Raw genomic sequence first — 49,754 nt, forward strand, 5'->3', positions numbered from 1 at the left:
ACCGTCCCTGTGTGGGACGGTGCCCCCCGGGCCTGGTGAGTGAGGGGGCGGGGCCGGGGGCGGGACCGGTGGCGGGCTACTCGTTCTCGTCGGGCAGGACGTCGTCGTCCTCCACCACGTGGACCGCCGCCTCCTCGGCGCCGGCCGCTCCGCCGTCGATGCCCACGTCGGACGCGACGGTCTCCTTCGTGGTGTCGGGGTGGGCGCCCTCGTCCGGGGCGACCAGGCGGCCGGCGCGGGCGGTGCCCGCCTCGGGGTCCACCGGTTCGCCGTCGCCGTCGGGGGTGTCGCCCACACCGTCCCCGGCCGGTTCGGCGGACACGTCGGGGACCTCCTGGGACAGCCGTTCGTCGAGGGTCTCGCCCTCGTGCTGCTCGGCGGCGGTGGTACCGCGCTTGGTGACGCCCAGGGGCTTCTCCGGCGGGGAGTAGCCCTCGTCGAGGGTGTCGTCGTAGGTCCGCTCGTCGACGGCGTCCTGCAGGTCCAGCGGCGCGGCGTCCTCCTGCTCCTCGTTGCTCCCGGTGGGCTGGTACGCGTCGTCCGCCATCGGTTCGGGGCGCATCGGTTCCGTGCCCATCACTTCTGCCTCCCTGTCGCGCTGCGTCGACTCGTCGGTCTCAGGTGCCCGTTCCGCGTTTCCCGTTACGCGGGCTCTAACCTCGGCCGGCGCCGGCCCATGACCAAGAGCGGTCAAAACCCGTGGCCGTCGCGGAGATTACCCACCAGTCAATCTTGAAAGCTCAAGGAGTGGGACTATCATCACTCGCACACTCGGTGTGACCGACTGCCGACTCAGGGCAGCGCGGTAACCACCGATGCCTTTCACGACCCTGCCCCGAGGCCACCCTCCTCGGTTCGGGGACCACTCCACCCCCCACTCCCCCACGCCGTGGGGACGGCATGCCCGCTCCCTCGTCGTGCACAAGTGAAAGCAGCGCATCCATGAGCATCAGCAGGGGCAGAGGGCTGCAGGCCAACGTCCTCGGCACGTTCGACACCGTGGTGATGGCGGTCGCGGGCAGCGCCCCGGCCTACTCGCTGGCCGCGACCACCGCCGTCCTGGTCGGCGCGGTGGGGCTGGCCAGCCCGGCCGCCCTGCTGTACTGCGCGATACCCATGCTGGGCATCGCGCTGGCGTTCAGCTACCTCAGCCGGATCGACGTCAACGCGGGCGCCAGCTACTCGTGGGTGGGGCGCACACTCCATCCCTTCCTGGGCTTCATCAGCGGCTGGGCGCTGGTGATATCGGCGACGATCTTCATGGTGGCCGGTTCGCTGCCCGCCGGTTCGATGACGCTCGCGCTCTTCGACGAGCGACTCGCCGAGAACACCGCGCTGTCCACGGTGGTCGGCGCGGCCTGGTTCCTGGTCATGCTGGGCGTGGTGCTCGGCGGGGCGCGGCTCACCGTCCGGGCGCAGCTGATCATGTCGGGCGTGGAGCTCGTCATCCTGGCGCTCTTCGCGGTCCTGGCCTTCTTCCACACCGGCAACGCCCGCGCCTTCGACTGGTCCTGGCTCGGCTTCTCCCACTTCGACGGCATGGCGGGCTTCGCGTCGGGCGCGCTCATCGCCGCGTTCTACTACTGGGGCTGGGACGTCACCAGCAACCTCAGCGAGGAGACCCGCAACAGCCGCCGCACCACGGGCCTCGCGGGGCTGATCGGGGTGGGCATCGTCTTCCTGCTGTTCGAGGTGTTCACCATCGCGGTGAACGTGATCCTGTCCTCGAAGCAGATCGAGGAGAACGACGCGAACGTGCTGGCGGTGCTCGGCGAGGAGGTCTGGCCGGGCTGGGGCGGCAAGCTGCTGATCGTGGCCGTGATGCTGTCCACCATCGCCACGCTGGAGACCACCCTCATCCAGGTCACGCGCTCGCTGTTCGCGATGGGCCGGGACCGGACGATGCCGTCCGCGCTGGGCCGGGTGCACCGCAGGTGGAACACCCCCTGGGTGGCGATCGTGGTGGTCGGGGCGGTGGCGCTGCTGATGTTCGTCGCGTCCAACGCGCTGGGCACGGTGGGCGACATCCTCTCCGACGCCATCTCGGCGATCGGGCTGCAGATCGCCGTCTACTACGGGCTCGCCGGGCTCGCGGTGGTCGTCGCCTACCGGAAGATGCTGCTGAAGTCCCCGGCGAACTTCCTCTTCGGCGGGCTGTGGCCGCTGCTCGGCGCGCTGTTCATGTTCTGGGTGTTCGTGGAGTCGCTGGGCGAGCTGAGCAGCGCCGCGATCACGATCGGCGTCGGTGGGCTCGCCGTGGGGCTGATCCCGATGCTCTGGTACTGGCGGCAGGGCAGCGACTACTACCGGCCCGCGAAGCTGGACGCCTCGCGCGCGGTCGAGACGGACTACGTCCCCGACGAACCCACGGGCTCGCACGCCCGTGTCCACGAGGGCCTCTCCACCGACTTCTGAGGAGGACCCGATGGCGCGACGCAGCCTCAGGCGCGGTTTCACTCCCGACTTCGACCCCGACTGCGGGGACACCGACCTCACCACCGCCCGTCAGGACGTCGTCATCGGCCGCTGGCAGGGGCTGCGGGACCTGCTGGACGCCACCGGCCGTGACTGGCCGGCCCGGGGGCACCGGATCCGGCTGCTCGCCCAGGCCTGCGCGGCCAGTTCGACCGTGGAGTCCTGGCTGGCCGCCGAGCCCGGCAGCGCCGACGCGCTGGTGCTGCGGGCGGCGACCGAGACGGCCCGGGCGTTCAACCTGGCCATCGCGGCGGGGCGGGGCGTGCCGATCGACCGGCACCGCGTGGACACGGCCGTGACGGCCTGCCTGGCGGCCGCTCAGGCGTACCCGGAGGATCCCACGCCGTGGGTGTCGCTGATCTCGGTGGCGCGGCTGTACCCGTCGGGGGTGCGACGGCAGGAACTCGGGCGCTGGTGGGACGAGTTGCACCGGCGCGACCCGTACAGCGTCGAGGGGCATCTGCAGGTGCTGCACTACTACTCGGCGCGCTGGCACGGCTCCCACGGTCTGATGTACGACTTCGCCCGGGACGCGGCCGGGGTGGCACCGCCCGGCTGCGCGCTGCCGGTGCTGGTGCAGTACGCCCGGGTCGAGGAGTACCGCTTCGCCCTGGACGCGGCCGGGGGCACGCACTCCGCGGTGGGTCTCTCGCAGCACTGGAACCACGACGGTGCGGTGAGCGACGTACGGCGGACCTGGCAGCGCTGGGTCATGAGCCGGACGGCGAGCACGATCCAGCCGGGCGAACTGCGTGACTTCAACCACCTGGCGCACGCGGCCTGTTCCGCCGGTGTCCGGGACATCGCGGGCATGCTGCTGGGCATGCTGGGGACCCGCGCGACGCGCACTCCGTGGTCGTACACGGGCGAGCCGGAACGGCAGATCAGCAAGTGGCGCAAGGACCTGCGGGTGGTGGGGTGAGCCCCCGGTCGTACACTGCGCGTCAGGGAGGGTGCCATGGCTGATCAGGAGTCGTACGGTGACGTGATCCGGCGGGCGAAGCGCGCGGAGCGGGCCGGCTGGACCGCCATCGGATGCGTGTCGGGGCTGCTCGCCCTCGCCCTGGCCGCGTTGGTCGCCGGCCTGCTGGTGATCGCTGTCGCCGCCTGGTTCGTCGCCGTGGCCGTCAGGTGACGCCGCTCTCCGGCCGGGCCGGGCCCGCCGACCACTTCTCCTCGATGCGTCCGGCCTTCCACACCAGCAGCGCCACCGCCCACGTCAGGAAGAACAGGGCGACGACGACGTAGCCGAGGACGTTGAGGTCGAGGCCGGAGATCCAGTCCCAGAAGGGTCCGTGCAGGCCGAGTCCCCCGGCGAGGAGGCCGAGGAGTTCGACCGTGCCGATGAGGAGGGCCACGACGACGGACAGGCCGGTGATCGTGAGGTTGTAGTAGACCTTGCGGACCGGCTTGGAGAACGCCCAGCCGTAGGCGAAGTTCATGAACGAGCCGTCGACGGTGTCCAGGAGGCACATTCCGGCGGCGAACAGCACGGGCAGGCACAGGATGGCGTACCAGGGCAGGCCGGACGCGGCGCCGTCGCCGGCCAGGACGAGGAGGGCGATCTCGGTGGCGGTGTCGAAGCCGAGGCCGAACAGCAGGCCCAGCGGGTACATCTGCCAGGGCCGGGACACCGACTTCATGACGCGTCCCAGCAGGCGGTTCATGAAGCCGCGGCTGTCGAGCTGCTCCTCCAGGGCCGCCTCGTCGTAGTGGCCCGAGCGCATGGCCCGGAACACCTTCCAGATGCCCACGAGGATGACGAGGTTGACGGCCGCGATGAGGTAGAGGAACGTCCCGGAGACGGTCGTGCCGATCAGGCCGGTGACGTCGTGCAGCGCGGAGCCGTCGTCGCGGACCGGCCCGGCCAGGGCCTTCACGCCGAGGGTGAGGAGGAAGGCCAGGGCGAAGACCACGCTGGAGTGGCCGAGGGAGAACCAGAAGCCGACCGACAGTGGCCGCTGCCCCTCCCCCATCAGCTTGCGGGTGGTGTTGTCGATGGCGGCGATGTGGTCCGCGTCGAAGGCGTGCCGCATGCCCAGCGTGTACGCGGTCACGCCGATGCCGATGCCGAAGGTCCGGGTGCCGATGGCGTGGTGCTCGGGGGCGACGATCGCGACGAGGACGAACCAGCCGATCACGTGCAGGGCCACGATGAACGCGGCCATCCCCCCGACCCTGGTCCACTCCCGCCGCGTCATGGAGGTGCGGACGCGGTGCCGGGCCGTGCGCGGGGCGGGGGCCGGGGCGGGGAGGGGCGGAGTGGACTCAGGGGCGGCCGTCATCGGGGGGAGGGTCTTTCTGTCGGACGGACGGCTGCGGTGAACAGCCTCGTGTCATCCTCCGGCACCTGCAAGTGATGTGCAGTAAAGCCCGTGACAGGTCTTGCCCATGGAACCGAAAACTCCGGAGCCGACAACTCCGGAGCCGACAACTCCGGAGCCGACGACTCCGGAGCCGACGACTCCGGAGCCGAGAACTCCGGAGCCGGGCCTGAGAACGGGTCACACCCCGGCGTTCGGTCCGTCCGGCCGGCCGCGGCGCTGCTCGACCATCTCCCGGCTGAGTTCCTCCGTCTCCGCCTCGGACAGCCGCTCGAAGCCGTCCTCGGTGATGACGGACACGACCGGGTAGATGCGGCGCGTGAGGTCGGGGCCGCCGGTCGCGGAGTCGTCGTCGGCCGCGTCGTAGAGCGCCTGCAGCGCCGCCAGGGCCGCCTCGCGCCGGGACAGGCCGGGGCGGAACAGCTTCTTCAGCGCGCCCCTGGCGTACGGCGAGCCGGACCCCTCGGCGTGGAACCCGTACTTCTCGTAGCGGCCGCCGGCGACGTCGAAGCCGAAGATGCGGCCCCGCCCGCCCTCGGGAGCGGCGGGATCGTAGCCGGCGAGCAGCGGGACGACGGCGAGGCCCTGCATGGCCTGGCCCAGGTTGTTGCGGATCATGGTGGCCAGCCGGGTCGCCTTCGCGGCGAGGGTCATGGGGATGCCCTCGATCTTCTCGAAGTGGTTCAGCTCGACCTGATAGAGCTTCACCAGGTCCAGCGCGAGCCCGACGGAGCCGGCGAAGGCGACCGCGGTGTGGTCGTCGGCGGGGTGCACCTTCTCCAGGTCCCGCTGCGCGATCAGGTTGCCCATCGTCGCCCGCCGGTCCCCCGCGATGAGCACGCCGTCGCCGTAGGTGAGGGCCAGCACAGTCGTGCCGTGCGGGGCGCCCTCGGCGCGGACGCCGTCCGGGAGCACCCGGCGGGTGCTCAGCAACTCGGGGCGGTGGGCCGCCAGGAACTCCGTGAAGGACGAGGAGCCCGGAGTGAAGAACTCCTCCCCCAGCCGCCCCGCGTGGTCGCCCGACGCCATGCCGTTCCCCCCTCGTTGTGGACCGTCAAGCGAGTCCTACCTGAACGGGGTGGACGGGAAACGCGGGCGAGGTCACGGTGCCCCGGGGGACGCCGACGGTGCCACGCGCACGTCCAGGTCCGAGATCCGGTGGACGGGCCAGGTGCGGGCGTAGCCGGGCGGGGTGCCGCCGGCCGGTGCGAGGTGGGCGACCGGGAGGCGCCGTGCGGTGCGCAGGATGTCACCGGAGGTGGTGTTCTCGTTGTGGCCGGCGGTCGCGCCCGAGGAGCAGCCGGTGTAGTAGCCGATCGGGATGGCCTCGTGCCCGGTGAGCAGGCAGGGCGGGCGGACGCCGAGGCGGTGCAGTTCCCCGGCGGTGCGGTCCCAGTCGCGGCGGTTGTCGATGTTGCGGGTCACGGTGCTTTCCAGGACGGCGACCTGCGCCGCCAGATGCCCCGCCAGGCCGAGGGCGACCAGCGCGGCGGCCACCGGGCGCCACTTCCCGCCGGGCGACTTGACCAGGTGCCACAGGGCGTCGGCGACCGGGATCGCGAGCAGGGCGTAGGCGGGCTGGAGGAAGCGGGGCGCGGCGTAGCCGATCATGAACAGGTAGGGCAGGGCGGCCATGGCGGCGCAGGCCAGCGGGACCAGGGTCCGCCCCAGGCGCCGGGCCCGGGCCGCGACGACCAGGCCGAGGCCGGCCAGCACGGGCAGGAGGAACCACCAGACGGTGACCAGCGGGTGGGGCATCGAGCCGGTGCACGGCCGGCACAGGGCCCGGCCGCCGAGGCTGCGCAGCTGGTCGTCGACGGCGATCTGCCAGCCGAGTCCGCCCTGGATGCGCGAGGCCTCCGACAGCCGCTGCGCCAGGCCGCCGTGGGCCAGGTACGCCTCGATCACCCACGGGACGGCGCCCGCCGCGAGGCCCGCCACGAGGGCGAGGAACAGGCGCCAGTGGCGGCGGAGCAGCGCGATGGCGAACAGCGGCACGGTCACGTACACCGCGTCGGTGGGCCTCATCAACGCCATGAGCGCGGCGCCCGCGGCGACGCCCCACAGGGCCACCGGGGCGGAACGTGCCTCCCGGGCTCGCAGGAAGCAGCCCACGCTGACCAGGGCGCCGATCGCGACCCAGTAGTTGGGCATGGCCTGCGGGCCGTAGAAGAGGGTCACCCACAGGGAGGCGAAGAGGGCGCCGCCGACGACCAGGACACGGGTCGGGAACAGGCCCCGCCAGCAGCGCAGGGCCAGGTAGAGGGCGAGGCCGGAGAGCAGGGCGAGGTAGACGCGCAGCAGCGGGACGGACGACGACCAGGACGCCACGGGCGCCACGAGCAGCGAGACACCCCGGGAGCGGGGGGCGCTGAAGAAGGCCGCCGGGGTGTGGGAGGTGACCTGGCTGACGTAGACGACCTCGTCCCAGCCGAGGCCCAGCACCGGCCGGACGAGGGCGAGTTGCGCGAGGGTGAAGACGCCGGCCAGCACGGCGAGCGGCCGGTCGACGCGCCGCTTGGGCACCGTCCCCGTCGCGCCGGTCTGCTCGCGTCTTCGCCTCCGGACGAGGATGGCGTTCCCGCCGTCGGCCATCGTCCACTCCTTTCCCTACGCGCCGTAGGGCCGCTGCGACCTCCCACCCGTCGGACTGAAAGCCGGATGATCGGAAAACAGATGATCGGAAACACGGCCAAGCTAACCCGCGGGGTGGGGCGATGCAGGGTGGAATACGGCCAAGTGAGTGACCTGAAACCGCCTGGTCAGTGAGTGTTCGGGGCCCGGTGCGGGGGCTGGTCCGGGGCCGGGCGCGGCACCGGCGGGGAGACGGGCCGGGTGACGGGGGCGTCCTGGCCCACCGTCAGCTCGGTGCCGTGGTGACGGATGGTCAGGGGCGGTCCGGAGCGCAGGGTGTACGTGGCCCGGCCGGCGGTCAGCTCCACGCGCAGGCACCGGCCGAGGAACCCGACCGTGAAGGCCAGCCGGCTGTACCGCTCGGGCAGGCGCGGGGCGAACCCCAGGGTTCCGTCGGTGCACCGCATGCCGCCGAACCCGGCGACCAGCGCCGTCCAGGTGCCGGCCAGCGAGGCGATGTGCAGTCCGTCGCGGGTGTTGTGCTCCAGGTCGCCGAGGTCCATCAGCGCGGCCTCGGCCGTGTAGGCGCAGGCCAGGTCGAGGTGGCCGGTCCGGGCGGCCATGACGGCCTGGACGCAGGCGGACAGGGAGGAGTCCCGCACGGTCAGCGGCTCGTAGTAGGCGAAGTTGCGGGCGATCTGCTCCTCGTCGAAATACTCCTCGAAGAAGCTGCCGCAGGTGTACATCGCCAGCACCAGGTCCGCCTGCTTGATCACCTGCTTGCGGTACAGGTCGAAGTAGGGGAAGTGCAGCATCAGCGGGTACTGGTCCGGGCCCGTGTGCTCGAAGTCCCAGCGCTGGTAGCGGGTGAAGCCGGCGTGCTGTTCGTGCACGCCCAGTTCGTCGTTGTAAGGGATGTGCACGGCCTCGGCGGCGTCCCGCCACGCGGCGCGCTCCTCCTCGTCGGCGCCGAGCCGTGCCGCCTCGTCGGGGTGGCGTTTGCAGGCGTCGGCGGCGGCCAGCAGGTTCGCCCGGGCCATGAGGTTGGTGTAGGTGTTGTCGTCGGCGATCGCGCTGTACTCGTCGGGGCCGGTGACGCCGTCGATGTGGAAGACGCCGCGGTCGTCGTGGTGGCCGAGGGAGCGCCACAGGCGGGCGGTCTCCACCAGCAGCTCCACGCCGACCTCGCGTTCGAAGTCCTCGTCGCCGGTGACCGCCACGTAGCGCACCACGGCGTCCGCGATGTCGGCGCCCACGTGGAAGGCCGCCGTGCCGGCCGGCCAGTAGGCGGAGCCCTCCGAGCCCTCGATGGTGCGCCAGGGGAACGCGGCGCCGCGCAGGCCGAGCTGGGCCGCGCGCTCCCGGGCGGCGGGCAGGGTGTCGAGGCGCCAGCGCAGGGCCTCGGCGGCGGCGTCCGGCGCGGTGTGGGTGAGCAGCGGCAGGACGAACGCCTCGGTGTCCCAGAAGGCGTGGCCGTCGTAGCCGGAGCCGGTGAGCCCCTTGGCGGGGATGGCGCGCTGCTCGGCGCGGGCCCCGGCCTGCAGGACGTGGAACAGGGCGAAGCGGACGGCCTGCTGGATCTCCTCGTCGCCGTCGATCTCGACGTCGGCGCGCGTCCAGAAGTCGTCGAGGTAGGCCCGCTGGTCCTTCAGCAGTCCCCACCAGCCGCTGTGCGCGGCCGCCGCCAGCGCGGCCTCGACCTGGTCGCTCATCGCGGGCCGGGAGCGGGCGCCGGACCAGCCGTGCGCGACCAGTTTCTCCACCCGCAGCCGCTCCCCCGGCTCCAGGACGGAGGTGATGGTGAGCCGGGCGACGTCGACGTTGCTCTCGCTGCTCGTGGTGGTCCGCTCGGGGCCCGTCACGGTGTGGTCGGCGGCGACGGCGACCCGGAGGCCGCTGCGGCGGGTGCGGTGGACCAGGCGCAGCCTGCTGCCCGAGGCGAGGTCCTCCTCCGGCTCCAGCGGCGACTTCAGCGCCCGGGCCGCGCGCGGGTCGCCGTCCGGCTCGGGCAGGCTCTCGTTGGCGACCAGCTCCGACTGGACGACCACCCGGGTCCGGCTGTCGACGGGCTCCACCTCGTAGGCCACGGCCGCTATCGCCCGCTGGGTCAGGGAGACCAGCCGCGTGGAGCGCACCCGGACGGTGGAGCCGGCCGGTGAGGTCCACTCGCAGACCCGCTCCAGCACGCCCCGGCGCAGGTCGAGGGTCCGCTCGTGGGCGACGAGCCGCCCGTAGCGCAGGTCGAAGGGCTCGTCGTCGACGAGGAGGCGCAGCACCTTGCCGTTGGTGACGTTGATCGACGTCTGGCCGGACTCCGGGTAGCCGTAGCCGGCCTCGGCGTACGGCAGCGGGTGCAGTTCGTGGACGCCGTTGAGGTAGGAGCCGGGCAGGCCGTGGGGTTCGCCCTCGTCGAGGTTGCCGCGCCAGCCGACGTGGCCGTTGGACAGGGCGAACACGGACTCGCTCTGGGCCAGGACGTCCAGGTTGAGCTCCGTCTCGCGCACGGTCCAGGGTTCGACGCCGTACGCCCGCTGTGCGATCACTTCGTCTCCCCCAGTTCGGCGAGGTCCCGCACCACGATGTCGGCGCCGTGCGCGTACAGGGCGTCGGTCTGCCCCACGCGGTCGACCCCGACGACGTATCCGAAACGGCCCGCGCGGCCCGCGTCCATGCCGGCGAGGGCGTCCTCGAAGACGGCGCACCGGGCCGGTTCGACGCCGAGGTCCTCGGCGGCGGCGAGGAAGGTGTCGGGGTGCGGTTTGCCGGGCAGCTCGCGCTCGGCGGCGACCACGCCGTCGATCCGCACGTCGAAGAAGTGCTCGGCGCCGATCGAGCGCAGCACGTCGCGGCAGTTGGCGCTGGAGGAGACGATCGCGGTGCTCAGGCCCTGGGCGCGGACCACCTCCAGATAGCGCAGGGTGCCCTCGTAGGCCTCGACGCCCTCGGTGCGGATCTTCTCCAGGACCAGCTCGTTCTTGCGGTTGCCGAGGCCGTGCACCGTCTCGGCGCCGGGTGGGTCGTCCGGGTCGCCGTCGGGCAGGTCGATGCCGCGGGAGGCGAGGAAGGTGCGCACGCCGTCGGCGCGCGGCCGGCCGTCGACGTACTCGTCGTAGTCGGCCGCCTCGAACGGCCGGAAGTCCTCGCCGTCCCGTTCGCGCAGGAAGGCGTCGAACATCTCCTTCCAGGCGGCCGCGTGCACGACGGCCGTCCTGGTGACGACGCCGTCGAGGTCGAAGAGGCAGGCGTGGATGTCGTCGGGAAGACCGAGCTGCGTCATACAGGTCCGGTTCCCAGAGCGGGCACGTCCAGTGAGTGGCGCACGCCACACTCACCGCTACGGGGCAGTTCAGTCGTGCGGGAAGGAGTGGTGCTCGTGCGCCACCAGCCAGCGGCCGTGTTCCTTGCGCAGGCCGAACGTCAGGCGCAGGCGCAGGGTGGGCCGTTCGGCCAGCTCCTCGGGTGTGCCGCAGCGCAGCAGGGCGTGCGCGTAGGCGGTGTCGGTGCCGGCGGTGACGTCGAGGGTGTCGATCTCGAAGCGCGCGCCCTGGGCCTGCCACTCGAAGAACGGCGGCCACGCGGCGCGGTAGGCGGCCAGTCCGTGGATGCCCTCGTGGGGCGGCGGGACGTCGTACATGACGAGGTCCTCTGCGTGGTCGGCGAGGACACCGTCGAGGTCGCCCCGGTGGACCGAGTCGGCCCAGTGGGTGATCAGTGCGCGGATCCGTGTTTCGTCGTCGGACACGGTACGGCTCTCCTTTCTCCCCCCGTGCCGGACGGTCCTGGGCGCAGGGTGACACACTCGGCTGTGTGCCGCTCACCTTCGACGACCTCGTCCGCCGTGCCCGTGCCCTCCCGCGGGGCGGCCGGCGCGCGATCCTCGGCATCGCCGGCAGCCCGGGCGCGGGCAAGTCGACGCTCGCCGAGCACCTGGTGCGGGAGCTGAACGGGGGCGGCGATCCCTGGGTGGCGCACGTCCCGATGGACGGCTTCCATCTCGCCGACGCCGAGCTGGAGCGGCTCGGCCGCCGGGACCGCAAGGGCGCGCCCGACACCTTCGACGCGGCCGGGTACGCGGCGCTGCTCGCCCGGCTGCGCGCGGAGGCGGACGACGACACCGTCTACGCGCCCGGCTTCGAGCGCGTCCTGGAGCAGCCGATCGCGGGGGCGATCCCGGTCCCGCCGACGGTCCGGCTGGTCGTCACCGAGGGCAACTACCTCCTGCTGGAGACCGGCGCCTGGGCCCGGGTCCGTCCCCGTCTCGACGAGGTGTGGTTCTGTGAACTGCCGGAGCCGGAGCGCGTCCGCCGTCTGGTCGCCCGGCACGAGCGGTTCGGCAAGTCCCACCGGCACGCGGTGGAGTGGGTGCTGCGCTCGGACCAGCGCAACGCCGAGCTGGTCGCCGCGACCCGGGACCGCGCGGACCTGGTGGTGCCGGGGCAGGCGCTGCCGGACCGTTTCCCGTCCGCACGCGATGAGGCAGGATCGACCGCATGATCAGGTCCGCCACCGTGGAAGACGTCCCCGAGATCCGGGCGATGATCCGTGAACTCGCCGCGTACGAACGGGCCGTGGAGCAGGCCCGGGCCACCGAGGAGCAGCTGCGCGAGGCGCTGTTCGGTACGCACCCGGCCGCGTTCGCGCTGATCGCCGAGGACGACGCGACGGGCCAGGTCGTGGGGTACGCCCTGTGGTTCCCGCGCTTCTCGACCTGGACGGGGACGCGGGGCATGCATCTGGAGGACCTTTACGTACGCCCCGCGGCGCGCGGTGGAGGACACGGCAGGGCGCTGCTCGCGTCCCTCGCCGCGCTCTGCCGGCGCCACGGCTACGACCGGTTCGAATGGTGGGTGCTGGACTGGAACGAACCGGCGATCGGCTTCTACACGTCGCTCGGCGCCCAGTTCCTGGACGAGTGGAAGGTCTGCCGGCTCAGCGGCGGACCTCTCGGGGACCTCGCGGCCCAGGCACCCGCGGGCGACGTGTAGCGCGGCGGGCTTCCGACCCGGCGGCCCGCGGGTGGGTGGCCCTCAGGCGGACAGGGTCAGTTCGGGTTCCGCGTGGGCGTCGCCCGCCGGGTCGCCGATCACTGCCGTGAAGGCCTCGGTGCGGACCCGCAGGGCCGTCCCCTCGCGCCCGAACGCCGGTGTGAAGTCCTCGTCGCCCGGGCCGTAGCGGACCGCGAAGACGTGCAGGTCCTCGGGCGCGCCGGGGGCCGGGGCGGCCTCCAGGGCGGTGGAGGCGACCAGGTGGCGCCAGCCCTCGTCGGGGTTGCCGTAGCCGCGGGGGTCGGCGGCCAGGGCGAAGGCGGCCTCCTCCTGGGTGACGGAGGCGCGGGCGTCGAAGTGGTGCGGGTCGCCGGGGGCCGGGTGGGTCAGGCGGAGGGCGCCGGCCGCCGTGGCCCGGTGTTCGGCGGTCCTGCGGACCCGGTCGCCGTCGTCGGCGGCGTAGGGCAGGCCGGCGAGCAGGTACGGCGTGCCCGGGAGGCGTTCCACCGCGACCGTCGTCCACAGGGTCGTGCCGTCCGTGACGTACAGGGACCGCACGTGGCGCAGGACGTGGTCGCGGCCGACGACGGGCTTGGTGACCAGCTTGGCCGTCAGGCCGCCCGCGGTCACGTCCCGGACGCGGACCTCGCCCATCGGGCGGCACAGCAGGAAGCCGTCGACGACCGGGCCGAAGCCGTGCTGCCGGTTGACGGCCGCCGGCAGGTAGTACGTGCCGGCCGCCTCGATGAGCGACGGGGTCATGCGGGTGTCGAAGGCCACCGACACCGAGCCCGCGCGCAGCTGGTGGCGGGCGGGAGCGGTCGACGGGGTGCGGTGCCAGCGCGTGGTGTCCTGGATCTGCCAGACCAGCATCCACGCGAAGTGGCCGTCGACGCCGCCGTCCGCCTTGCACGCGTACCGCGCCCAGCGGCTGTCGCCCCGGTAGCGGCCGAGGTCGGAGCCGATGCGGGCGCCGAAGTAGCGCAGGCCCAGCACCGACTCGAAGGCGGAGTGCTGCTCGCTGTAGCGCGGGCCGCCGTTGTCGAAGCCGCCGCCGGTGACGCGGGCGTCGATGTAGCGGGCGAGCGCGTCGCCGTCCTCGGCGAAGACCTCCTCCCCGCTGACCCGGTGGGCCTGGGCGAGGAAGGACAGGGAGATCGGGCCGTAGTTGTTGTCGTAGGCGCCGCCGTGCTCGGGCGGCAGGAGGGCACCTCGGTCGGCGACGCGGTGGGCGCGGATCTCGTCCTCGTAGAGCCGCAGGGCCGCCCGCCGCACCGTCTCGCCCTCGGCGGGCGGCAGGTGCCGGGCCAGCATCAGTCCGCCGACGACGCAGCCGATCGCCTGGTTGCCGGCCTCCTGCGGGTTGAAGAACGTCACCTCCGTCAGCCAGCGCCAGTAGCCGTGGGCCACCTCCAGCAGTTCCGCGCGCTGTCGGTCGTCGACGAGGCCGTCCGCCGCGTCGAGCACGTTGACCGCCTGGAGGAGCGCCCACACCGTGCTCGGCCAGTCGCCGATGGGGTGGGCGCCGGCCTCCAGGGTGTAGCGGGCGTACGGGAGACCGGAGTCGCGTACCTTCAGGTTCGGGTAGCCCGGGTTGTCGTCGGTGTACACCCGCTCACGCAGGTGGAACGCGAGGCTGCGGCCGACCGCCTCCGGCAGCCTCGGGTCCTTCCCGCGCTGCCAGGCCAGCGCGAGGAGCGAGGTGATGCCGAGCGAGGTGTCGCCGATGTCGTCGGCGCAGTCGGGGTGTTCGAGGTTGCCCTCGGGCGTGAGGCGCGCGAGGGCCTGCTCGGTGACGTCGGCGAGCACGGCGTCGTAAGCCTCGGGAGAGTCCGGCAGGTCGTGCAACGGGCCGAGCTGGCGAGGGAGGTGCAAGGAGATCAGCCCTTCATGCCTGAGAGGTGGCGCGCAGTGTGAGGGTCAGTGTCTGCGGTCCGTGCCCACCGAGGTAGACGCGGTTTCCGGTCGTCGCGTCGGTGCCGCCGGCCACGGTGTAGTCCTGCCCGGGGTCGTACCGCAGGACGTCGCCGCGGTCCGGGCCGACGAGGGGTTCGCCCGCCTCGACGGCGGCCTCGACCCGGATCTCGTCGTCGCCGACACGGTAGGTCATCGGCTCGGTCGTCAGGCACCAGCGTCCGTCTCCGAGCGGTACGGCGCCCTGCGGCTCGCCGCCCGGCCGGAAGGTGAGCTCGAGGCACCAGGGCACCGGTGGTCCGCTGATGTCGATCCACAGGTCGGCGCCGTCGTCGCGGAGGTCCACCTCGACGCGGATCGCGTGGGAGAACTCGTCCTGCGGCCGGTCCGGGAAGGCCATCGCCGCGGAGAAGCGGCCCTCGTCCACCAGGCGGTAGGCGCCGTCGTCGCGCCTCAGGTCCTTCGGGAGCGGCTGGTAGTAGGCGGCTGCGAGGGTCTGGGTGAGGCGGTACCGGTTGCCGGAGAGCCGTTCCACGCCGGCGGCGCGGAACGGGCCCAGGTCGAAGAAGACCCGCGAGAGACGGACCGCGTCGAGGACGGCGTCACCGGCGAACAGGCGCAGAAAGGTGGGGTTGCAGGCGAGGCCCGAGCGGATGCGCCGGTGCTCGGGCACGTCGGAGCCGCCGTACACCACGGTGTGGGCGGTGGCCGAGGCGCGTGCGGCCAGGTGTGCGGTGCTGATGTACCGGTCGCGCGGGAGCTTCTCCGCGTCCGGGGCCGGCAGGGCGCGGCACAGATCCGGGGTGAGGAGGGTCTGGGCGAGCAGGCCGGGGTCGTCGATGCCGTCGGTGGCCGCCAGGCGGGCCGCGCGGGCGAAGTCGCCCCGGCCGGTGCGGATCGCGAACAGCCGGTAGTGCGGCAGGTAGGGCCACAGCGGGAACGAAAGCCTCTGGTCCTGGCGGCGCGAGTGGACGGTCTCCACCGTGCCGTCCGGCCTGATCAGGTCCAGGGTCGTGGTGAGGTTGCGTTCGACGGCGTCCAGCAGGTCGCTGCGCCCGAGCACCTCGGCCAGCAACAGCAGCGACGGGTTGGTCACGAGGGACGCGTAGACGGCACTGCGTTCCGAGTACAGGCCCTCCGTGTCGATGTCGACGCCCTCGGCGAGCCACTCCTCGGCGCGGGCGAGCAGCCGGTCGTCGGGGAACGACCGGTGCACACGGGCGAGCGCCGCGCTCAGCTCCCAGCGGTGGTTCGGGGTGTGCACGCCACCGGTCAGGAGACTGGCGGTGGCGGCGCCGGCGATCTCGGCGAGCGCGGCCGTCACCTCGCCCAGTTCCGGTCCCGCGCCGGCGGCGAGGACGTACGCGTCGCACACGTCGTTGACGGTGAACGCGGAGTCGGGCGGTGACTGGACGTTGTCGCCGCCCGCGAAGAGACCGGAGGGCGTCTGCACGGCCCGCAGGGCGCGGAGGTGGGTCATCGCCGCGGCGACCGCCTGTCCGCTGCCGTACAGTGCCGAGTCCGGGGAACGGTAGGCCGCTGTCAGGGTTTTCACCCGCCCCGCCAGACCACGGTGCTGCACACCGACGGGTTCCTCGTCGGGGGCGGCGGCCAGCGGGACGGCCGTCCGGTCGGCGGCGCGGGCCACCGACCGGAGGAACTCCTGGTCGAGCGGGACGGGCAAGGTCAGTCCTTCAGGCCGGCGTTGATGTCGGCGTTCATGACGTACTTCTGGAACACCAGGAAGACGACGATCAGCGGAATCATGGAGATGACCGAACCGCCGAGCAGCACCGACCAGTTGATGTTCTGCGCGCCGACGAGGCTCTGGATGCCGATCTGCACGGTGAACTTCTCGGGGTCGTTCAGCATCAGCAGCGGCCAGATGTAGTCGTTCCACCGCCACTGGAAGGACAGGATGGCGAGGGTCAGCATGATGGGCCGGGAGATCGGCACCATGATCCGCAGGAAGATCGACAGTTCACGGGCGCCGTCGATGCGGGCGGCCTCGATGAGCTCGTCGGGGACCGTCAGGAAGAACTGGCGGAACATGAAGCAGCCGGTCGCGGTGAGCAGGGCCGGGAGGATGATGCCGGCGAGCGAGTTGTACAGGCCGAGGTCGCGGACCACCAGGAACAGCGGGGCGAGCATGACCTCGCCCGGCAGCATGGTGGTGGCCAGGATGCCGACGAAGAAGGCCTTGAGCCACTTGTTGTCGTACTTGGCCAGCGCGTACCCGGTGCAGCAGCTGACCCCGACGGTGAGGATCGTCGCGATCACGCACACGATGGCCGTGTTGATGAAGTACTGGGAGAAGTTGGCGCTGTCCCACGCCGCCTCGTAGCCCGACACGGTGGGGTTGTGCGGGAACAGGGTCAGCGGAAGGGAGAACAGGTCGCCGGCCGGCTTGAAGGAGCTGAGGACGAACCACAGCACCGGCAGCGCGTAGACGGCCGCCAGGACCCACAGCAGGGTCGTCGCGGGCACCGCGCGCCGCAGCCCGCCGTCACTCCCGCCCCGGGGCCTCTTCTTGGAGACGGCCCGTACGGAACCGGTGTCGACCTTGCGCGGCATGTCTGTGGTTGTCATCGGTTCTCCACCCGCCGGTTGACCATCATCTGGATGATCGCGACGACCATCAGGATGAGCATGAGCACGAACGACGCGGCGCTCGCGTAGCCGATCTGGCCCGTCTTGAAGCCGGTCTGGTAGATGTACTGGACGAGCAGGTTGTTCGACGTTCCGGGTCCGCCGTTGTTGAGAGAGGCGAACAGCGGATACTCCTTCATCGCGTGGATCGTGTTGAGCAGGATGACGATGAAGGACGTGGGCGCGATGCTCGGCAGCGTGATGCTGATGAACTGGCGCCACGGACCGGCGCCGTCGAGCGCGGCCGCCTCGTAGTACGAGGTCGGCACGTTCTTGATCGCCGCGATGAACAGCAGCATGGAGAAGCCCGTCCAGGCCCAGGACGCCGCCACCACGACCACGATCAGCGACAGGTCCGCGTTCGACTGCCACGGGACGGCGCTGCCGCCGACCTTCTCGATGAGGTAGTTGACCAGTCCGAAGTTCTCACCGAACAGCCACCGCCACAGGACACCCACGACGATGGGTGACAGCAGCCACGGGATGAAGAAGAAGACACGGGCGACCGACACGCCCTTGGCGTGCTTGCTCACCAGCACGTTGGCGATGAGCAGGGAGAACACGAAGTTCAGCGGGACGAAGAGCACGGTGTACAGCAGCGTCCGGGTCAGCGCGTCGAAGAAGGTGGAGTCTCCGAACAGGCGGCTGTAGTTGTCCACTCCGATGAACTGGAACGCCCCCACGCCCGTGTAGTTCGTGAAGGAGTAGACGAGCCCGATCACCGCCGGCCAGAGGAAGAACAGCGCGAAGAGCACGGCGTTGGCCGCGATGAGGACGAGCGGCGCAAGGGTGTACTTACTGCGGCTCCTGGGCGGGCTCGCGGACACGTCCGGGGCGCGTTTGGTCATCTTCCTGACTCCGTGCTGGTGGAATGGGTTCCTGTGGGCTCAGGCCATGAGCCCGGCGTCGGACAGGCCCCGGGCCGGGCGGCGGCGTCTCGACCCCGCCGCCCGGGCCCCGAAGGCCTGCGGTCAGCCGCCGACCTGCTGGTTGTAGCCGGCCACGATGTTGTCCAGGGCCTTGTCGGCCGACTGCTGGCCGTTGATCGCCTTGCCGAGCTCCGTCTTGGTCGGGTCCTCGGTGAGGCTCTTGCCCTTCAGCACCCAGTTCGTCTGCGCGGTGTTGAAGTAGCCGGAGATGGGGGCGTAGAGCGGGATCGACTCGTTGTAGAGCTTGAACGCCGCCTGCGCCGCCTCCGACTTGAAGGGGTACTTCGGGTTCAGGCCGCTCTCGACGGGCAGGAAGCCGGACGTCTCGCACAGGACCTGGTAGTGGGCCGGCTCGTACAGCCAGGACAGGAACTTCTTCGCGGCGGCGGCCGCGTCGGCGTTGTTGTTGAAGCCCACCGTCATGCCGCCGCTGTTGACGTCACTGGCCTGCACCGGCTGGGCGGGGGTCGGGACGCTCGCCCACTCGAACTTCTTGATGCTGTCCGCGAAGGCGGCGACCTGCCACACGCCGGACCAGTAGGCGACGACGTCACCGCTCTGGAACATGGCGGACGGGTCGGCGCCGCTGGTCCACACCGACTTCGGCATGATCTTGTCGTCGTTCCAGCCGACGAAGGTGTTCACGGCCTTCTTGGTGGCCGCGTCCACCGAGAACTTGCCGGAGGAGTCCGCGTGGACGTACTTCCCGCCCATCTCGTACACCATGGCGCGGAGCCGGGACGGCGACTGGTCGAAGGTCAGCGAGTACTTGGCGCCGGTCTTCTCCCGGACCGTGTTCGCCGCCTTGATGAACTCGGTCCAGGTCCAGGTCTTCTCGGGCGAGGTCGGGAAGGAGACGCCGGCCTTCTCGAACAGCGACTTGTTGATGAACATGCCGGACGCGGTGACGTCCGAGGGGATGGACAGCACCTTCCCGGACGAGTCCTTGGCCACGAAGTTGGCGTTGATCTTGTTGGACTTCTTGTTGGCGATGTCGCTGAGGTCGATCAGCTTGTTCGACCAGATCGGGTCCAGCGCCGGGACGGCCGCCACGTCGGGCAGAGAGTTCGCCTGCGCGGCGTTGTGCAGCTTGGTGGCGTAGCCGTCGTAGGGGATGTTGACGAGCTTGACCTTGACGCCGGTCTCCTCCTTGTACTGCGCCACCATCTTCTTCCAGCCCGCGTCCTGCCCCGGAACCGTGGAGATCCAGAACGTCAGCGACTTGGAGGTCCCGCCCGAGCCGGAGTCCGATCCGCAGGCGGTGAGCAGGAGGGCACCCGCCGTGGCCACGGCGGCGAGGGGGACAACGCGGCGTATGCCGCCGCGGCCGAGCCGGCGGGAGCGCCGTACACCCAGACTGGTCATCTTCGATCCCTTTTCTTCGTAGCGGAAGAAGCACGGCGCCAGCCGAGGCGGCACAGGTGCATATTGCAGGAGATTTCGCTTTCCGGGGGCACGGCCTCGCCCGGCCGCGTCGCCCTGACGGGTGGGGTCCCCGGCCATGACGGCCGTCGTCGCACGAGCACGCCCTCGTGCGGCTGCCGTACTTCGCGTACGGGCGGGAGGCTCACCTGGAGTCGGCGTCCCGGCCGACTCAGAAAGCGCTTGTCCGGACATTGGCAGACCGATGACGCAGCCGTCAATGCTTCGCCCGCACAGCTCCGGTCACGGTTTGGATTCCATGGGCGACCGCGAGCCTGCTGGCGCCCGCCACGGTGCCGGTGTCGCCCACCACGCTGCTGACGACCTCGGTGGGCCAGCTCAGCCGGGCCAGCTCGGCGCGCACACCGGGCAGGAGCTGCGGATCCGCGCCGGTACCGCCGCCGAGCACGATCAGGCCGGGGTCCAGCACGGCGGCCACGGCGGCGGCCAGTCGGCCGACGTCGGCGGCGTGCGAGCCGACCACGGCACGGGCCGTGGCATGCCCCTGCCCGGAGAGGGCGAGGAGCCGCTCCGCGGTGCGCGGGCGGGGCCCGTCGCCCTCCTGCCAGGCCTCGGCGGCCCGGCGGAGCAGGGTGCGCGAGCCCATGCGCTGCTCCAGGCCCTCGTGGCGCGGGGCGCGGTCGTCGTCCCAGGGGTAGGGCAGGCGTGCCACCTCACCGGCGGCGCCGTTCGCGCCGCGCAGCACCCGGCCGCCGATGACGACGGCGAGACCGATGCCGACGCCGATGCGCAGGTAGCCGAAGGTGTCCCGGCCGAGGGCGGCACCCTCGTGCAGTTCGGCGAGGGCGGCGCAGTTGACGTTGTTCTCCAGGTGGACGGGGACGCCGTCCGGCAGGGCGACGGCCATGGCGTCGAAGACGGGGCCGGCCTTGGCGGTCGCGGGGCGCTCCCCGGCGCCCTCCCGGTCGCGGATGGTGACGTCACCGACGGCGACGACGACGGCCCGCAGCGGGGCCCCCGGGGGCAGCGCGTCGAGGACCTTGCGGACGGTGTCGGCCGCCTCCGGCCGGGAGCCGGTGCCCTCGGCGAGCAGGCTGCCGTCCAGGGCGCAGGCGCGCACCCGCGTCTGGGCGGGCCCCAGGTCGACCGCGAGCACGGCGCCGGCGGCCGGTCCCAGCCGGTACACGGCGGCGCTGCGGCCGGTGGAGCCGGAGGCACGCCCGGAGTGGGCGGCGAGCTCCACGGCCTCCAGTTCGGCCACGGCGGTGGAGACGGTCGGTTTGGAAAGGCCCGCACCGGCCGCCAGCTGGGGTCGGGTGGCCGTGCCCGCCCCGGCCAGTACGTCGAACACCACACGGGCACTCTCACTCAGGTGCATGGTCTCCCCAGGTCGTGCTGCGGCCGAGCAGGGTGGCCGCAAGGGTGGCGCGGCACCGGGAATTCCGTGCCTCTTGACGCACCCTACTTCGTTAGTTAACTTCCTAACGAACTTCACGGTACTCGCCTGCCGTGGCCCGCAGAAGCCCGTCCCGGGGCTTCCCTACCTCTTCAACCGCCGTGGACCGGCGCACGGTTCGCCTGCCGTGCGACGTGTCCGCGCAACGACGAAAGAGGACCCGTGCAGGACTCCACGCCCTCCGTGGTCGGTATCGACGTGGGCGGCACCAAGACACAGCTGCGCGCCCGCGCGGGCGGCGGGACCGTCGCCGACCACGTCCGCAGCAGTACGGGCTGGCGGCCGCACGATTCCGGGGCCGCCGCCGACTGGCTGGCCGCGCTCGTCCACGACGCCCTGCCGCCGGGCACCCGTCCGTCCGCCGTCGCCGTGGGCGGTCACGCCTGCGAGACGCCGAGCCAGTGCGCGCGGATCCGGGCCGCGCTCCAGGAGCGGCTGGGGGTGCCCGCGCTGGTCGTGGGCGACGCCGAGCTGCTCGTCCCCGCCGCCGGGCTGGAGAAGGGCGTCGGCCTGGTGGCCGGCACCGGTTCGGTCGCGGTGGGACGGCTGCCCGACGGCGGCCCGGTCCAGGTCGGCGGCTGGGGCGCGGTCCTCGGCGACGAGGGCGGCGCGGCCGGACTCGTCCGCGAGGCCGCGCGGGCCGTCTGGGCGGCGCACGACCGCGGCGAGGAGCCCGACGCGCTGGCGGCCGGACTGGTCGAGGCGTTCGGTGTGGCCGAGGTGCCCGCGCTCGGCGCGGCGCTGGAGGCGGCCACGGACGTGTCCGCCGAGTGGGGCCGGCACTCACCGGTGGTGTTCGCCGCCGCCGAGGCCGGCTCGCCGCTCGCCCAGGATGTGATCGCCGACGGCGGCCGGGCGCTCGCCGCGCTCGTCGTCCGCCTCGCCGCCCGCGGGGTCGCGGTGGACGACGTGGTGGTGGCGGGCGGCACGGTGCTCGCCCAGCCCGCGCTGTACGAGGCGTTCACCCGCGCGCTCGCCGAAGCCCTGCCCGGAGCGCGGCCGCAGCCCCTGCGTGTGCCGCCGGTCGAGGGCGCGGTGGCGCTGGCCCGTTCCCTTCTGTGAGCCGGCGGCCGCCGTTCACCCTCCGGACACCGCCCCGTGGCCGGACCCTTCGCGAAGGGTCACGACACGGCCGTAGATCTTCGCTCGTCACCCCGGCCGCACGGCCGAAGCTCGCGCAGCAGTACCCCTTGGCAGAACTCAAGAGAGGCGCACTCATGCCGTCATCAGCCGGGCACCGCACCGCCGTCACCGTCGACCGGCGGGGCTTCCTGCGGACCTCCCTCGGGGCGTCGGCGGGCCTGCTCGCCGCACCGGCCTTCGTCACCTGGCTGGGCGCGGCGGACGCGAAGGCGGCCACGGGCCTCGCCGCGTTCGTCGACGACTACAAGTCCAACGTCCTGACGAACCAGACCCCCGAGACCAACGCGGTCGTCCGGATCCTGGGCGGCATGGCCGAGGTGTGGAAGACCGGCGACGCCTGGGACACCGGCCACGTCCTGGACCGCGAGGTGCTGCGCGCCAACATGCGCTACTGCGCCCGCGTCACCCGGACCCGCACCGAGGCCCAGGCGAAGGAGGCCTTCCTCTACGACCGCCAGCACCAGAGCTACGCCATGATCGCCGGTCTCGGGCCGCTCGCCGGGCTGTACAAGGCGGGCGCCAAGGCCGTCACGTCGATCACCAGCGCCCCGGACGGCACTCCCCCCGGCAAGATCAGCGACACCCTGCCCGCCGACGCCCCGGCCGGATCCGCCCTCGGGGCGGGCTCGTACGACTCGGAGCTGGGCAGGGTCGCGAAGCTGGTCGACACCGTGCGCGGCCCGTTCGCCTCGGGCAACCCGGCCAAGTTCGCCTTCCAGTACCCGCGCCCTTGGCGGATGAACGAGGACAGCGAGGTCGTCGACACCGGGGAGAAGGACGCCCTCGGCTACCCGGTGTACGACTCGCAGGTGGTCGTGGCCCCGCAGCTGCTGCGCCAGCGCTCCGAGAACGGGGAGGAGGACGGCGGCTTCCCCAGCGGCCACACCAACGCCTTCCACCTGGCCGCGCTGGCCTTCGCGTACGCGGTGCCCGAGCGGTTCCAGGAGCTGGTGACCCGCGCGTTCGAGCTGAGCCACACGCGGATCATGGCGGGCATGCACTCCACCGTCGACGTCATCGGCGGGCGGGTCATGGCCACCGCGCTGACCGCCGCGACGCTGGCCGACCCGGCGAACGCGGAGCTCAAGGCGGCGGCCCGCGCCCAGGCCCTCGCCTACTTCACACAGCGGACGGGCACCACGGCGGACACGCTGTACGCCTACGCCCACTCCGACGCCACCGACGCGTACGCCGACCGCGAGGCCAACGCCCGCGCGGTCGGACCCAGGCTGACGTACGTGCTGCCGCGCCGCGGCCGCAAGGACCCGCTCACCGTGCCCAAGGGCGCGGAGGTGCTGCTGGAGACGCGGCTGCCGTACCTGACGGCGGACCAGCGGCGCGAGGTGCTGCGGACGACGGCGCTGCCCTCCGGATACGTCCTGCTGGACGGCTTCGAGCAGTGGGGCCGCCTGAACCTGTTCGCCGCGGCGGACGGGTACGGCGCCTTCGACACCGACGTCGCCGTGACGCTGGACGCGGCGGCCGGGGGCTTCCACGCGGCCGACAGCTGGCGCAACGACATCGAGGGCGACGGCGGGCTGACCAAGCGCGGCACGGGCACGCTCACCCTCGCCGGCCACAACCGCTACCACGGCGGCACGGTCGTCGAGGCCGGCACGCTGGTCGCCGCGTCGCCCAACGCCCTGGGCCAGGGCGACGTCCGGGTGGCCGGCGGCACGCTCCGCGCGGACAAGGTGCTGCGGGTGCGCGGCTCGTACGTCCAGGAGGGCGACTCCACGCTGGAGCTGCTGCTGCGCAAGGACCACGGCCCGGCCCTCACCGTGAGCCGGCGGGTCCTGCTGGGCGGGGGCGGCGTGCTGTCGCTGCGGCTCGACCCCGAGCGTCCGCCGGTCGCCGGGACGACCGTCCCGGTGCTGTCGGCTCCGCACCTGCGCGGCCGCTTCGACCGGGTCGAGCTGGACTCGGCGACGCTGAAGGCCGTGCCGGTCCACACGGCTGACGGACTGTCGGTGCGACTCGTGCGGCGGTGACGCCCTGCGCGGCGGGGGCTGATGCACAGTGGGTCCATGAGGGACCTGCTCGCCCCCGCCGTTCCCCGGCCGGTTCCGCCTGCGTCCCGGGCACCGTCGGGGGCGGCGCGGCGGCCGGGCGGACGGTGGCCGGTGCGGCTCCTGGCCGCGCTGCTGCTCGCGCAGATGGCCTGCGCGATGGTCACGACCGCGGTGCGGCAGACGCCCACGATCGACGAACCGGTGTACGTGGGCGCCGCCGCCGAGTACGTCCACGAGCACCGGCTGCGGCTCAACCCCGAGCATCCGCCGCTCGGCAAGCTGGTCATCGGGGTGGGTGTCGCCCTCGCGGACCCGCACATCGACGCGTCCTACACCGGGGACCAGGGCCGGGTGGGGCGGCACCTGCTCTACGAGTCGGGCAACGATCCCTGGCGGCTGATGCTGTGGGCCCGCCTTCCGGTGATCGCGCTGACGTCGCTGTTCGGGCTGGTGGTGTTCGCCTTCGCCCGTGAACTGGCCGGTCGCGTGGGCGGCTTGGCCGCGCTCGCCCTGTACTGCCTCTCCCCCGACGTCATCGCCCACGGCTCCCTCGCCACGCTCGACGTGCCCGCCGCCGGGTTCGTGCTGACGTCGGCGTGGCTGGTGTGGCGGGCCCGGCGCGGGCCCCGGCTGTACCTGCCGCTCGCGGGGATCGCGCTGGGCGCCGCCGTGGCCACCAAGATGAGTACGTTGCCCGCCGTCGCGGTGCTGATGGTGCTGGCCGCGGTGTCGGTGTGGCGCGCCTGCGCGGGCGGCCGGCGCCTGGTGCGTGCGGTGGCCGGGGCGGGCGTGGTGGCCCTGGCCGCGATCGCGGTGGTGTGGGCCGTGTACCTGGTCGTCGATCCGCGGCTGCGCTGGACTCCGGAGCAGCATGTGCCCGTGGTGCACGGGGCGCGGGGTCTGCTCGTGCGCCTGCTGCCGTTCCCGGAGGCGTACCGGGACGGGATGCGCGTGCAGTTCGGGCTGGAGAACCGGCCGTGGCAGGGCTACCTGTTCGGCCGTCTCTACGACGGCTCCCTCTGGTACTACCTGCCGGCCGCGCTCCTGGTGAAGACGCCGCTGGGGGCGCTCGCGCTGTGGGTCGCCGGTGCCGTCGTGGTGGTGGCGGTACGGCGGCTGCGCCCCGCGGCACCGTACGTGCTGGCCGCTCCCGTGGTACTGCTGATGGCGGCCATGCAGGGGGCGCGCGACCTCGGCACCCGGTACGCCGTGTTCCTGCCGTTGTTCCTCGCGGTGGCGGCGGCGTGTGTGCTCGTGGTGCGGCGGTGGTGGGTGCCGGTCGCGGTGGCCGTGCTGGTGGCGTTCACCGGCGTCGGTTCGGTGCGGACGTACCCCTTTTATCTGCCCTACTCCAACGAGGCGTTCGGCGGACCGGGCAGGACGCGGGAGTGGCTGCACGACTCGAACGTGGACTGGGGGCAGGACCTCGGGCGACTCGCCGAGCGGCTGCGGGAGAGGTATGCCGGTGAACGGGTGTGGCTCGTCTACAAGGGCAGTGGAGTGCCGGGGTTCTACGGCATCAGGAGCGCCGACCCCCGCGGGGTGCCCGTCGCCGGTGTGCGCGGGCTGCTGGTGGTGTCGGACTCGGCTGCCGCGAAGGCCAGGGGGCGGCTGGCCGAACTGATCGGCGGCAGCCGCCCCGTGGACCACGTCGGGCACTCGATCACGATCTATCGCCGTTGAGCGTCCCGGAGTCAGTGCGCGGCGTGGAAGAAGCCGTCGGTGCTGACGTTGGGCATCACCCTGCTGGCCACCCGGTAGCGGCCATTGGGAACCTCGGGGCACCTCGCCACGTGCACGGCCAGGGGGCCGGCCCACTCGTAGCCGCGGCGTTCCGCGTGGCGGGAGAGGCTGTCGGTGAGGTCCTGGCCCACGTCGACGCCGGTGCGGGTCAGGTGTTCGTGCACGTCGTCGGGCAGTTCCACGTCGTAGGCGTTGGGGACCATGACCCGGCCCTCACTGCACACCACTGCGTTCTCGTCGCACTCGCGTCGCAGGGCGTCGAGGACCTCGACCGGTTCCTTGTCGCGGACCCGCGCCCACAGCGCCTCCCATCGGCTCTCCAGGGTCTCTTCCAGCGCGCTCAGGGCGCCCATGCGGTATCACCTGCCGGAAACGTCGTCGGTTCGGTTGCGGTGGCCCGGGGTGGGCGTCCTACCGCTCGTCGTAGTCGTCGGGGCGCACCTCGGCCTCCTCCAGGGCCTCGCGCATCGTGCGGCCGGTCGCGCCCGGCGGGCGGTCCCGGTTCTCGTCCTGCTGTTCCAGGACCTCGTCGGTCGTCTGGGTCTTCGGCCGGTTCTCCTCGGGGACGGTCATGGCCGTGGCTCCTCGTGCGTCGTAGGGGATCTTCTGCGGCGGCGGGTTCCCGCCCTGCGCCCGGGTATCCACCCGCCGGGCGCCTCATGTGCTCCCGCGAGAAGCCCTGGTCACCACGGTGCGTGAGCTATGTTGAACGTCCCTGGGAGACGAAGGAGGCGCACCGGTGCCATCGCCGCAGCAGGCACGCGCACAGGCATCCGCGATCACCTCGGGGAAGGCCGCCCCGGAAGCGGAGGTCTCCCCGTCCGCCCAGCTCAGAACGCTCTTCGACCGGCCCCGGCTGTCCCCGGGGCAGCGGCGCATCGCCCAGTACCTGATCGAGCACATCACCGAGGCGGCGTTCCTGTCGATCACGGATCTCGCGGACCGGGTCGGGGTGAGCCAGCCCTCGGTGACGCGGTTCGCCTCCGCCGTGGGCTTCAGCGGCTACCCGGCGCTGCGGGAGAAGCTCCAGTCGATCGCGCTCGGGACGCTCGCCGGCGGGCCGGCCGAGGAGAACCAGGGCAACGAGCTGCAGGCGGCGGTCGACGCCGAGATCGAGAACCTGGAGAACCTGCGGCGGGACTTCGCCGACCCGAACCTCGTGATCGACATCGGCCGCAAGCTGTCCTCGTCCACGCCGCTGACCGTCCTGGGCCTGCGCATCTCCGTGTCGCTCGCCGAGTACTTCGCCTACGCCGCCCGCCGGATCCACCCCGACGTCCGGCTGGTGACCCGCGGCGGCAGCGTCGCCTACGACGCGCTGCTGCAGTCCCGCGAGGCGGGCGGCACCTGGGTGCTGGCGTTCTCCATGCCCCGGCACGCCCAGGAGACCCTGACGGCCGTCCGGGTCGCGCGGGGCGCCGGACTCAAGGTCGCCCTGATCACCGACCTGGCGCTCGGACCGCTCGCCGACGAGGCCGACGTCGCCTTCGCCACCGGGACCGGATCGCGCCTGGTCTTCGACTCCTACGCCGCCCCGGGCGTGATGTGCTCGGCGCTGCTCCAGGCCATGACCGACGCGGACCCGGAGCGGACGCAGGCGCGGCTGGAGGAGTACGAGCAGGTCGCCGACCAACACCAGTTCTTCCTCCGCGACTGACTCTCCCCACGGGCGCGGACCCGGCAGACGTCCCGATCACACACGCGGACCATCCACAACAAAGCGCGCATGAATGTTTTCATGCTCCTTGCAAACCGGTTGGCATATATAAATACTGCTCACGGATCGCGACCCGGCTGTTCCGGATCCGTTCCGCACCCGAGGAGGCCGAGTCCTACCCGCTTCGGCGTCCCGGGTGTCCGTGGCGGCCCCGGTCATCCCCTAGACCGGGGCCGCCCCGACCCGTCGTCCACCCTCACGACGCCGCACACCGGAAGCGATGATCATGCCCCTGACGTCCACGCGCATCAGCCCGGACTGGCCCTGCCAGGTCAAGACCCCCGGGAGCTACGACTGGGAGCGCTCGGCGGCCAAGTGGCTGCGCGAGCTGGTGCCCGCGCGCTACGCCGGATACCCCGTGTTCGTCCGCCACCCGGTGCTCCTCGCCCGGCACGCCCAGATCCAGGTCCAGCACGAGATCCGGGTGGCCCGCACCGCCCTGCAGACCGCCCGCGCCGACCTGCCCGGTCTCGGGCTGCACGAGGGCGTCATCGAGCACACGATCAAGCTGTACGCGGCCGAGCTCATGCAGTTGCAGCACATCGCGCGCAGCGTCCGGGCGGTCACCCAGGCACTGGTGGAGGCGAACCGCCCCTCCTGAACCCCGGGCATGACCCGCGCCGCACGTGGCACCCGGGAGTGAATGAGCACCACACAAGTCCGGCGCGGCGAGCCGGTGACCACGGTCCTGACCTGGCAGGTGCGACCCGGCCGGGAGCGGCAGTTCGAGGAGTGGACCCGCGGCATCACGCGCTGCGCCAGAGAGTTCCCCGGCAACGAGGGCGTCTCCTGGCTGACGCCCGAGGACGGCCACCGTTACCACGCGGTGCTGCGCTGGTCCGACCAGCACCGGCTCGCCGCCTGGCTGGAGTCCGAGGAACGGGCGCGCTGGCACCGGCGGATCGAGGACATCGCCACCGAGGTCAGCAGCGAACGCCAGTCGACGACCGGCATGGAGACCTGGTTCAGCCTGCCGGGCACCACCGTGCAGGCGCCGCCCCGGTGGAAGATGGTCCTCACGACCTTCCTCGGCGCCTATCCCTTCACCCTGCTCGTCCAGTGGCTGGTGACCCCGCACACCACCGGCTGGCCGCTGCCCCTGCGGGCCGCGGTGTTCCCGCTGGTCCTGCTGCCGGTGCTGACGTACCTGGTGATGCCGCGGCTCAGCCGGCTGCTGCGGCTGTGGCTCTATCCGCGCGACGGCCACTGAACGGTCTCCCACGAGCCCGATGGGACCGATGGGGCGCCTGTGATGCCTGAGCATTCGGTGCGCACAAGGCTGTCTTCGAATCAGGCCGGGTGTGCAATGCTCGACGCGTGACGAGCGAGCCCGTGACACCGCCGGATCCCGGTGCGGCACCGGACCTGGCCGAGCTGGCCAGGGTCGTCGCCCGGCAGCGCGCCGAGCTGGACCGGCTGCGTGACCAGGCGGCGACGTCGGCCGTCGTGGAGCGGGCCAAGGGCGCGGTGATGGCACTGACCGGGTGCGCCGCGGACGCCGCCGGCGAGCGGCTGCTCCAGCGGGCCAAGGCGGCCCGTCACACCCTGCTGGAGGAGTGCTGGATCACGCTCGGCGCTCTGGCGCCGACGGCGCCCGGTCCGGGCGGGGCCACCGAGCCCGCCGACACCGACATCCCCGGCCCCGGGGCGGACGTCCTGGAGGAGTCGGCCGCGCCGGACGACGTCTCCGCCGCCCTGGCCCGCCTCGGTCAGGCCCTCGTCCGGGTGACGACACCGCACGACCTCGCGCGGTGCCTGCTGGAGCACCTAGGGCCGGACATGGCGGCGGACGCGGTCATGATCTACGCCCGCAGGCCCGACGGCGGCCTCGCGCTCATCGGGCACGCGGGCATCGGCGACAGGCTGGCCTCCCAGTGGTCCCGGGTCCCGCCGCTCGGCGGGATCGCGGCGCTGGAGGCACTGCGGGCGGGCGAGCCGCGGTGGCTGGAGGACCTGCCCTCGGACGCGCGGCGGTACCTGCTGATCGGGGACCCTCCCGAGCGGTGGCGGTCGCGGGCCTGGCTCCCCGTGTCCGCCGCGGGCTCGGCCGAGGTCTGCATCGGCGTGCTGCGCCGCCGGGCCGGGTCGTTCACGCCGCGCGACCGCGCACACCTGCGGGGCGTCACCGAGCTGTGCGCCGGGCGGCTGCGCGCCTTCGATGCCCCCGCCGAGCGGTCCTCCGACGCCGCCACGGTCGCGGCGCAGGCGCTGTTCGACGCCCTGCCGGTCTCGGCGATGCTGCTCACGCCGGTGCGTGCCGCCTCGGGTGAGCCCGAGGACTTCCGGGTGGAGGCCGCGACCGCCCAGGTGGGCGAGCTGCTGGGCCGGCCCGGCGAGGAGCCGGCCGGGCGGCGGCTGCTGGAGTTCCGGCCGGCCCTGGCGGGCGGGCCGCTGTGGCGGGGCTGCCTGCACGTGCTGGCCACCGGGGAGCCGCACGAGAGCGAGCCCTTCGCCCACGAGGAGACGGTGGCGGACGTCGCGGAGCTGTTCACCTACACGACACGGGTGGCGCCGCTGGGCGACACCCTGATCGTCTCCTGGATCCGGCACGGCTCGTCCGACCGGCAGGAGCAGCGGCTGGCGGATTTGCAGCGCCTGGGCAGCCTCGGCTGGGCGAACTGGAATCTGGTCACGCGGGAGGGTTCCTGGTCGACGCAGGTGTTCACCCTGCTCGGCCGGGACCCCGCGCACGGCCCGGTGCGTCTGACCGAGGTGCCGGAGCTGGCCCTGCCCGAGGACACCCCCGCGCTGACCCGCGCCGTCGGCGAACTCATCGAGGAGGGACGGGCGTTCGACGTGCCGTTCCGGATCAGGACGACCGGCGGCATCCGGCATCTGCGGCTGGTGGCCGAGGCGGTGGCCGACTCGTACGGCACGCCCGTCGAGGTGCACGGCTTCGTGCAGGACATGACAGCCCGGCGGCGGGCGGAGCTGGCCCTGGTGGAGAGCGAGCGGGCGATCCTCACGCAGCACGACGTGCTCCAGGCCGAACGGACCCTGGCCTCCCGGCTGCAGCACGCGCTGCTGCCGATGGCCAACCGGCCGGTGCACCTGGCCGGGCTGCGCGTCGAGGTCGCCTATCTGCCGGCCCAGTCGGGGGTGCACGTCGGCGGCGACTGGTTCAGCGCGATCGAACTGCCCGACGGGGACGCGCTGCTGGTGGTCGGCGACGTCGCCGGGCACGGTGTCGACGCGGTCGCCACGATGGCCCAGCTCCGGTTCACCGCGAAGGGCATGGTCATCACCGGCTCGTCGCTGACCGGCGCGCTCGCCCGTCTCAACACCCTGCTGCTGCACTCGCGTGACTCCCACGCGACCGCGACGATGGTGCTGGCCCGCTACGAGCCGCGCCGGCGGCGCCTGGTCTGGGCGCAGGCGGGGCATCCCCCGCCGCTGCTCCTGCGCAACGGCGAGGCGCGCTACCTGGACCGCCCGAGGGGCATGCTGCTCGGGGCGACCGCGACGCCGGTGTTCGAGGAGGCCGAGTGCCCTCTCGCGCCCGGTGACCGGCTCATCCTGTACACGGACGGCCTCGTCGAGCACCCCCCGGAGAGCATCGACCTCGGTCTGGAGCGGCTCGCCGAGGCGGTCGCGGCCCCGCACACCGACGGGCCCGTGTCGCTGGGGCCGCTGCTCGCGCGGATGCTGCCGGACGAGCGGCGGGACGACGTGTGCGTCGTGGACGTCCGGGTCCCGGGAGTCGTGGAGCCGTAGGCGCGGGTCGGAAGCGCGCATCTATGAGTCGCCGCGATGCCGCCAGTACCACCACAGGCCCACGACGAACGCCAGCAGGAACAGGGTGGGCAGCACCAGGCCGGGGACGCGGGAGCCGTTCATGGGCGGGGCCTTCGGTTCGTGGCGGATCGGGCGCCTCGTGGGTCGCCCCGGCCCAGGGTGACGCCGGGCGGGCCCGCGCTTCCGCCGCTTTTCCCAGCCGTTGCCGGGCGTTCGACCGCCGGGGCGCGAGGTCAGTCGACGGGGTGACCCGGCGGGATGCCGACGGCGTCGGAGAGGCGCAGCAGCGGCCCGTCGTACGTCTCGTGTCCGCCCCACTCGACCGGGTCGAGGACGAAGCCGACGTGGTCGCCGCCGCCGGCCCGGGTCAGGACACGGCCGACGAACCAGGCCGGGGCCTCCTCCAGGACGAGCGCCCCGCCGTACGCCTCCCGCAGCCGCACGTCCTTCAGCTTGTCCGTGCGGTCGCCGGTGCGCCCGCCGAACAGCTCGGCGAGGGCGTGCTGTTCGCGGGCGAGCAGGTGCACGGCGAGCACCTCGGCGTTCCGGGCCACCCGGAAGGTGTGGTTCAGCTCGGACAGCCACACCACGAAACGCACCGGACGGATCGAGCACTGCGAGGCGAACCCGACGAGACAGCCCGCCCGTTCACCGCCCGCGACGGCCGTGACCACACACATGTCCGGATTCAGCCGTCCGATGAACGCGTCCACGTCCGCCATGTCCACACCGCTCCTTCACCCTCACGCGTGCCGGGCCCCGGCCTCACCCCACCATGGTGGCCGGGCGGGTGCCAGGCGGGGGGACGCCGTGCCGGGGTGGGTCAGCTCGTGGCCGGCGCGGTGCGGGACTCCAGTGCGGTCCGGGTGTCGTTGCCGTAGACGCCGGTCTCGTCGCCGCGGATGCCGTACCAGAGCTGGAAGCGGGCCACCGCCGCCGTGAGGGTAGGGTCGTAGCGGCCGTTGGTGGAGCCGTCCCGGTAGACGTCCGGGATGCGCAGCAGGCGTTCCTGGAGCTCGGTGACCTCGGGTCCGGTGGCTCCCTCGCGGAGCGTGCCGGGCCCGTCGGGATCCACCGGTGCGGAGGCCTGCGGTGAGGTGGGGGTGGGGGTGGGGGCAGAGGCCGAGGCGGAAGCCGGGGGCCTGGGTGCGGGGGCCGCCTTGTCGTCCGTCTTCTCGCCGCGCAGCAGCAGCGCGCCGCCGAAGCCGATCACGGCTGCCGCGACGACGGCCACCGCCACGGCGGCGCGGCGCAGCCCGGCCCCCGCGGGTGCCGCGTGGGCCTCCGCGTACCGGCGGGTGGCGCGGGCCACGGGCGGGAGTTCCTCCGTCAGGGCCTCGGAACCGGCCGGCGGTCCCGGCAGGGTGACGGACTCGTAGCCCGCAGGCTCGGGGCCCCGGGATGCCGTGTGTGCCGCGCCGGTCTCCTCGCGGAACTCCCGCATCAGCTCGGCGAGGGCGTCGGTGCGGCGCGGTCGCAGGACTCGGATGGGTTCCAGGGCCGGGCCGTCGTGCGGCGGCCGGGGCTCGGACGGTGTCGACACGCGTGCTCTCCTTGCGTCCGGGCTCGGGGGCGCCCGTCTTCGGGGGTCGTGCTGCCGCTAGATACGCGGCTGCCGCGCCCGCAGTTCAGAGGGCGCTCGGGCAGCGGGCGCAGAGCACTCGGTTCCTTCCGAAGGGTGCACTGAGTGCCATACGTGGTCCCCGGGGGTGCTACGTTCCCGCTCATGAGCTCCGAGAAAGCCGGCGCCGGGACCGGAAAGACGCCCATGCGGGACGCCCTGGTGGCGGCGGCGTTCCAGCTGTTCCTCGAACGGGGCTACGAGCAGACCACCGTCGACGACATCGTGGCGCTCGCCGGGGTGGGACGGCGCTCCTTCTTCCGCTACTTCCCCTCCAAGGAGGACGTGGTCTTCCCCGACCACGAGCGGTGCCTGGCCGACATGACGGCCTTCCTCGCCGAGGGCGCGGACGACGACGAGCCCGTGCGGCGGGTGTGCGACGCGGCCCGGCTGGTGCTGCGGATGTACGCCGAGAACCCGACGTTCTCGGTGCAGCGCTACCGCCTCACCAGGCAGGTGCCCGGGCTGCGCGCCTATGAGCTGTCGGTGGTGTGGCGCTACGAGCGGGCCCTCGCCGCGTACCTGCGCCGGCGGTACGCGGCCCGCCGGGACGGGACCCTGCAGGCCGACGTGATCGCGGCGGCGGTGGTGGCCGCGCACAACAACGCCCTGCGCTCCTGGCTGCGTTCGGACGGGCAGGGCGAGGCGAGCGCCGCGGTGGACCACGCGCTGGCGTACGTGCAGTCCGCCTTCGGCGAGGCGCCGGTGCCTCCGGCCGGGGAGCGGCCCGAGGACGTGGTGGTCGTCGTCTCGCGGCGCGGGGCGCCCCTGTGGCGGGTGGTGCAGCAGATCGAGTCGGCGCTGGGGCGGGCCTGAGCGTCCCCACATTGAGGGTACGGAGTGCCTTTACGAGTGGCACTGAGTGCCATACTCTGTGCTCCGTGCACGGTGGCACGGCGAACCGCGCACGCGTGTGCGCGGGTGACCGCGCCCACGGGATTCCGGCCGAGTGCAGGGAGTTGACCAGCGTGTACCACCACTCAGGAAGCGTCGCTCAGCAGGCAGCCGGCTCCGCGACGGGTCTCCTCGACCCGAGGGGCCAGGACTCGGAGGCCATCCTCTTCCAGCGCTGCACCTGGTGCGGCACCGCCATGTACCACCGGGTGCTCTGTCCGGTCTGCCGGGGCAGCGAGCTGCGGACGGAGCGCGCCGAGGGCACAGGCACGGTGCGCCACTCCACGGTGGTGCACCGCAACACGCCCGCGGCGCGCAACGTGTCCCTGATCGAGATGTCCGAGGGCTTCGTCGTGCGCGGCCGGGTGATGGGCCCGCCCATCGGCATCCACAGCGGGGACCGGGTGCGGCTGTCCACGGCCAAGGACCCGGTCCGGGGCGAGCCGGTCTTCCAGCTGCTGGACGAGCCGTACCGGGCCTGGAGCTGACGCCTCAGCCCGGGATCAGCTCACCGGTGCGCACGGGCCGTCCGGTCTCGAAGCTCCGGTTGGCCGCCAGGCCCACTGCCAGGGCCAGCGCTCCGTCGCGCTCGGTGGCCGTCGGGTGGGTCGCCGCCGCGGGTTCCGCCGCACGGGCCGGGTCGGCGGGGCCGAACAGCGCGTCGAGCATGCGCGGATCACCGCCGCCGTGGGCCTCGTGGGCGACCGCGAGCGGCACGTCCACCGGCGGCCGCCACAGCGGGCGCAGGGTGAGGCGGGCGCCGCCCGCGTGTTCCGCCGCCGTGTCTCCGTGCAGGGCGCCCGCGGCCGAGGTGACCCGGGTCAGGGGCGGCTGCCAGCGGCTCTCCTCGACCTCCAGCTCCAGCCGCCCCCCGCTGCCGTTGAACATCACCCGGTAGCCCTCCCACGGGGAGTAGGCGGTCAGGTGGTACGTCATCGTCGCGCCGCGTGCGTAGCGCACGAGGACGGACATGTCGTCCTCGATGGTGACCGGCCCGTCGAAGACGTTCCGGTCGCGCAGGTAGCCGTCGTCGCGCTCGGCTTCGAGGTAGAGGGCGCGCAGCGTGTCGTTGGCCGCGAGGTCCAGGGCGAAGGGGTCGTCGGCGGCCCGGTCGGCGCCGTGGGCGCGGTCGTAGTCCCGGCGCAGTCCGTGCCGCTCCCCCGCCTCGCGGCCGTAGAAGCCGAGCCGCCCGTAGCCGAAGGCCTCTTCGGGCTCGTCGGCGAGCCACCAGTTGACCAGGTCGAAGTGGTGCGAGGACTTGTGCACCAGCAGGCCGCCGCTGTGCCGCTTCTCGCGGTGCCAGCGGCGGAAGTAGTCGGCGCCGTGCCGTACGTCGAGCAGCCACTCGAAGTGCACCGACAGCACCTCGCCGATCGCGCCCTCGGCGAGCAGGGCGCGGACCTTCTCGTGCACCGGGTTGAAGCGGTAGTTGAAGGCGACGGTCAGGGAGTTGCCGGTCTCGCGGACGGTGCCGAGGATGCGGGCGCAGCGCTCGGCGTCGACGGTCATCGGCTTCTCCGTGACGACCCGGCAGCCCGCGCGCAGGGCCGGGACGATGTAGCGGTCGTGCTCGGCGTCGACGGTGGTGACGACGACCTCGTCGATGTCCTCCTTCGCCAGCAGGTCGGCGAAGCGGTCCGGCTCCCACACGGCGGCCGCCGGTGCGCCGGCCTCGGCCAGCAGGCGGTTGTGGAAGGCCATCCGGGTCGGGCTGGGGTCGCACAGCGCGGCCACCAGGTGGCCGGGGCGCTCGGTGAGGCCGCGGGTGAAGAGCTGGGCCCGGTGGCCGGTGCCGACGACGGCTGCGCGCAGGACGGGAGTTCGGCTCATGGCAGGTGACCTTTCCCGGGGAGGGGCCGTCCACTCCCCGGAGCCGAAAGCGCTTGCCGGAACGCGGTCAGAGCGTGACGCGCAGGCCCACCGTGCCGTCCACGCCCCGCCGCAGCCGGCTGCCGAGCAGCGTGAGCCGGCCGGTGAGGCCGTACTTGCGGGCGATCAGCCTGCGGTAGCGGGCGGTGGTGGCCGGGTCGCAGATCTCGGCGGTCGCGGGCACCTGGTCACCGGTGGGGTTGCCGCGCAGGTCGCAGGGGCCGACCAGGACGTCGGGGCGGTTGCGGATCCGCTTCACCTTCCAGGAGTCGGCGGGTGTCCAGACGCCGAGCGCGTCGCCGTCCCGTACCACCCAGACCGGGGTGGCGACCGGCGTGCCGTTCCCGCGGTAGCTGGTGATCAGCAGGTACTTGCCCGCGGCCAGTCGGTCCAGCGCCGTGTCGTCCATGCCGGGCAGTGTACGAGCGCCCGCCCGGCTTCAGTCCAGCGCCGCCGCCATTCTCCGCACCGCCTCCGTGATCACCTCGGAGGAGGCCGCCAGGTTGAGGCGGACGTGCCCGGCGCCGCCGGTGCCGAAGGGGAGGCCGGAGTTGAGGGCGACCCGGCCGCGGCGCAGGAAGACGTCCGCCGGGTCGTCGCCGAGGCCGAGGGCGCGGCAGTCGAGCCAGGCGAGGTAGGTGGCGTCGCCCGGCCGGTAGCGGATGGCGGGCAGGTGCTCGGCCAGCAGGTCCGCGAGCAGCCGCCGGTTGGTGTCGAGCCCGGCCAGCAGGGCGTCCAGCCAGGGGACGCCGTCGCGCAGGGCGGCGGTGTGGGCGATGACGCCGACGTGGCTGGGACCGTGCCCGACCTCCTCGGGCATCCGGGCCAGGTCGGCGGCGGCGCCGGGTCCGGCGAGGGCGAGGGCGGCCTTGAGCCCGGCCAGGTTCCACGCCTTCGAGGCCGACATCAGCGACAGGCCGCGCTCGCCGCCCGGCACGCTCAGGTACGGCACGAACCGCGCGTCGCCGAGCACCAGCGGCGCGTGGATCTCGTCGGCGACGACGCGCACGCCGTACCGCTCGGCGAGCGCGGCGACGGCGGAGAGTTCCTCGGCCGTGTGCACCGTTCCGGTCGGGTTGTGGGGGCTGCACAGCAGGAGGGCGGCCCGTCGCCCGTCGGCGACGACCTGCCGGAAGGTCTCCTCCAGGACACCGGTGTCGATGCGGCCGTCCGCGCCGAGCGGGGCCTCCACCACCCGACGGTCCATGTGCTCGAGGAAGTGGTAGAACGGCGGGTACACCGGCGAGTTCACGACCACCGCGTCCCCGTACCCGGTGACCAGCTTGAGCATCTCGACCACGCCCTGCATGACGTCGGGCACGATCGCGGTGCGCTCGACCGCGAGGCCGTCCCAGTCCCACCGCTTCCCGGCGAAGGCGGCCAGGGCCCGCGCGTACGCGGTGCCGGCGGGGTAGCCGGTGTCGCCGAGTTCCAGCGCGTCGGTGACGGCGCGTACGACGGGCTCGGCGAGCGGCACGTCCATCTCGGCCACCCACAGCGGCAGCACGTCCTCGGGGTGGGTGCGCCACTTCATGCTGGTACGGCGCCGGAGGCGGTCGAGGGTGAGGATCTGCAGGGGATTCGGTTCACCGGACGTCTCGTGCGGGATCCTGGTCATGGGCACACGATAGGGGGCGGTGCGGTGAGCCGGAGTCTTGAGGACGGGGAGCGGGCGGCGGCCACGGGCCCGGCCCCGGAGATCGCCTGCGACGAGTCGGGCTCGGACGGCGAGAACCTCACCGGCGGGAACACGGACGTGTTCGCGCACGCCAGTGTGTCGCTGCCCGTGCCGGCGGCCGCGGCGGCCGTGGCCGAGATCCGGGACCGGATCCGCTCGCCGGCCGAGGAGTACAAGGCCACCCACCTGCTGCGGGAGAAGCACCGGGCGGTCCTGGAGTGGCTGCTCACGCCGGACGGGCCGATCCACGGGCGGGCGCGGGTGCACCTGATGGAGAAGTCGTTCTTCGTGGTGGACCGGGCCGTCGGCCTGCTGCTGGGCGATCCGGCAGCCGCCGTCACCCTCTTCCGGGCCGGACGCCGCACCTTCGGGGAGGAGGGCTGGCGGGCCTTCCTCGAGGCGGCCAACCGCCTGCTGCGGGTCCGCCACGACGGCGACCCGGTGGCCGCCTTCTACGGCACGGTCGACGCCCTGCGCCGGGATTCTCCGCGCTCGGACGCCGCGGAGGTCCTTGAGCGGCTCGCGGCGACCCGGCCCCGGGCGGTCTCCTACCGGGCGGGGTTCCTCGCCGGGCCGCCGCTGGTCCCGGTGCTCAACCCGCTGCTCCCGGCGATCGTCCGGACGGCCGCGCTGTGGAGCGCGGACGGGCGGCCGGTCCGGCTGGTGCACGACCGGCAGAACATGCTGACCCCGGACCGCATCGCGTGGATCGAGGAGACGGCCCGGCGGACCGGGGCCGGCCTCGTGGGGCTGCGGCTCGTCGTGGCGCGCGAGGACGCGCGGGTGCAGGTGGCGGACTTCCTCGCCGGGATCGCCCGCAAGATCGCCTCCGATGAGCTGAACGGGCGCGGGGACCCGGCGCTCACCCTCCTGCTGCGGCCCTACGTCGATCCGGCCTCGGTGTGGGGCGACGTGCGCAGCGGGGCCCTGCTCGCCGCCCCGGTGGCGGGCTGACGGCTCGAAAGATCACGCGTGCGGTGAACGCGGCACTGCTGTGGCCCGTATGGATGAGGGGCGCTCAACTCAAGGAGGGCCCCGCGGTGTTCACACCGTGATGTTCTGGTTCGGGAGCCATGCATGAGGCACGCACGACGACGGGTCGTCCGGCGAGTGACACGGCTGGCGGCCGTCGGCGGACTCCTCCTCGGAGGAGCGATGGTCACACGCGCCGTGGCGAGCGAGCCCCCGGACCCCTCCATCGGCGTCCCCTACTCCGCGCGGCCCGCGACCGGCATGGGCACCGACCTGGTGTCCCGGCTCGGGACCTCCCGCACGGCGGGCAGCTGGGTCGACTCGGGCGGGCGGCCGGTCGTCGCGGTCACCGACGAGAAGGCCGCCGCCGAGGTGAAGCGCGCCGGGGCCCGGGCGAAGATGGTCCGCCACAGCATGAGCGACCTCAAGTCCGCGACGGCGACGCTGCGTTCGGCACCCAGAGTGGCCGGCACGGCGTGGGCCCTCGACTACCGGAACAACCAGGTGGTCGTACGGGGTGACAGCACCGTCTCCGCCGCGGACTGGTCCCGGCTGACCGAGGTCGCGGAGGGCATCGGGGGCTTCGTGCGCATGGAGCGCTCCGAGGGCACGTTCACGACGCGGATCAACGGCGCGGAGCCGATCCTGTCGACGGCCGGGCGCTGTTCGGCGGGCTTCAACGTGACCGACGGGAAGAGCGACTTCATCCTCACGGCCGGGCACTGCGGACCCGATGGTTCCGTCTGGTTCTCCGACGACCGGGGCCGGGACCAGGTCGGCACTTCGCTCAGGGGAAGCTTCCCCGGCGACGACTACTCCCTGGTGAAGTACGACAGCGGCCGCGCGGGCGAGGGCGCGGACGTCGTGGCCGTCGGGGACGGCAAGGGCGTGCGGATCACGGGCGTCGCCGATCCGGAGGTCGGGCAGCGGATCTTCCGCAGCGGCAGCACCAGCGGGCTGCGCCAGGGGGAGGTGACCGCGCTGAACGCCACGGTCAACTACCCCGAGGGCACGGTCACCGGGCTGATCGAGACGAACGTGTGCGCGGAACCGGGCGACAGCGGCGGCCCGATGTTCGCCGACGGCATCGCGCTCGGCCTGACGTCGGGCGGCAGCGGGGACTGTGCCCAGGGGGGTACGACGTTCTTCCAGCCGGTGACGAAGGCGCTGGCCGAGCTGGACGTCAAGCTGATCGTGGCCAAGCAGGCCGGGGGCGGCACCGGTGCCGCGCCCGCGCCGTCGGCCCCGCAGGGTGCCGCCGCCTCACCCGGCTCGTCGGCGCCGGTGACGGGCGAGGACGTGTCGGGCCTGCTGACCCGGCTCGCCGATCCGCGCAACGTCGGTCCCGGCCTGCTGGTCATCGCGGGCAGTCTGGTGGCGCTGGTGGCGACCCGGTGGATCCGCGCCGAGCAGGACCGCAAGGCGTACCGGCAGTACTACTCGGCCACCTGGGGATGACGCCGGTGCCCGCACGCCGAGGGGTGTCCCGGTCAGCCCAGGGTGAGCAGCACCGTGGCGACTCCCGCTCCCAGCAGCCCCAGGATCTGGCGGCGGCTGACGCGCTCGCGCAGGAGGGCGAGGCCGAGGACGACGGGCAGGGCCGGGTAGAGGGAGGCGAGGACGACGGCCACGGCCAGCAACTGCTGCTGGGCGGCGAGCAGATACAGGACCAGACCGAGGGCCGCCCCGGCCCCGATGAGGACGGCCTGGAGGCAGCGGAGCGGCGGCAGCATCAGCCGGCGGGCGTGGCGGGCGGCGTCCGGCAGCAGGACGAGGACCGCGGCGACCCGGCCCGCCGCGACGGGCCACAGCCCGCTTGCGGGGTCGGCCTGGCCGAGGGCGAGGTACTGCACGGCCACGCCCACGCTGGCGAGCAGCCCGTCGGCCGTGCCCTTCCCGGTGCCGGTGTCCGGGCTCCCGGCTCCGCCCGGGCTTCCGGCTCCGCCCGGGCCGCGGCGACGGCCCTGGCCTCCGGCGACGAACCACAGCGCGGGCACCGTGACGGCGATGCCGAGCCAGGCGACGGCGCCGGGGCGGTCGCCGAGGACGAGCACGCCGCACAGCACCGACAGCGCGACTCCGGTGACGGCGCTCACGGGCACCACGACGCTCATCGCGCCGCGGCTCAGCCCGCGGTTGAGGAACCGCATGGCGACACCGCTGCCGACGCCGGACAGCGCGCCCCACAGCAGGTCGGTGCGGTGGACGGCGTCGGCGGGCAGGAGGAGTGCGGCGGCGCAGGCGAGCAGGAGGCCGCCCAGCTGGCCGAGGAAGGTGACGGCGGCGTGGTGAACCCGCCGGGACAGCAGGCCGCCGGCGAAGTCGACGATGCCGTAGACGACGGCCGAGGAAAGTGCGAGAAGGGCACCCATTGGATCAGGGGTGCCCCGGGACGAGGCTCCGATGCGTCAGTGGACCGGAGGGAGGGGACTCACGCCGACTGCGGGACCGCGGCGGCCCACTCCAGGACGAGCCGCTGGTATTCCTCGCGCTGCTCGACGCTCAGTGTCCCGCCCGACCGGCGCCACAGGGCCCGGATCTCCTCGTTGACCTCGTCAGCCGTGCGCTGGGAAGAGGATTCAACAGTGGTGGACATGGTGTGAAGCATACGTCGCCGCAGGTGAAGACGGCGTGAGTAATCGTGAGTTAAACGGTCATTTCGGACAGTGTTGCTGATCACGTCCATCTCCCGGTAAACGTGGGCCTGTTCACACTTCGGCCGACCCCAGCACCAGCACCTTGATGGCCAACACGGCCGCGCCGCGTGCCCAATCGTGAAAATCGGACACCTTGGTCTCCAGCTCGACCGGGGCGGCCAGCGGGTGCCGGTGCTCGCGGACGGTCTCCTCGACCGTCTTGCCGGCCACGTCCATCAGCCCGACCCCCTCCCCCGCGAGCAGGATCTTCTGCGGCATCACGAAGTTGGAGATCTGGGCGACGAGCGTCCCCAGGGCGCGCGCGGCCTCCTCCACGACCCGGGCGGGCATCGGGTCCCCGGCGGCGGTCAGCGCGAGGATCTCCTCGTAGGTCCGGTCGACGCCGGTGGCGGCCTGGACCTGGTAGCGGATGTTGGGGATGGTCAGCATCGAGACGGCACTGCCGCGCCGGCCGTCGGGGGTGAGCGGCCCGTTGGGGTCCACGATCCAGTGCCGGCCGAACCCGCGGTCCTCCTCCGCGAAGGGCACCCGCTTGCCGCCCAGGACGAGCCCGTAGCCGAGGCCGGCGCCGATGGTGAGCACGACGAAGCGGTCCAGACCGCGCCCGGCGCCGAACCAGGTCTCCGCGTCGACCAGGGCAGCGACGTCGTTCTCGACGACCACCGGCAACCCGGTGCGTTCCTCGACGAGTTCGGCCAGGGGGACGTCCCGCCACAGCAGGAAGGGCGACTCGCCGACCACGGCACGGTCCTGGACGAAACCGCCGACGCCGATGCCGATCCCCGCGAGCCGGGGATGGCCGGCGGCCAGTTCGGCGGTCATCGCGGCGAGCACGTCGGCGACCCGCGCTGGATCGTGGGTGGTGAGCGGGCGGTCGTGACGGGCCACGACATGGCTGCGCAGCGTGGTGACCACGCCGTACACCATGTCCTCGGTGATCTTGAAGCCGAGGAAATAGCCGGAGTCGGCGACGACGTCCAGCGGCTGCGACGGCCGGCCCTGGCGCGCCTCCGCCGGTACGCCCGCCTCGGCCACCTCGACCAGCAGGCCCGACTCGATCAGCGGCTTGGTCAGGCGGGTGAGGCTCCCGGGCGACAGGCCCAGCCTGCGGGCGAGTTCGCTGCGCGACAGCGGCCCGTTGGCGAGCACCTCGATCGCCACCGAGCGCTCCCCCGGGCTCAGCGGCAGCCAGCCGGCGGTGCCTGCGGTCATCTGCGTTCCGCCCCTCACCCTTTTTTTCGCACTGAAACCAACATGACCACTCTACGGCGCTGATGGTTCCTGCGAAAAGATGTTTGCACCCCTCTTGACGCCGCAATTGTTTCGCGCCAAAAGTAAGTCCCGCCAGAGGACGAGCCGCCGATGCGAGGGAGTCTCCCGTGACCATCGCCTCCAGCAGCCCTCCCTCGCGTCTGCCCTCGGGCGGCGCGGCGGAGGCACGCAGCAAACCCAGGACACGCCGGATCGAGGCGGGCGAGAACCGAGGGGACGGGCGGCTGGCCGCGGTGTTCATCGCGCCGGCCCTGCTCGGCTTCGTGGTCTTCCTGCTCTGGCCGACGCTGCGGGGCGTCTACCTGAGCTTCACCCGCTTCAACCTGCTGACTCCGGCCGAGTGGGTGGGCCTGGACAACTACGTCCGCATGGTCAACGACCCCATCTTCTGGGACTCGCTGTGGGTCACCGTCGAGTACGTCGTCATCAACATCGGCGTCCAGACGGTCGCGGCGCTCGCCATCGCGGTGCTGCTCCAGCGGCTGACGCAGTCGGCGATGCTGCGCGGCATCGTGCTCACGCCGTACCTGATGTCGAACGTGGTGGCCGGTCTGGTCTGGCTCTGGATCCTCGACACGCAGCTCGGCATCGGCAACGAGATCATCAGCGCCGTCGGCGTCGACCGCATCCCGTTCCTCGCCGACGAGACCTGGGCGATCCCGACGATCGCGCTCATCAACGTGTGGCGGCACGTCGGCTACACCGCCCTGCTGCTCTTCGCCGGCCTGCAGGCCATCCCGAACGACATGTACGAGGCGGCCCGGGTGGACGGCGCGAGCGAGTGGCGGATGTTCTGGCGGATCACCATGCCGCTGCTGCGGCCGGTCCTCGCGGTCGTGCTGATCATGACGGTGATCGGCTCGTTCCAGGTGTTCGACACCGTCGCCGTGACCACCGCGGGCGGTCCGGCGAACGCGACCAACGTCCTCCAGTACTACATCTACGGCTCGGCGTTCGGGCGCTTCCAGTTCGGCTACGCCTCGGCCATGTCCGTCGCCCTCCTGGTCGTGCTGAGCGCGATCACCATCCTCCAGTACCGGCTCACCCGGGCCGGCCGGACCGACCTCGGCTGACGGAAGGGAGACACCGCCATGACCGCCGTGACGACAACGACGCCGACGCGTGTGCGACCGGCCCGGCGCGGGTTCCCCTTCGGGCGGGCCGTCGCCTGGACCGTGATGGGGCTGATCGTCCTCATCACCCTGCTGCCGTTCTACTGGATCCTGCGCACCGCGCTCTCCACCAACGCGGGCCTCAGCGCCGACCCCACCAACCCACTGCCGGTGGACCTCACCACCAGCGGTTTCGAGCGGGCCCTCGGCCTGCAGTCCGCCGAGGACGCGATCGCGCAGGGCGGCGCGGGCGGCGGCCTGGACTTCTGGCGCTACCTGCTCAACTCGGTCGTCGTCTCGACCCTGATCACCGTCTGCCAGATCTTCTTCTCGGCGATGGCCGCGTACGCCTTCTCGCGGCTGCGGTGGCGCGGGCGGGACAAGGTCTTCGGGCTGTTCCTGGCCGGGATGATGGTGCCGGCCATCTTCACGCTGCTGCCGAACTTCGTGCTGATCAAGCAGCTCCACCTGGTGGACACGCTCCTCGGCATCGCGCTGCCCACCATGTTCATGACCCCGTTCGCGGTGTTCTTCCTGCGCCAGTTCTTCATGAACATCCCCAAGGAGGTGGAGGAGGCCGCGCTGCTCGACGGCGCCGGGAAGATCAAGATCTTCTTCCGGGTGGTGCTGCCGATGGCGTCCACGCCGATCGTCACGCTGGGCGTGCTGACGTACATCACCTCCTGGAACGACTACTTCTGGCCGCTGATGGTCTCCTACAGCGACAGCTCCCGCGTGCTGACCGTGGCGCTGGCGATCTTCCGGGCGCAGACCCCGGCGACCGGCGTCGACTGGTCCGGGCTCATGGCCGCCACGCTCATCGCCGCACTGCCGATGCTGGTGCTGTTCGCCTGCTTCGCCCGGCGCATCGTCAGCTCCATCGGCTTCACCGGGATCAAGTAAGGGGACTGTGATGCGAATTCGTACGCTCGTCGCGGCGACCGGAGCGCTGGCGCTGTCCCTGGTCAGCGGATGCGCGCAAGGCGGCGCCACCGGTTCTTCCGCGAACACGGTCACCTACTGGCTGTGGGACGCCAACCAGCTGCCCGCCTACCAGGCCTGCGCGAAGGGGTTCGAGAAGGAGAACCCCGGGCTGAAGGTGCGGATCACCCAACTGGGCTGGTCCGACTACTGGACCAAGCTCACCGCCGGGTTCATCGCGGGCACCCAGCCGGACGTGTTCACCGACCACATCCAGAACTTCGGCCAGTTCGCCGACCTGAAGGTCCTGGAGCCGCTCGACGACCTCGGGATCAAGGACTCCGACTACCAGCCGGGCCTCGCCGCCAACTGGATCGGCAAGGACGGCCACCGCTACGGCGCCCCCAAGGACTGGGACACGGTCGCGCTGTTCTACAACTCCAAGATGACGAAGGACGCCGGCCTCACCGCCGAGCAGCTGAACGACCTGTCCTGGAACCCGAAGGACGGCGGCACCTTCGAGAAGGCCATCGCCCACCTCACGATCGACAGGAACGGCAAGCGGGGCGACGAGCCGGGCTTCGACAGGAACAACGTCAAGGTCTACGGCCTGGCCACCAACGGCGGCGGTTTCGGCGACGGCCAGACGCAGTGGAGCAACTTCGCCGCCTCCGCCGGCTGGAGCTACCTCGACAAGCCGCGCTGGGGCACCAAGTACCAGTACGACAGCAAGACCTTCCAGTCGGTCATCCAGTGGTACTTCGGGCTGGCGAAGAAGGGCTACATGCCTCCGCTGTCCGACTACAACGTGCAGTCCAACCAGGCCAACACCCAGGTCGCGGCGGGCAAGGCCGCCACCGCCTTCGACGGGGCCTGGATGATCTCCACCTACGCCGGCTTCAAGGGCAAGGACATCAAGACGGCCCTGACGCCGGTCGGCCCCACCGGCAAGCGCGCCACCATGATGAACGGCCTCGCCGACTCCGTCACCAAGGCCTCCAAGAACAAGGCCGGCGCCAAGAAGTGGGTGGCGTACCTGGCGTCCGACAAGTGCCAGAAGGTCGTCGGAGGCTACGGCGTCGTCTTCCCCGCCACCAAGGCGGGGACCGAGGCGGCGGTCGCCGCCTACCGCAAGAAGGGCATCGACGTCTCGTCGTTCACCGAGCCCGTGGCCGACAAGAAGAACTTCCGGACCTTCTCCTACCCGATCGCCAGCTACTCGGCGGACATGACCGCGCTCATGTCCCCCGCCATGGAGGACATCTACGGCAACGGCAAGCCCGTGAGCAGCCTCGATCAGACCAACGACCAGATCAACCTCATCCTCTCCCAGTGAAGGGCACGCGTTCCATGACGTTCTCCCTCGGCATCGTCGGCGCCGGACAGTTCTCGGGCCAGTTCGCCACCCTGTTCCAGGCCCACCCCGGCGTCGGCGACGTCTACGTCACCGACCTGCTGCCCGAGCGGGCCGGGCAACTCGCCGCCGCCCAGGGGCTGGCGGGCACCTTCCCCTCGTACCAGGCCATGCTGGAGTCGGAGGACGTCGACGCGGTCGCGATCTTCACCCAGCGGTGGACGCACGGGCCGCTGGTGCTCCAGGGGCTCAACGCCGGCAAGCACGTGTACTCGGCCGTCCCCATGGCGATCAGCACCGAGGAGATCGCGGCGATCATCGACGCGGTCAAGGCCACCGGGCTGACCTACATGATGGGCGAGACCAGCGAGTACAACCCGGCCACCGTGCACGCCCGCAACCAGATCGCCGAGGGCGCCTTCGGCCGGCTCTTCTACGCCGAGGGCGACTACGTCCACGACATGGACCTCGGGTTCTACGAGGCGTACCAGTACAGCGGCGGCGAGAACTGGAAGGCGACGGCCAGCTATCCCCCGCTGCTGTACCCGACGCACGCGGTCGGCGGGGTGCTGGGCGCCTGGCGGACGCACGCGGTCAGCGTCTCGGCGATCGGGGTCGTCGACGACCGGGGCGACGGCGTCTTCGACAAGGAGGTCAGCCAGTTCGGCAACGACTTCTCCAACGCCACCGCGCTGTTCGAGGTGGCGGGCGGCGGCTCGTTCCGCACGAACGAGTTCCGGCGCGTCGGCTACCCGTCGCACATACGGGAGTCGCGGTTCCGCTTCTTCGGCACCGAGGCGAGCATGGAGCAGCTCGCCACGGTCGCCCTGTGGCAGGACAAGAAGGGTGTGAAGGACATCAGCGAACTGCTGGAGCCCAAGCCCACCATGTCCCCCGACGATCCGTCGCTCCAGCACATCGCGCCGGAGCTGCGGGCCGCCTTCACCTCCGGGTCGGCTCCCGTGCACGACCGCGCGCGGCTGCCGAGGGAGTTCGACCACCTCCACAACGGCCACGAGGGCAGCCACCACTTCCTGGTGGACGACTTCGTGACCGCCGTCAACCAGCGGACCCTGCCGTCGGTGAACGCCTGGGTGGCCGCCCGCTACACCCTGCCGGGCATCATCGCGCACGAGTCGGCGCGGCAGGGCGGTGTGCGGCTGGAGATCCCGGACTTCGGGGACGCTCCGCAGTAGGGGCCGGACGCGAGCCGGGTGCCCGTATCAGGTGCCCGGCTTGCGGCCGTACACGAAGACGTCGTCGCCCTTCTTCAGCAGCGACCAGTACTTCTTGGCGTCGGTCTTGGTCATGTTGACGCAACCGCGCGAGCCCGGCGGATTCCACATGCTGACGCTCGCCTGGTGGAAGGCCTGACCGCCGTCGAAGAACTGGGCGTAGGGCATCGGCACGTCGTAGATGGACGAGACGTGGTCGATGTTGCGCCAGTAGATCTTCTTCAGGCCGGTGCGGGTCTCGTCCCCGTCACGGCCCGTGCGGACCGGGACGGGGCCGTAGACGAGCTTCTTGCCGTCCTGGATCCAGCTCAGCTGGAGCGTCAGGTTCACGCAGGCGATCCGGCCCTTGTTCACCGGGCACTTGCCGTCCTTGTTGGGGTTCGACCCGACGGCCTTCTGCTTCAGCATCAGGTCCATCACGCCCCAGGTGACGGAACCGGCGTAGCCGATGTTCGGGGTGATGCCGTGCTTGGTCTGGAAGGCCTTGATGGCCTTGCAGTCCGCGGCGGACTGCTTTCCGTCGACCGGACGGCCGAGGAATTTCTCCACCTGCTTCTGGTACGGGCCGGTCTGCGTGGTGCAGCTCGCGGCCGCGGCCGGCGTGGCGCCGAGCGCGAGCGTGAGCGGTGCCACCAGTGCGGTGAGCCCGAGTGCGACGGCGCCCCGTCTGCGTACGTCCCCCATGGCTTGTCATGCCCCTTCGCGGTAAACGGTCACTGAAGTACGATCCCTGCCAGCTAGACGGGCGGGCGGCGGAATCGGTTGTGCGGGTCCGCGCGCCGGGACGGAACGGTGACATACCTCACCGCGTCGTCATGATCCGGACAGCGCCGCAGCGACCGGGGCCGGAGGGCCTGCCGGCGGGGCTCAGCGGTAGCCGGCGGTGTCGGCCGGCTTGCCCGCGTCCTGGACCTCGACCAGGTAGCGCCAGGCGTCCGGCCGGCTGCCGTCGAGGTCGGTGAAGCCGTACACCGGGGCGAGGCCGCCGCTGGAGAGGGACCGGCCGTTCCAGCGCGCCACGTCCGGGTCGGCGGCGAGCGCGACCACGGCCCGGCCCACGTAGCGCGGCGTCTCCGAGATCGCGAAGTGGGGAACGCGCTCCAGCGCGTCACGCCAGTTCTCCTCCCGCACTCCGTAGGTGTCGAGCATGATCTCCGAGCGCAGCCAGCCCGGCGTGAGCGCGAGGGCGGTGGCGCCGCGCGGGCCGAGCTCGTGGCCCAGGGCGAAGGCCATGCGCAGCACGGACGCCTTGGCGAGGTCGTAGAAGAAGCTGTCGCGGTAGCGGTCGCCGTTGTAGTCGGCGGTGCCGTCGGTGACCTCGACGACCAGGCCGCCGGGGTGGCGCAGCAGCAGGGGCAGGGCGTGGTGGCTGGTGATGGCGTGGGTCTCGACCGCGAGGCGGAGCAGGCGCAGCCCCTTGTCGAGGTCGTGCTCCCAGAGCGGGGTGTCCCACTCGACGAGCATCTCGCCGCCCCAGATGTCGTTGACGAGGACGTCGAGACGGCCCTGTTCGTCCGCGATGCGGTCCACCAGGGCGCGGACCTGCGCCGGGTCGAGGTGGTCGGCGGGGACCGCGATGCCGCGGCCGCCGGCCTCGGTGACCAGGTCGGCGGTGTCCTCGATGGTCTCCGGACGGTTGTACTCCGAGCGGCGTTCGCGGGTGGTGCGGCCGGTGACGTAGACCGTGGCGCCGGCCGCGCCCAGTTCGACGGCGATGCCCCGTCCGGCGCCCCGGGTCGCCCCGGCGACCAGTGCGACCTTGCCCTTGAGCGGAGCTGACATGTCCGGCCTCCCGTGCCCTCGACTGCGTGTCGCGTTCCAGGGTGGCGGGTAAGCCGGACATCTTCTGTCGCCTTTTCCGGGAGACACGCCCCGCTCCCGGGTGGCAGGCTCCGTCAGTGGCCCCGGGCGATCCACTCCTGCAGGTGCGGCGCCTCGGCGCCGATGGTCGTGGAGTCGCCGTGGCCGGTGCGGACCGTCGTCCCGGGCGGCAGGGTGAGGAGCCGGTCTCGGATCGAGTCGATGATCGTCGGGAAGTGCGAGAAGGACCGGCCGGTGGCGCCGGGGCCGCCCTGGAAGAGCGTGTCGCCGGTGAAGACGGTGCCGAGACCCGGGTCGTACAGGCACACCGCGCCCGGCGCGTGCCCCGGGGTGTGGATGACCCTGAGGTCGGCGCCGCCGGCCTCGATGACCTGGCCGTCGACCAGCCAGGCATCGGGTTCGCGGTCGGGGTGGGTCTGCTTCCACAGCGGCAGGTCGTCGCGGTGCAGCCAGATGGTGGCGCCGGTGCGCTCGGCGAGGGCGGGGGCGGCGTCGATGTGGTCGTTGTGGGCGTGCGTGCAGACGATGGCGGTGAGCCGGCGATCCCCGACGGCCTCGGCGATGGCGTCGGCGTCGTGGGCGGCGTCGATGACGATCGCCTCGGTGTCGTCGCCGACGATCCACACGTTGTTGTCGACGTCCCAGGTGCCGCCGTCGAGGCTGAACTGACCGGACGTGACGAGGTGTTCGACGCGGGCGGTCATCACAGCACCACCACCGAGCGCAGCACGTCGCCGTGGTGCATCCGCTCGAACGCCTTCTCCACCTCGTCCAGTTGGATGGTCTCGGTGACGAACGCCCCCAGGTCCAGGCGTCCTTGCAGGTGCAGGTCGATCAGCATGGGGAAGTCCCTGGAGGGCAGGCAGTCGCCGTACCAGGAGGACTTGAGGGCGCCGCCGCGGCCGAAGACGTCCAGCAGCGGCAGCTCCAGTTTCATCTCGGGCGTGGGGACGCCGACCAGGACGACGGTGCCGGCGAGGTCGCGGGCGTAGAAGGCCTGCTTGTACGTCTCCGGGCGGCCGACGGCCTCGATGACGACGTCGGCGCCGAAGCCTCCGGTCAGCTCGCGGATCGCCTCGACGGGGTCGGTCTCGCGCGAGTTGACGGTGTGCGTGGCGCCCATGGAGCGGGCGGTCTCCAGCTTGCGGTCGTCGATGTCGACGGCGATGATCCGCGCCGCTCCGGCCAGGCGGGACCCGGCGATGGCCGCGTCGCCGACGCCGCCGCAGCCGATGACCGCGACCGTGTCGCCCCGGCCGACGTTCCCGGTGTTGATGGCGGCGCCGATGCCCGCCATCACGCCGCAGCC

47 protein-coding genes are annotated in these 49,754 nt (G+C 72.3%); 20 read left to right on the forward strand and 27 right to left on the reverse strand.

Going from position 1 to position 49,754, the window contains the following annotated elements; translation table 11 throughout:
- Positions 1-76 precede the first annotated feature (76 nt).
- Positions 77-562, reverse strand: a complete 486-nt coding sequence (locus ABZ948_RS32140) for a DUF5709 domain-containing protein (RefSeq protein WP_359765548.1) — start codon at positions 560-562, stop codon at positions 77-79.
- A 380-nt stretch (positions 563-942) separates the two neighbouring features.
- Here ABZ948_RS32140 and ABZ948_RS32145 point away from each other — a divergent pair, with 380 nt between their 5' ends.
- Genes ABZ948_RS32145 through ABZ948_RS32155 form a run of 3 tightly spaced genes read left to right on the forward strand, consistent with a single transcriptional unit; the run spans position 943 to position 3,610 of the window.
- On the forward strand, positions 943-2,415 hold the full coding sequence (locus ABZ948_RS32145) for an APC family permease (protein ID WP_359765473.1): 1,473 nt from the start codon (positions 943-945) through the stop codon (positions 2,413-2,415).
- Positions 2,416-2,425: 10 nt separating this feature from the next.
- A complete protein-coding gene (locus tag ABZ948_RS32150; protein ID WP_359765475.1) occupies positions 2,426-3,397 on the forward strand; it encodes a hypothetical protein in 972 nt (323 codons plus the stop codon).
- Between the two features lie 36 nt (positions 3,398-3,433).
- Entirely contained in the window at positions 3,434-3,610 is a 177-nt protein-coding gene (locus ABZ948_RS32155; RefSeq protein WP_359765476.1) for a hypothetical protein, read from the forward strand.
- On the opposite strand, the gene nicT is transcribed toward ABZ948_RS32155, so the two are convergent.
- The 6 genes from nicT to ABZ948_RS32185 form a co-directional block, all read right to left on the reverse strand.
- Positions 3,603-4,760, reverse strand: coding sequence for a Nickel transporter NicT (nicT, locus tag ABZ948_RS32160; RefSeq protein ID WP_359765478.1), 1,158 nt, complete (start codon positions 4,758-4,760; stop codon positions 3,603-3,605). The two genes, ABZ948_RS32155 and nicT, sit on opposite strands and share 8 nt — an antisense overlap.
- A gap of 219 nt (positions 4,761-4,979) precedes the next feature.
- Positions 4,980-5,828: a proteasome subunit beta gene (gene prcB / locus ABZ948_RS32165; RefSeq protein WP_359765480.1), complete on the reverse strand. Its 849-nt coding sequence runs from the start codon at positions 5,826-5,828 to the stop codon at positions 4,980-4,982.
- 72 nt (positions 5,829-5,900) lie between these two features.
- On the reverse strand, positions 5,901-7,394 hold the full coding sequence (locus ABZ948_RS32170; RefSeq protein WP_359765482.1) for a hypothetical protein: 1,494 nt from the start codon (positions 7,392-7,394) through the stop codon (positions 5,901-5,903).
- A gap of 167 nt (positions 7,395-7,561) precedes the next feature.
- Positions 7,562-9,916, reverse strand: coding sequence for a glycoside hydrolase family 65 protein (locus ABZ948_RS32175; protein ID WP_359765484.1), 2,355 nt, complete (start codon positions 9,914-9,916; stop codon positions 7,562-7,564).
- Complete coding sequence (locus ABZ948_RS32180; protein WP_359765486.1) at positions 9,913-10,650, reverse strand: HAD family hydrolase; 738 nt, start codon at positions 10,648-10,650, stop codon at positions 9,913-9,915. Before ABZ948_RS32180 ends, ABZ948_RS32175 begins: the two co-directional genes overlap by 4 nt.
- A gap of 69 nt (positions 10,651-10,719) precedes the next feature.
- A complete protein-coding gene (locus tag ABZ948_RS32185; RefSeq protein WP_037764058.1) occupies positions 10,720-11,115 on the reverse strand; it encodes a YybH family protein in 396 nt (131 codons plus the stop codon).
- 65 nt (positions 11,116-11,180) lie between these two features.
- Here ABZ948_RS32185 and ABZ948_RS32190 point away from each other — a divergent pair, with 65 nt between their 5' ends.
- Together ABZ948_RS32190 and ABZ948_RS32195 are read left to right on the forward strand one after the other, a co-directional pair.
- The gene (locus ABZ948_RS32190; RefSeq protein ID WP_359765488.1) at positions 11,181-11,867 is read left to right on the forward strand and encodes a nucleoside/nucleotide kinase family protein; all 687 of its coding nucleotides are present in this window, start codon (positions 11,181-11,183) and stop codon (positions 11,865-11,867) included.
- Positions 11,864-12,358, forward strand: a complete 495-nt coding sequence (locus ABZ948_RS32195) for a GNAT family N-acetyltransferase (RefSeq protein ID WP_359765490.1) — start codon at positions 11,864-11,866, stop codon at positions 12,356-12,358. Before ABZ948_RS32190 ends, ABZ948_RS32195 begins: the two co-directional genes overlap by 4 nt.
- 42 nt (positions 12,359-12,400) lie before the next feature.
- On the opposite strand, the gene ABZ948_RS32200 is transcribed toward ABZ948_RS32195, so the two are convergent.
- The 6 genes from ABZ948_RS32200 to ABZ948_RS32225 form a co-directional block, all read right to left on the reverse strand.
- On the reverse strand, positions 12,401-14,233 hold the full coding sequence (locus ABZ948_RS32200; protein WP_359765492.1) for a hypothetical protein: 1,833 nt from the start codon (positions 14,231-14,233) through the stop codon (positions 12,401-12,403).
- Positions 14,234-14,246: 13 nt separating this feature from the next.
- Positions 14,247-15,956: a hypothetical protein gene (locus tag ABZ948_RS32205; RefSeq protein WP_359765494.1), complete on the reverse strand. Its 1,710-nt coding sequence runs from the start codon at positions 15,954-15,956 to the stop codon at positions 14,247-14,249.
- A gap of 2 nt (positions 15,957-15,958) precedes the next feature.
- Positions 15,959-16,861: a carbohydrate ABC transporter permease gene (locus ABZ948_RS32210; RefSeq protein WP_359765496.1), complete on the reverse strand. Its 903-nt coding sequence runs from the start codon at positions 16,859-16,861 to the stop codon at positions 15,959-15,961.
- Entirely contained in the window at positions 16,858-17,769 is a 912-nt protein-coding gene (locus tag ABZ948_RS32215) for a carbohydrate ABC transporter permease (protein WP_359765498.1), read from the reverse strand. Before ABZ948_RS32215 ends, ABZ948_RS32210 begins: the two co-directional genes overlap by 4 nt.
- A 123-nt stretch (positions 17,770-17,892) precedes the next feature.
- Positions 17,893-19,215 carry an extracellular solute-binding protein gene (locus ABZ948_RS32220; RefSeq protein WP_359765500.1) on the reverse strand — a complete coding sequence of 441 codons (1,323 nt, stop codon included), beginning with the start codon at positions 19,213-19,215 and terminating at the stop codon, positions 17,893-17,895.
- A gap of 274 nt (positions 19,216-19,489) precedes the next feature.
- Positions 19,490-20,611, reverse strand: a complete 1,122-nt coding sequence (locus ABZ948_RS32225) for an ROK family protein (RefSeq protein WP_359765502.1) — start codon at positions 20,609-20,611, stop codon at positions 19,490-19,492.
- A 240-nt stretch (positions 20,612-20,851) separates the two neighbouring features.
- Between ABZ948_RS32225 and ABZ948_RS32230 the strand changes: the two genes are divergently transcribed.
- From ABZ948_RS32230 to ABZ948_RS32240, 3 genes are all read left to right on the forward strand, one after another.
- Positions 20,852-21,751 carry an N-acetylglucosamine kinase gene (locus tag ABZ948_RS32230; RefSeq protein ID WP_359765504.1) on the forward strand — a complete coding sequence of 300 codons (900 nt, stop codon included), beginning with the start codon at positions 20,852-20,854 and terminating at the stop codon, positions 21,749-21,751.
- Between the two features lie 155 nt (positions 21,752-21,906).
- Positions 21,907-23,823, forward strand: a complete 1,917-nt coding sequence (locus ABZ948_RS32235) for a phosphatase PAP2 family protein (protein ID WP_359765506.1) — start codon at positions 21,907-21,909, stop codon at positions 23,821-23,823.
- Between the two features lie 21 nt (positions 23,824-23,844).
- Complete coding sequence (locus ABZ948_RS32240; protein ID WP_435857682.1) at positions 23,845-25,527, forward strand: ArnT family glycosyltransferase; 1,683 nt, start codon at positions 23,845-23,847, stop codon at positions 25,525-25,527.
- A gap of 11 nt (positions 25,528-25,538) precedes the next feature.
- On the opposite strand, the gene ABZ948_RS32245 is transcribed toward ABZ948_RS32240, so the two are convergent.
- Complete coding sequence (locus ABZ948_RS32245; RefSeq protein WP_359765508.1) at positions 25,539-25,940, reverse strand: DUF3662 domain-containing protein; 402 nt, start codon at positions 25,938-25,940, stop codon at positions 25,539-25,541.
- A 58-nt stretch (positions 25,941-25,998) separates the two neighbouring features.
- Positions 25,999-26,160 carry a hypothetical protein gene (locus ABZ948_RS32250; RefSeq protein WP_359765510.1) on the reverse strand — a complete coding sequence of 54 codons (162 nt, stop codon included), beginning with the start codon at positions 26,158-26,160 and terminating at the stop codon, positions 25,999-26,001.
- A gap of 166 nt (positions 26,161-26,326) precedes the next feature.
- On the opposite strand from ABZ948_RS32250, the gene ABZ948_RS32255 reads away from it, so the two are divergent.
- From ABZ948_RS32255 to ABZ948_RS32270, 4 genes are all read left to right on the forward strand, one after another.
- The gene (locus tag ABZ948_RS32255) at positions 26,327-27,244 is read left to right on the forward strand and encodes a MurR/RpiR family transcriptional regulator (RefSeq protein ID WP_031120408.1); all 918 of its coding nucleotides are present in this window, start codon (positions 26,327-26,329) and stop codon (positions 27,242-27,244) included.
- Between the two features lie 286 nt (positions 27,245-27,530).
- Positions 27,531-27,905: a hypothetical protein gene (locus ABZ948_RS32260; protein ID WP_359765552.1), complete on the forward strand. Its 375-nt coding sequence runs from the start codon at positions 27,531-27,533 to the stop codon at positions 27,903-27,905.
- A 42-nt stretch (positions 27,906-27,947) separates the two neighbouring features.
- A complete protein-coding gene (locus ABZ948_RS32265; RefSeq protein WP_359765512.1) occupies positions 27,948-28,514 on the forward strand; it encodes an antibiotic biosynthesis monooxygenase in 567 nt (188 codons plus the stop codon).
- 107 nt (positions 28,515-28,621) lie between these two features.
- Positions 28,622-31,018: a SpoIIE family protein phosphatase gene (locus tag ABZ948_RS32270; protein WP_359765514.1), complete on the forward strand. Its 2,397-nt coding sequence runs from the start codon at positions 28,622-28,624 to the stop codon at positions 31,016-31,018.
- A gap of 254 nt (positions 31,019-31,272) precedes the next feature.
- Here the strand turns inward: ABZ948_RS32270 and ABZ948_RS32275 are convergent, their stop codons facing one another.
- On the reverse strand, positions 31,273-31,761 hold the full coding sequence (locus ABZ948_RS32275) for a flavin reductase family protein (RefSeq protein WP_359765516.1): 489 nt from the start codon (positions 31,759-31,761) through the stop codon (positions 31,273-31,275).
- Between the two features lie 101 nt (positions 31,762-31,862).
- Positions 31,863-32,582 carry a peptidoglycan-binding domain-containing protein gene (locus ABZ948_RS32280; RefSeq protein WP_359765518.1) on the reverse strand — a complete coding sequence of 240 codons (720 nt, stop codon included), beginning with the start codon at positions 32,580-32,582 and terminating at the stop codon, positions 31,863-31,865.
- Positions 32,583-32,807: 225 nt separating this feature from the next.
- Here ABZ948_RS32280 and ABZ948_RS32285 point away from each other — a divergent pair, with 225 nt between their 5' ends.
- Both ABZ948_RS32285 and ABZ948_RS32290 read left to right on the forward strand, forming a co-directional pair.
- Complete coding sequence (locus ABZ948_RS32285) at positions 32,808-33,476, forward strand: TetR family transcriptional regulator (protein ID WP_359765554.1); 669 nt, start codon at positions 32,808-32,810, stop codon at positions 33,474-33,476.
- Between the two features lie 152 nt (positions 33,477-33,628).
- Positions 33,629-34,042 (forward strand): Zn-ribbon domain-containing OB-fold protein, encoded by a 414-nt coding sequence (locus ABZ948_RS32290; protein ID WP_031120415.1) that lies wholly within the window; start codon positions 33,629-33,631, stop codon positions 34,040-34,042.
- A 4-nt stretch (positions 34,043-34,046) separates the two neighbouring features.
- Here ABZ948_RS32290 and ABZ948_RS32295 read toward each other — a convergent pair whose 3' ends face one another.
- The 3 genes from ABZ948_RS32295 to ABZ948_RS32305 all read right to left on the reverse strand — a co-directional run bounded on the left by ABZ948_RS32295 (position 34,047) and on the right by ABZ948_RS32305 (position 37,041).
- Complete coding sequence (locus tag ABZ948_RS32295; RefSeq protein ID WP_359765521.1) at positions 34,047-35,384, reverse strand: Gfo/Idh/MocA family protein; 1,338 nt, start codon at positions 35,382-35,384, stop codon at positions 34,047-34,049.
- Positions 35,385-35,451: 67 nt separating this feature from the next.
- The gene (locus tag ABZ948_RS32300; RefSeq protein WP_359765523.1) at positions 35,452-35,832 is read right to left on the reverse strand and encodes a PPOX class F420-dependent oxidoreductase; all 381 of its coding nucleotides are present in this window, start codon (positions 35,830-35,832) and stop codon (positions 35,452-35,454) included.
- 30 nt (positions 35,833-35,862) lie between these two features.
- Positions 35,863-37,041 carry a MalY/PatB family protein gene (locus tag ABZ948_RS32305; protein WP_359765525.1) on the reverse strand — a complete coding sequence of 393 codons (1,179 nt, stop codon included), beginning with the start codon at positions 37,039-37,041 and terminating at the stop codon, positions 35,863-35,865.
- Positions 37,042-37,065: 24 nt separating this feature from the next.
- Between ABZ948_RS32305 and ABZ948_RS32310 the strand changes: the two genes are divergently transcribed.
- Entirely contained in the window at positions 37,066-38,055 is a 990-nt protein-coding gene (locus ABZ948_RS32310; RefSeq protein ID WP_359765527.1) for a hypothetical protein, read from the forward strand.
- A gap of 123 nt (positions 38,056-38,178) precedes the next feature.
- Positions 38,179-39,531 (forward strand): S1 family peptidase, encoded by a 1,353-nt coding sequence (locus ABZ948_RS32315; RefSeq protein ID WP_359765529.1) that lies wholly within the window; start codon positions 38,179-38,181, stop codon positions 39,529-39,531.
- Positions 39,532-39,563: 32 nt separating this feature from the next.
- On the opposite strand, the gene ABZ948_RS32320 is transcribed toward ABZ948_RS32315, so the two are convergent.
- The 3 genes from ABZ948_RS32320 to ABZ948_RS32330 form a co-directional block, all read right to left on the reverse strand.
- A complete protein-coding gene (locus ABZ948_RS32320; protein WP_359765531.1) occupies positions 39,564-40,445 on the reverse strand; it encodes an EamA family transporter in 882 nt (293 codons plus the stop codon).
- 59 nt (positions 40,446-40,504) lie between these two features.
- Entirely contained in the window at positions 40,505-40,669 is a 165-nt protein-coding gene (locus tag ABZ948_RS32325) for a hypothetical protein (RefSeq protein ID WP_359765558.1), read from the reverse strand.
- Between the two features lie 112 nt (positions 40,670-40,781).
- A complete protein-coding gene (locus ABZ948_RS32330; RefSeq protein ID WP_359765533.1) occupies positions 40,782-41,942 on the reverse strand; it encodes an ROK family protein in 1,161 nt (386 codons plus the stop codon).
- A 167-nt stretch (positions 41,943-42,109) separates the two neighbouring features.
- Between ABZ948_RS32330 and ABZ948_RS32335 the strand changes: the two genes are divergently transcribed.
- Genes ABZ948_RS32335 through ABZ948_RS32350 form a run of 4 tightly spaced genes read left to right on the forward strand, consistent with a single transcriptional unit; the run spans position 42,110 to position 46,585 of the window.
- Positions 42,110-43,075, forward strand: coding sequence for a carbohydrate ABC transporter permease (locus tag ABZ948_RS32335; RefSeq protein ID WP_359765535.1), 966 nt, complete (start codon positions 42,110-42,112; stop codon positions 43,073-43,075).
- A gap of 18 nt (positions 43,076-43,093) precedes the next feature.
- Positions 43,094-44,017, forward strand: a complete 924-nt coding sequence (locus tag ABZ948_RS32340) for a carbohydrate ABC transporter permease (RefSeq protein ID WP_359765537.1) — start codon at positions 43,094-43,096, stop codon at positions 44,015-44,017.
- 10 nt (positions 44,018-44,027) lie between these two features.
- Entirely contained in the window at positions 44,028-45,371 is a 1,344-nt protein-coding gene (locus ABZ948_RS32345; protein WP_359765539.1) for an ABC transporter substrate-binding protein, read from the forward strand.
- Between the two features lie 14 nt (positions 45,372-45,385).
- Positions 45,386-46,585 (forward strand): Gfo/Idh/MocA family protein, encoded by a 1,200-nt coding sequence (locus ABZ948_RS32350; protein ID WP_359765556.1) that lies wholly within the window; start codon positions 45,386-45,388, stop codon positions 46,583-46,585.
- Positions 46,586-46,612: 27 nt separating this feature from the next.
- Here the strand turns inward: ABZ948_RS32350 and ABZ948_RS32355 are convergent, their stop codons facing one another.
- From ABZ948_RS32355 to ABZ948_RS32370, 4 genes are all read right to left on the reverse strand, one after another.
- Entirely contained in the window at positions 46,613-47,308 is a 696-nt protein-coding gene (locus ABZ948_RS32355) for a L,D-transpeptidase family protein (protein WP_359765541.1), read from the reverse strand.
- 183 nt (positions 47,309-47,491) lie between these two features.
- Positions 47,492-48,406, reverse strand: a complete 915-nt coding sequence (locus ABZ948_RS32360) for an SDR family oxidoreductase (protein WP_359765543.1) — start codon at positions 48,404-48,406, stop codon at positions 47,492-47,494.
- Between the two features lie 113 nt (positions 48,407-48,519).
- Positions 48,520-49,149 (reverse strand): MBL fold metallo-hydrolase, encoded by a 630-nt coding sequence (locus ABZ948_RS32365; protein WP_359765545.1) that lies wholly within the window; start codon positions 49,147-49,149, stop codon positions 48,520-48,522.
- Positions 49,149-49,754: zinc-binding dehydrogenase (locus ABZ948_RS32370; RefSeq protein ID WP_359765547.1), on the reverse strand; the 606-nt coding region annotated here is incomplete at its 5' end. The genes ABZ948_RS32370 and ABZ948_RS32365, both read right to left, overlap by 1 nt.

Source organism: Streptomyces olindensis (assembly GCF_040645895.1).
Lineage (GTDB): Bacteria > Actinomycetota > Actinomycetes > Streptomycetales > Streptomycetaceae > Streptomyces > Streptomyces olindensis.

What these genes read in the sequence shown, in the direction of transcription:
- ABZ948_RS32275 (WP_359765516.1), bottom strand. Translation starts at nt 31,761, where the DNA reads ATGGCGGACGTGGACGCGTTCATCGGACGGCTGAATCCGGACATGTGT.
- nicT (WP_359765478.1), bottom strand. Translation starts at nt 4,760, where the DNA reads ATGACGGCCGCCCCTGAGTCCACTCCGCCCCTCCCCGCCCCGGCCCCC.
- ABZ948_RS32150 (WP_359765475.1), top strand. Translation starts at nt 2,426, where the DNA reads ATGGCGCGACGCAGCCTCAGGCGCGGTTTCACTCCCGACTTCGACCCC.
- ABZ948_RS32220 (WP_359765500.1), bottom strand. Translation starts at nt 19,215, where the DNA reads ATGACCAGTCTGGGTGTACGGCGCTCCCGCCGGCTCGGCCGCGGCGGC.
- ABZ948_RS32330 (WP_359765533.1), bottom strand. Translation starts at nt 41,942, where the DNA reads ATGACCGCAGGCACCGCCGGCTGGCTGCCGCTGAGCCCGGGGGAGCGC.
- ABZ948_RS32320 (WP_359765531.1), bottom strand. Translation starts at nt 40,445, where the DNA reads ATGGGTGCCCTTCTCGCACTTTCCTCGGCCGTCGTCTACGGCATCGTC.
- ABZ948_RS32340 (WP_359765537.1), top strand. Translation starts at nt 43,094, where the DNA reads ATGACCGCCGTGACGACAACGACGCCGACGCGTGTGCGACCGGCCCGG.
- ABZ948_RS32305 (WP_359765525.1), bottom strand. Translation starts at nt 37,041, where the DNA reads ATGACCAGGATCCCGCACGAGACGTCCGGTGAACCGAATCCCCTGCAG.
- ABZ948_RS32345 (WP_359765539.1), top strand. Translation starts at nt 44,028, where the DNA reads ATGCGAATTCGTACGCTCGTCGCGGCGACCGGAGCGCTGGCGCTGTCC.
- ABZ948_RS32250 (WP_359765510.1), bottom strand. Translation starts at nt 26,160, where the DNA reads ATGACCGTCCCCGAGGAGAACCGGCCGAAGACCCAGACGACCGACGAG.
- ABZ948_RS32360 (WP_359765543.1), bottom strand. Translation starts at nt 48,406, where the DNA reads ATGTCAGCTCCGCTCAAGGGCAAGGTCGCACTGGTCGCCGGGGCGACC.
- ABZ948_RS32195 (WP_359765490.1), top strand. Translation starts at nt 11,864, where the DNA reads ATGATCAGGTCCGCCACCGTGGAAGACGTCCCCGAGATCCGGGCGATG.
- ABZ948_RS32145 (WP_359765473.1), top strand. Translation starts at nt 943, where the DNA reads ATGAGCATCAGCAGGGGCAGAGGGCTGCAGGCCAACGTCCTCGGCACG.
- ABZ948_RS32225 (WP_359765502.1), bottom strand. Translation starts at nt 20,611, where the DNA reads ATGCACCTGAGTGAGAGTGCCCGTGTGGTGTTCGACGTACTGGCCGGG.
- ABZ948_RS32300 (WP_359765523.1), bottom strand. Translation starts at nt 35,832, where the DNA reads ATGGACGACACGGCGCTGGACCGACTGGCCGCGGGCAAGTACCTGCTG.
- ABZ948_RS32285 (WP_359765554.1), top strand. Translation starts at nt 32,808, where the DNA reads ATGCGGGACGCCCTGGTGGCGGCGGCGTTCCAGCTGTTCCTCGAACGG.
- ABZ948_RS32260 (WP_359765552.1), top strand. Translation starts at nt 27,531, where the DNA reads ATGCCCCTGACGTCCACGCGCATCAGCCCGGACTGGCCCTGCCAGGTC.
- ABZ948_RS32365 (WP_359765545.1), bottom strand. Translation starts at nt 49,149, where the DNA reads ATGACCGCCCGCGTCGAACACCTCGTCACGTCCGGTCAGTTCAGCCTC.
- ABZ948_RS32355 (WP_359765541.1), bottom strand. Translation starts at nt 47,308, where the DNA reads ATGGGGGACGTACGCAGACGGGGCGCCGTCGCACTCGGGCTCACCGCA.
- ABZ948_RS32140 (WP_359765548.1), bottom strand. Translation starts at nt 562, where the DNA reads ATGCGCCCCGAACCGATGGCGGACGACGCGTACCAGCCCACCGGGAGC.
- ABZ948_RS32245 (WP_359765508.1), bottom strand. Translation starts at nt 25,940, where the DNA reads ATGGGCGCCCTGAGCGCGCTGGAAGAGACCCTGGAGAGCCGATGGGAG.
- ABZ948_RS32215 (WP_359765498.1), bottom strand. Translation starts at nt 17,769, where the DNA reads ATGACCAAACGCGCCCCGGACGTGTCCGCGAGCCCGCCCAGGAGCCGC.
- ABZ948_RS32235 (WP_359765506.1), top strand. Translation starts at nt 21,907, where the DNA reads ATGCCGTCATCAGCCGGGCACCGCACCGCCGTCACCGTCGACCGGCGG.
- ABZ948_RS32180 (WP_359765486.1), bottom strand. Translation starts at nt 10,650, where the DNA reads ATGACGCAGCTCGGTCTTCCCGACGACATCCACGCCTGCCTCTTCGAC.
- ABZ948_RS32295 (WP_359765521.1), bottom strand. Translation starts at nt 35,384, where the DNA reads ATGAGCCGAACTCCCGTCCTGCGCGCAGCCGTCGTCGGCACCGGCCAC.
- ABZ948_RS32325 (WP_359765558.1), bottom strand. Translation starts at nt 40,669, where the DNA reads ATGTCCACCACTGTTGAATCCTCTTCCCAGCGCACGGCTGACGAGGTC.
- prcB (WP_359765480.1), bottom strand. Translation starts at nt 5,828, where the DNA reads ATGGCGTCGGGCGACCACGCGGGGCGGCTGGGGGAGGAGTTCTTCACT.
- ABZ948_RS32240 (WP_435857682.1), top strand. Translation starts at nt 23,845, where the DNA reads ATGCACAGTGGGTCCATGAGGGACCTGCTCGCCCCCGCCGTTCCCCGG.
- ABZ948_RS32155 (WP_359765476.1), top strand. Translation starts at nt 3,434, where the DNA reads ATGGCTGATCAGGAGTCGTACGGTGACGTGATCCGGCGGGCGAAGCGC.
- ABZ948_RS32170 (WP_359765482.1), bottom strand. Translation starts at nt 7,394, where the DNA reads ATGGCCGACGGCGGGAACGCCATCCTCGTCCGGAGGCGAAGACGCGAG.
- ABZ948_RS32265 (WP_359765512.1), top strand. Translation starts at nt 27,948, where the DNA reads ATGAGCACCACACAAGTCCGGCGCGGCGAGCCGGTGACCACGGTCCTG.
- ABZ948_RS32350 (WP_359765556.1), top strand. Translation starts at nt 45,386, where the DNA reads ATGACGTTCTCCCTCGGCATCGTCGGCGCCGGACAGTTCTCGGGCCAG.
- ABZ948_RS32210 (WP_359765496.1), bottom strand. Translation starts at nt 16,861, where the DNA reads ATGACAACCACAGACATGCCGCGCAAGGTCGACACCGGTTCCGTACGG.
- ABZ948_RS32315 (WP_359765529.1), top strand. Translation starts at nt 38,179, where the DNA reads ATGAGGCACGCACGACGACGGGTCGTCCGGCGAGTGACACGGCTGGCG.